47 protein-coding genes and 1 pseudogene (2 of these 48 cut by a window edge) are annotated in these 57,671 nt (G+C 68.8%); 23 read left to right on the top strand and 25 right to left on the bottom strand.

The genetic code is table 11. The features are described from left to right. The 5 genes from AC07NG_RS05590 to AC07NG_RS05570 all read right to left on the bottom strand — a co-directional run. On the bottom strand, positions 1–180 hold the start of the coding sequence (locus AC07NG_RS05590; RefSeq protein WP_492853727.1) for a hypothetical protein. 510 nt of this gene lie to the left of the window's left edge; the window shows 180 of its 690 coding nt (coding positions 1–180); the start codon lies at positions 178–180; its stop codon lies beyond the left edge, outside the window. Between the two features lie 66 nt (positions 181–246). Then, entirely contained in the window at positions 247–1,287 is a 1,041-nt protein-coding gene (locus tag AC07NG_RS05585; protein ID WP_494592662.1) for a beta-eliminating lyase-related protein, read from the bottom strand. A 69-nt stretch (positions 1,288–1,356) separates the two neighbouring features. Further along, positions 1,357–1,773, bottom strand: a complete 417-nt coding sequence (locus tag AC07NG_RS05580; RefSeq protein WP_494592661.1) for a hypothetical protein — start codon at positions 1,771–1,773, stop codon at positions 1,357–1,359. 62 nt (positions 1,774–1,835) lie between these two features. Beyond that, on the bottom strand, positions 1,836–2,243 hold the full coding sequence (locus AC07NG_RS05575) for an OmpA family protein (protein ID WP_492853730.1): 408 nt from the start codon (positions 2,241–2,243) through the stop codon (positions 1,836–1,838). Positions 2,244–2,278: 35 nt separating this feature from the next. After that, a complete protein-coding gene (locus tag AC07NG_RS05570) occupies positions 2,279–3,175 on the bottom strand; it encodes an EamA family transporter (protein WP_494592660.1) in 897 nt (298 codons plus the stop codon). Positions 3,176–3,593: 418 nt separating this feature from the next. On the opposite strand from AC07NG_RS05570, the pseudogene AC07NG_RS05565 reads away from it, so the two are divergent. From AC07NG_RS05565 to AC07NG_RS05555, 3 genes and pseudogenes are all read left to right on the top strand, one after another. Further along, positions 3,594–5,886: pseudogene (locus AC07NG_RS05565) on the top strand (putative bifunctional diguanylate cyclase/phosphodiesterase). Positions 5,887–6,311: 425 nt separating this feature from the next. Next, the gene (locus AC07NG_RS05560; protein WP_492853733.1) at positions 6,312–7,820 is read left to right on the top strand and encodes a DEAD/DEAH box helicase; all 1,509 of its coding nucleotides are present in this window, start codon (positions 6,312–6,314) and stop codon (positions 7,818–7,820) included. Positions 7,821–8,141: 321 nt separating this feature from the next. After that, entirely contained in the window at positions 8,142–10,349 is a 2,208-nt protein-coding gene (locus AC07NG_RS05555) for a PAS domain-containing sensor histidine kinase (RefSeq protein WP_494592659.1), read from the top strand. Here AC07NG_RS05555 and AC07NG_RS05550 read toward each other — a convergent pair. The 5 genes from AC07NG_RS05550 to AC07NG_RS05530 all read right to left on the bottom strand — a co-directional run bounded on the left by AC07NG_RS05550 (position 10,327) and on the right by AC07NG_RS05530 (position 13,834). Further along, positions 10,327–10,533 (bottom strand): hypothetical protein, encoded by a 207-nt coding sequence (locus tag AC07NG_RS05550; protein WP_494592658.1) that lies wholly within the window; start codon positions 10,531–10,533, stop codon positions 10,327–10,329. The two genes, AC07NG_RS05555 and AC07NG_RS05550, sit on opposite strands and share 23 nt — an antisense overlap. Before the next feature lie 114 nt (positions 10,534–10,647). Beyond that, positions 10,648–12,198 (bottom strand): putative ABC transporter permease subunit, encoded by a 1,551-nt coding sequence (locus AC07NG_RS05545; protein WP_494592657.1) that lies wholly within the window; start codon positions 12,196–12,198, stop codon positions 10,648–10,650. Further along, positions 12,195–12,968, bottom strand: coding sequence for an ABC transporter ATP-binding protein (locus AC07NG_RS05540; RefSeq protein ID WP_494592705.1), 774 nt, complete (start codon positions 12,966–12,968; stop codon positions 12,195–12,197). Before AC07NG_RS05540 ends, AC07NG_RS05545 begins: the two co-directional genes overlap by 4 nt. 162 nt (positions 12,969–13,130) lie before the next feature. Continuing rightward, positions 13,131–13,544, bottom strand: a complete 414-nt coding sequence (locus AC07NG_RS05535; protein WP_494592656.1) for an OsmC family protein — start codon at positions 13,542–13,544, stop codon at positions 13,131–13,133. Between the two features lie 95 nt (positions 13,545–13,639). Further along, entirely contained in the window at positions 13,640–13,834 is a 195-nt protein-coding gene (locus AC07NG_RS05530) for a hypothetical protein (protein WP_110121916.1), read from the bottom strand. A 284-nt stretch (positions 13,835–14,118) separates the two neighbouring features. Between AC07NG_RS05530 and AC07NG_RS05525 the strand changes: the two genes are divergently transcribed. Both AC07NG_RS05525 and AC07NG_RS05520 read left to right on the top strand, forming a co-directional pair. After that, complete coding sequence (locus tag AC07NG_RS05525; RefSeq protein ID WP_487288064.1) at positions 14,119–15,081, top strand: acetyl-CoA carboxylase carboxyltransferase subunit alpha; 963 nt, start codon at positions 14,119–14,121, stop codon at positions 15,079–15,081. Positions 15,082–15,083: 2 nt separating this feature from the next. Next, positions 15,084–15,305 (top strand): hypothetical protein, encoded by a 222-nt coding sequence (locus tag AC07NG_RS05520; protein WP_494592655.1) that lies wholly within the window; start codon positions 15,084–15,086, stop codon positions 15,303–15,305. Positions 15,306–15,321: 16 nt separating this feature from the next. Here the strand turns inward: AC07NG_RS05520 and AC07NG_RS05515 are convergent, their stop codons facing one another. Both AC07NG_RS05515 and secA read right to left on the bottom strand, forming a co-directional pair. Continuing rightward, positions 15,322–16,128 carry a hypothetical protein gene (locus AC07NG_RS05515; protein WP_494592654.1) on the bottom strand — a complete coding sequence of 269 codons (807 nt, stop codon included), beginning with the start codon at positions 16,126–16,128 and terminating at the stop codon, positions 15,322–15,324. Positions 16,129–16,288: 160 nt separating this feature from the next. Beyond that, a complete protein-coding gene (gene secA / locus AC07NG_RS05510; protein ID WP_492853740.1) occupies positions 16,289–19,054 on the bottom strand; it encodes a preprotein translocase subunit SecA in 2,766 nt (921 codons plus the stop codon). Between the two features lie 393 nt (positions 19,055–19,447). Between secA and AC07NG_RS05505 the strand changes: the two genes are divergently transcribed. From AC07NG_RS05505 to AC07NG_RS05495, 3 genes are all read left to right on the top strand, one after another. Beyond that, positions 19,448–20,422 (top strand): peptidylprolyl isomerase, encoded by a 975-nt coding sequence (locus AC07NG_RS05505; protein WP_110121915.1) that lies wholly within the window; start codon positions 19,448–19,450, stop codon positions 20,420–20,422. Further along, positions 20,419–21,909 (top strand): bifunctional glutamate N-acetyltransferase/amino-acid acetyltransferase ArgJ, encoded by a 1,491-nt coding sequence (gene argJ / locus AC07NG_RS05500; RefSeq protein ID WP_494592653.1) that lies wholly within the window; start codon positions 20,419–20,421, stop codon positions 21,907–21,909. Before AC07NG_RS05505 ends, argJ begins: the two co-directional genes overlap by 4 nt. A gap of 319 nt (positions 21,910–22,228) precedes the next feature. Beyond that, a complete protein-coding gene (locus tag AC07NG_RS05495) occupies positions 22,229–22,912 on the top strand; it encodes a type 1 glutamine amidotransferase domain-containing protein (RefSeq protein WP_494592652.1) in 684 nt (227 codons plus the stop codon). 44 nt (positions 22,913–22,956) lie between these two features. Here the strand turns inward: AC07NG_RS05495 and AC07NG_RS05490 are convergent, their stop codons facing one another. The 7 genes from AC07NG_RS05490 to AC07NG_RS05460 all read right to left on the bottom strand — a co-directional run bounded on the left by AC07NG_RS05490 (position 22,957) and on the right by AC07NG_RS05460 (position 30,394). After that, entirely contained in the window at positions 22,957–23,769 is an 813-nt protein-coding gene (locus AC07NG_RS05490; protein ID WP_494592651.1) for a DUF2971 domain-containing protein, read from the bottom strand. A gap of 1 nt (position 23,770) precedes the next feature. Then, entirely contained in the window at positions 23,771–25,162 is a 1,392-nt protein-coding gene (locus tag AC07NG_RS05485) for a nicotinate phosphoribosyltransferase (RefSeq protein ID WP_494592650.1), read from the bottom strand. A 76-nt stretch (positions 25,163–25,238) separates the two neighbouring features. Further along, a complete protein-coding gene (locus tag AC07NG_RS05480; RefSeq protein ID WP_494592649.1) occupies positions 25,239–26,279 on the bottom strand; it encodes a bifunctional nicotinamide-nucleotide adenylyltransferase/Nudix hydroxylase in 1,041 nt (346 codons plus the stop codon). 406 nt (positions 26,280–26,685) lie between these two features. Further along, on the bottom strand, positions 26,686–27,735 hold the full coding sequence (locus AC07NG_RS05475; RefSeq protein ID WP_494592648.1) for an HpcH/HpaI aldolase/citrate lyase family protein: 1,050 nt from the start codon (positions 27,733–27,735) through the stop codon (positions 26,686–26,688). A gap of 95 nt (positions 27,736–27,830) precedes the next feature. Then, positions 27,831–28,082: a hypothetical protein gene (locus tag AC07NG_RS05470; protein WP_492853748.1), complete on the bottom strand. Its 252-nt coding sequence runs from the start codon at positions 28,080–28,082 to the stop codon at positions 27,831–27,833. Between the two features lie 119 nt (positions 28,083–28,201). Then, positions 28,202–29,221, bottom strand: a complete 1,020-nt coding sequence (locus AC07NG_RS05465; protein WP_492853749.1) for a mechanosensitive ion channel family protein — start codon at positions 29,219–29,221, stop codon at positions 28,202–28,204. A gap of 174 nt (positions 29,222–29,395) precedes the next feature. After that, positions 29,396–30,394 (bottom strand): aldo/keto reductase, encoded by a 999-nt coding sequence (locus AC07NG_RS05460; RefSeq protein ID WP_494592647.1) that lies wholly within the window; start codon positions 30,392–30,394, stop codon positions 29,396–29,398. Positions 30,395–30,514: 120 nt separating this feature from the next. On the opposite strand from AC07NG_RS05460, the gene AC07NG_RS05455 reads away from it, so the two are divergent. The 5 genes from AC07NG_RS05455 to AC07NG_RS05435 all read left to right on the top strand — a co-directional run bounded on the left by AC07NG_RS05455 (position 30,515) and on the right by AC07NG_RS05435 (position 35,412). Next, a complete protein-coding gene (locus tag AC07NG_RS05455) occupies positions 30,515–31,402 on the top strand; it encodes a LysR family transcriptional regulator (RefSeq protein ID WP_494592646.1) in 888 nt (295 codons plus the stop codon). Between the two features lie 5 nt (positions 31,403–31,407). Then, positions 31,408–32,415, top strand: a complete 1,008-nt coding sequence (locus AC07NG_RS05450) for a hypothetical protein (RefSeq protein WP_494592645.1) — start codon at positions 31,408–31,410, stop codon at positions 32,413–32,415. Positions 32,416–32,519: 104 nt separating this feature from the next. After that, on the top strand, positions 32,520–33,557 hold the full coding sequence (locus AC07NG_RS05445) for a hypothetical protein (protein ID WP_494592644.1): 1,038 nt from the start codon (positions 32,520–32,522) through the stop codon (positions 33,555–33,557). 101 nt (positions 33,558–33,658) lie between these two features. Continuing rightward, on the top strand, positions 33,659–34,144 hold the full coding sequence (locus AC07NG_RS05440) for a VOC family protein (RefSeq protein ID WP_492853753.1): 486 nt from the start codon (positions 33,659–33,661) through the stop codon (positions 34,142–34,144). Between the two features lie 122 nt (positions 34,145–34,266). After that, positions 34,267–35,412, top strand: coding sequence for a hypothetical protein (locus AC07NG_RS05435; RefSeq protein WP_494592643.1), 1,146 nt, complete (start codon positions 34,267–34,269; stop codon positions 35,410–35,412). A gap of 8 nt (positions 35,413–35,420) precedes the next feature. Here AC07NG_RS05435 and AC07NG_RS05430 read toward each other — a convergent pair whose 3' ends face one another. Together AC07NG_RS05430 and AC07NG_RS05425 are read right to left on the bottom strand one after the other, a co-directional pair. Continuing rightward, positions 35,421–35,642: an alkylphosphonate utilization protein gene (locus AC07NG_RS05430; protein WP_492853755.1), complete on the bottom strand. Its 222-nt coding sequence runs from the start codon at positions 35,640–35,642 to the stop codon at positions 35,421–35,423. A gap of 125 nt (positions 35,643–35,767) precedes the next feature. Beyond that, positions 35,768–37,789: a di-heme-cytochrome C peroxidase gene (locus AC07NG_RS05425; RefSeq protein ID WP_494592642.1), complete on the bottom strand. Its 2,022-nt coding sequence runs from the start codon at positions 37,787–37,789 to the stop codon at positions 35,768–35,770. 160 nt (positions 37,790–37,949) lie between these two features. Between AC07NG_RS05425 and AC07NG_RS05420 the strand changes: the two genes are divergently transcribed. Together AC07NG_RS05420 and AC07NG_RS05415 are read left to right on the top strand one after the other, a co-directional pair. Next, a complete protein-coding gene (locus AC07NG_RS05420) occupies positions 37,950–39,221 on the top strand; it encodes a cytochrome P450 (RefSeq protein WP_487288043.1) in 1,272 nt (423 codons plus the stop codon). Between the two features lie 136 nt (positions 39,222–39,357). Then, positions 39,358–40,278, top strand: coding sequence for a hypothetical protein (locus AC07NG_RS05415; RefSeq protein WP_492853757.1), 921 nt, complete (start codon positions 39,358–39,360; stop codon positions 40,276–40,278). A 657-nt stretch (positions 40,279–40,935) separates the two neighbouring features. Here the strand turns inward: AC07NG_RS05415 and AC07NG_RS05410 are convergent. Both AC07NG_RS05410 and AC07NG_RS05405 read right to left on the bottom strand, forming a co-directional pair. After that, positions 40,936–41,853: a site-specific tyrosine recombinase XerD gene (locus AC07NG_RS05410; protein ID WP_494592641.1), complete on the bottom strand. Its 918-nt coding sequence runs from the start codon at positions 41,851–41,853 to the stop codon at positions 40,936–40,938. Continuing rightward, positions 41,850–43,355, bottom strand: coding sequence for a hypothetical protein (locus AC07NG_RS05405; RefSeq protein ID WP_494592640.1), 1,506 nt, complete (start codon positions 43,353–43,355; stop codon positions 41,850–41,852). The genes AC07NG_RS05410 and AC07NG_RS05405 overlap by 4 nt, the downstream gene beginning before the upstream one ends. A 227-nt stretch (positions 43,356–43,582) precedes the next feature. On the opposite strand from AC07NG_RS05405, the gene AC07NG_RS05400 reads away from it, so the two are divergent. The 6 genes from AC07NG_RS05400 to AC07NG_RS05375 all read left to right on the top strand — a co-directional run bounded on the left by AC07NG_RS05400 (position 43,583) and on the right by AC07NG_RS05375 (position 51,374). After that, positions 43,583–46,012 carry a membrane-bound PQQ-dependent dehydrogenase, glucose/quinate/shikimate family gene (locus tag AC07NG_RS05400; RefSeq protein WP_494592639.1) on the top strand — a complete coding sequence of 810 codons (2,430 nt, stop codon included), beginning with the start codon at positions 43,583–43,585 and terminating at the stop codon, positions 46,010–46,012. Beyond that, positions 46,009–47,277, top strand: a complete 1,269-nt coding sequence (locus AC07NG_RS05395) for a carbohydrate porin (RefSeq protein ID WP_494592638.1) — start codon at positions 46,009–46,011, stop codon at positions 47,275–47,277. The genes AC07NG_RS05400 and AC07NG_RS05395 overlap by 4 nt, the downstream gene beginning before the upstream one ends. Positions 47,278–47,490: 213 nt before the next feature. Continuing rightward, on the top strand, positions 47,491–48,099 hold the full coding sequence (locus AC07NG_RS05390; protein ID WP_492853762.1) for a shikimate kinase: 609 nt from the start codon (positions 47,491–47,493) through the stop codon (positions 48,097–48,099). Next, on the top strand, positions 48,096–49,211 hold the full coding sequence (aroB, locus tag AC07NG_RS05385) for a 3-dehydroquinate synthase (protein WP_494592637.1): 1,116 nt from the start codon (positions 48,096–48,098) through the stop codon (positions 49,209–49,211). The genes AC07NG_RS05390 and aroB overlap by 4 nt, the downstream gene beginning before the upstream one ends. A 163-nt stretch (positions 49,212–49,374) precedes the next feature. After that, the gene (locus AC07NG_RS05380; RefSeq protein WP_494592636.1) at positions 49,375–51,000 is read left to right on the top strand and encodes a sensor histidine kinase; all 1,626 of its coding nucleotides are present in this window, start codon (positions 49,375–49,377) and stop codon (positions 50,998–51,000) included. A gap of 5 nt (positions 51,001–51,005) precedes the next feature. Further along, entirely contained in the window at positions 51,006–51,374 is a 369-nt protein-coding gene (locus AC07NG_RS05375; RefSeq protein WP_101718306.1) for a response regulator, read from the top strand. Positions 51,375–51,491: 117 nt separating this feature from the next. On the opposite strand, the gene AC07NG_RS05370 is transcribed toward AC07NG_RS05375, so the two are convergent. Then, a complete protein-coding gene (locus AC07NG_RS05370) occupies positions 51,492–53,513 on the bottom strand; it encodes an alpha/beta hydrolase family protein (RefSeq protein WP_492853765.1) in 2,022 nt (673 codons plus the stop codon). Between the two features lie 324 nt (positions 53,514–53,837). Here AC07NG_RS05370 and AC07NG_RS05365 point away from each other — a divergent pair, with 324 nt between their 5' ends. Then, on the top strand, positions 53,838–56,831 hold the full coding sequence (locus AC07NG_RS05365) for a TonB-dependent receptor domain-containing protein (protein ID WP_492853766.1): 2,994 nt from the start codon (positions 53,838–53,840) through the stop codon (positions 56,829–56,831). Between the two features lie 102 nt (positions 56,832–56,933). Here the strand turns inward: AC07NG_RS05365 and AC07NG_RS05360 are convergent, their stop codons facing one another. Then, on the bottom strand, positions 56,934–57,506 hold the full coding sequence (locus AC07NG_RS05360; protein WP_487288030.1) for a methylated-DNA--[protein]-cysteine S-methyltransferase: 573 nt from the start codon (positions 57,504–57,506) through the stop codon (positions 56,934–56,936). Positions 57,507–57,602: 96 nt separating this feature from the next. On the opposite strand from AC07NG_RS05360, the gene AC07NG_RS05355 reads away from it, so the two are divergent. Continuing rightward, positions 57,603–57,671, top strand: the 5' portion of a protein-coding gene (locus AC07NG_RS05355; RefSeq protein ID WP_494592635.1) for an amidohydrolase. It continues 1,578 nt past the right edge of the window; only the first 69 of its 1,647 coding nucleotides appear in the window; the start codon lies at positions 57,603–57,605; the stop codon falls past the right edge of the window.

Raw genomic sequence — 57,671 nt, 5'->3', positions numbered from 1 at the left:
GCGCGCCTCCTGGATGCCGGTGACGGTCAGCAGGCCAAGCTCGATGTCCGGCTGGACGATCAGGATCTTGGCGCCGGCCGCCGGCTTGGTCGGCGACTTGTCGGCGAGACGGGTGTTGGTCGTGGTGCAGGCGGCCAGAAACAGGCACGCCGTGACGGCGACGCTACGGAAAACGGACACGGTGAGCCCCCAGATATGCCCCCGACTGTTTCAACCCCGAAACAGTCCCTCGCACGCATAGCGCTGCTATGCGGGCTCGTCGAGAGCAATCTTGGCGAGAGCGGCGCCCAGCTGCTCCACCATCTCCGAGGTGGTCGCCCACGAGCACATGAAGCGGGCCGAACCGTCCAGGAAACGGTAGACGAACCAGCCCTCGCCGCGCAGCCGATCCAGCGCCGCGTCGCTCATGTCGACGAACAGGCCGTTGGCCTCCACCGGGTGCAGGATCGGATAGGGCATCAGCGCCGCCAGCTTCTGGGCCATGGCGTTGGCGTGCGCCGCGCGGGCCGCCCAGGGGCCGGTCCCGCCGGTCTCGTCCAGCAAACCGAGCCACGGCGCGGCCAGGAACCGGCCCTTGGAGACCAGTTGGCCGGCGTGCTTGATCCGCGAGTCCAGGCGGCGGCGATGGGCCGGGTTCAGGAACACCACCGCCTCGGTCGGGGTCGAGCCGGCCTTGGTGCCGCCCATGACGAGAATGTCGACGCCCAGGCGCCCCACCGCCTTCAGGTCGAAGCCGGCCGCCACGGCGTTGGCCAGCCGCGCGCCGTCCAGGTGCACGCCGTAGCCCTTGGCCTTGACCGGATCGATCAAGGCCTTCAGCGCGGCTTCCGAATAGACCGTGCCGTACTCGGTGGCCGTGGTCAGCGACAGGGCCGCGGCCGGCTGGCGGTAGGAGACGTCGGGCTGGGCCAAGGCCGCCTCCAGCGCGGAAAGCTCGATCTTGCCCGACGCGCCCGGCAGGCCGATCAGGCCCACGCCCTGGCCGAAGAAGCCCGGCGCGCCGGTCTCGTCGGTGCAGATGTGGGCGTGCTCGTGGGCCAGCACCGCCTCGTGCGGCGAGGCCAGCAAGGTCAGGGCGAAGGCGTTGGCCGCCGTACCCGACGGCATGAACTTCACCTCGGCGTCCGCGTCGAGCGCCGCGCGGATGCGATCGCCGGCCGCCTGGCTGACATGGTCCGTCCCATAGCCCGACGCCGTCCCGGCGTTGGCGGCGACCAGCGCCTCCATCACCTCGGGCATGGCCCCGGCGACGTTGTCGGAAGCGAAGTCATAGCGGGCGGCGGTCATGGGCGATCACTCAGGAAAGGAACGCCGCCTCGATGCCGGGGCGGCGTCGCCTTTTCAAGGCCGGTCTTCTCAAGCCTTGACGCGCCAGGAGACCAGGGCGACGCGATTGTCGGCCGAGGGACCGGCGACATCGACCACCAGGCCCAGCCCCCGCCGCGGCCTCGCCCGCCCCGGCGATTTGTCGAGCTCACCGAACTCCAGGGCGACGAACTGCGCCCGCTGCAGCGCCAGATCCCTGAAGCCCTGCAGCCGCTCGGCCTCGTCGATGTGGCCGGAGACGCGGACGGAGTCGCCGTTGCGGGGGTTCGGACGGTTCTGGAATGCATGGACGGCGGCCTGGATATCCTGCCAGTCCATGCCCTCGGAATCGCCCCGCCCCGGCTTGAAATGGACAGGGAACGGCTTGCTCCAGCCCGTTTCGGCCGCCGCGATCGCCGGCGCCGCGACCAACCCGGTCGCGCCGATGATGAATACCCGTCGCTGCATGCGCCCCTCCTCTTCACGGTGAAGGTCGGGCGCGCACAACCTGACGTCAAGTCGGCGTCGTGCTACCAGGCGACCATCGCCATGCAGTTGCGCTGGTCGGCCTTGTCGTTCGGATACATCGGCTCGGCCGCCACCTCGATGAAGAACCGTCGGCGCGGCACGCCCGCGGCCACCAGCGTCTCGACCACCACCTGGGCGCGGTTGAGGGCCAGCCGCTTCAGCCCGGCCTTCAGCTCGACGCCGTCGGCATGGCCCTTGACGGAGATCCGTCCGCCGAAACTCCCCTCGGCCGGATCGAGCATCCTGGCGGCCAACTCAGGAATGTCCTCGACACTCCTCTGATCGATCTCATACCCGCCGGGCTTGAAATAGACGATGGTGAAGGGGATGGGCCAGGAGGTGGCTGCGGCCCTGGTCACGGCAAGGCCGGACAGACCCGCCGCCAGGGCCAGAACGTCTCTCCGCTTCATCGCTCCCCCTCGAAGCCGCCCTCAGGCCGCCCCGTTCAGACGACCTGAGCCGCCCGCAGCGCCCGGATCTTCGGCCACAGCATGTTGACCGCCAGGCCGGCCAGGACAAGCCCCGCCGCCAGCAGTTTCCAGCCCGGCAGGCCCTCGCCCAGCAGCAGGGCCGAGGCGCTCATGCCGAACACCGGCACCAGCAGGGCCATCGGCGTGATGGTCGCGGCCGGGTGGCGGGCCAGCAGCCAGCCCCAGGCGCCGTAGCCGAACATGGTGTTGCCCACCGCCTGCCAGGCGACGGCCAGCCAGGTGCCGAAGCCGGCCTCGGTCACGCCCTTGACCATGGCCGGCAGGCCTTCCAGCCACAGGGCCATGACCAGCAGCGGCGGGATCGAGAATAGGCTGGCCCAGACCACGTAGCCCAGCATGTTCACCGGCCCGGCCTGGCGCGCGACGATGTTGCCGCAACCCCAGCTGAGCGCCGCCAGCAGGCCCAGCGCCACGCCCAGCGGGGTGGCCGAGCCGCCGCCATGGACGGCGATGATCGTGATCCCGACGACGGCCAGCAGCAGGGCGACGATCTGGAAGCCCCGCACCCGCTCACGATTGATCTGCATGGCCAGGGCGATGGTGAAGAACACCTGGGTCTGGAGGATCAGCGAGGCCAGGCCCGGCGAGATGTGGCCCTTCATGGCCACGAACAGCAGGCCGAACTGCCCGGCGCCGATCAGCAGGCCGTAGCCGGCGAGGTTGAGCCACGACACCGCCGGCTTCTTGACGAAGAACACCAGCGGCAGCAGCACCAGGGTGAAGCGCAGGGTGGCGAAGGTCAGCGGCGGCAGGTGGTTCAGCGCCTGGCGGATGACCACGAAGTTCGTGCCCCACACCGCCACCACCGCCAGGGCCAGAAGGAAATGGCGAAGCGGCAGGGAACTGGGCATGGGGGCACTCCTCGGACGGCCGCTAACTAGGCCTTGGAAATGCTGGAGGGAACCGGCGGCTGGGCCAGAAGCGCCCCCTTTTTCTCCGTGCATCCCCGCGGAGGCGGGGATCCAAGCCGAACTGGCGACCGTGCCTGAATTCAGCGCTCCGTCCGGACAGCCGGTTCGCGGCGGAAAGTCGGCTTGGGTCCCCGCCTTCGCGGGGATTTGACGGATGAGGTGTACGTGGTCGCCACAAGGCGCGCGCCGTATCGTCCGACCACTGAATATTCAACCCGCATCCTCACAGTAAACGCGCCCGCAATCACTGTGACACCGTCATGAAGTTTTCGCGAAACCCGCAGTCCACACGGTCAAGTTTAGCACCTCGTTAGGTGTGAAACGGTCATTCCCCCTCGCGAGTGGAGGGCGTATTCCGATGTTCACCTTGCGCGACACGGTTTCTTCCTTGGCCCCGGCGCGGGCGGAAGACCTGGGCAAGACCTTGTACGAACGGTTCCGAGAGGAGCCGGACACCCTGATCGTCCCGGTGCTGGACGCCGACGACCGGCCCGTGGGCCTGGTCGAGCGCAACGCCTTCTTCCTGCGGATGGCGGCCGAGTACGGCCGGGCCCTCTACGCCAACCGGCCGATCGAGGTGCTGATGGATTCGGAGCCGCTGGTCGTCGAGGCCGACGTCGAGCTGGCCGCCTTCACCAGCGACAGCCTGTCCTACCGGGCGTCCGACCTGCTGCGCGGCTTCATCGTCACCGACGGCGGCCGCTATCTGGGGGTCGGCACGGTGATCGGCCTCTTGCAAGCCACCAGCGAGACCAACCGCCAGAACCTGCACGCTCTCGCCGAGGCCAAGGCCGACGAGGAGCGCGCCCGCACCTTCATGAGCGCGGTCGTCGAGTCCATTCCCTCGATGGTGTTCGTCAAGCGCGCCGACGACCAGAGCTACGTCCTGCTCAACCGGGCCGGCGAGAAGATCCTCGGCTACAGCCGCGAAGAGATGATCGGCCGCACCGACGACGACTTCTACGACCCGATCCAGGCGGCGATCTATCACGCCCGCGACGCCGAGGTGATCCGCTCGGGCGACATCAAGGTGATCGAGGAAGACCTGATCCCCCGCAAGGACGGCGCGACCGCCATACTGCGCACCAAGAAGATCGCCATTCTCGACGCCGATGGCCGCCCCGAATACCTGCTGGGCATCTCCGAGGACATCGCCGAGCGCAAGCGGGCCGAGGCCCAGATCGCGCGCCTGGCCCATTACGACCCGCTGACCGAGCTGCCCAACCGCCTGCTGTTCCAGAAGGACCTGTCGGACGCCCTGGCCCGCGCCGCGCGGCGCGAGGACCTGGTGGCCGTGCACTGCGTCGATCTCGACCGCTTCAAGGTGGTCAACGACACCCTGGGCCATCCGGTCGGCGACGCCCTGCTGAAGGCCGCCGCCGAACGCCTGCGGGGCTGCGTGCGCGAGGGCGACACCGTGGCCCGCCTGGGCGGCGACGAGTTCGCCGTGGTCCAGACCGGTCTCAACGACCTGACCGGCGCCACGCGCCTGGCCGCCCGCATCGTCGAGGCCCTGGAGGCCCCGTTCGACCTGCGCGGCCACCAGGTGGTGATCGGCGGCAGCGTCGGCGTGGCGGTCTCGCCCGACGACGGCCTCGACAGCGACGAGCTGCTCAAGAAGGCCGACATGGCCCTCTACCGCGCCAAGGCCGACGGCAAGGGCACGTTCCACTTCTTCGAGCGGGCCATGGACGAGCAGCTTCAGGCCCGCCGGGCTCTGGAGCTGGACCTGCGCCGCGCCCTGGCCGAGGGCCAGTTCGAGCTCTTCTATCAGCCGCTGTTCGACCTCGAGGCCGATCGCGTCACCGGCTGCGAGGCGCTGCTGCGCTGGCGCCATCCCGAGCGCGGCATGGTCTCGCCCGGCGAGTTCATCCCGCTGGCCGAGGAGATCGGCCTGATCGGCGCCCTGGGCGACTGGGTGCTGCGCGCCGCCTGCGACGAGGCCGCCCGCTGGCCCCAGCACGTGCGTCTGGCCGTGAACCTGTCGCCCGCCCAGTTCCGCGACCGCCGCCTGGCCGCCACCGTGGTCCAGGCCCTGGCCGCCTCGGGCCTGGCCGCCGAGCGGCTGGAGCTGGAGATCACCGAGAGCGTCCTGCTGCAGGACAGCGCCCAGAACACCGCCATACTGCACGACCTGAAGGCCCTGGGCGTGCGCATCTCGATGGACGACTTCGGCACGGGCTACAGCTCGCTGAGCTATCTGCGCAGCTTCCCGTTCGACAAGATCAAGATCGACCAGACCTTCGTGCGCGACATCCTCGACGACGCCGACGCCCTGGCCATCATCAAGGCCGTGCTCGACCTCGGCGCCAGCCTGGGCATCACCACCACGGCCGAGGGCGTGGAGTCCGAGGAACAGCTGCACGAACTGCGCCGCCAGGGCTGCGGCGAGATCCAGGGCTACTTCATCAGCCGCCCCAAGCCGGCGCTGGAGATCGCCGCCCTGCTGGGCGTCGAGGCGGCCACGCCGCGCGGGCTGTCGGAGGTGGTGGCGTTCTCGGCGATGCCCCCTCAGTCGGCTACGCCGACAGCTCCCCCAGCGGGGGAGCATCTCGAAGAACGCCGCGCCTAGAAGATCCTCCCCCTCTGGGGGAGGTGGCCCGGAGGGCCGGAGGGGGACGGCGGCTACTGAGTTCGCCCCCCTCCCGTAAAATCCCCGCGAAAGCGGGGACCCAGGCTTTTTCTGAAACGCATAGCGCTCGACGATAAAACACCTGGGTCCCCGCTTTCGCGGGGATTTCACGGATTTGAGAGGGAGGCTCACTTCCCCCTCAGTCGCTTCGCGACAGCTCCCCAGAGGGAGAGCATCTAGTGCGCCAAACCACCGCAACCCCTTGCGTTTCTTGGCCCGCCCTTGACTTCGCACCTGCAATATCCGATATGAGCCTCGCGCCAGCCGGCGCTATCGGTGCTCCAGCCGCGTGACGGACCCCAGCGGGTTCAGCCTGTCGAGCGCCCTGAAAGCTTCTCATAGACCGCCCGTATCACGCGGGGCGCTCCCCACCGACCCGCCGCCAGGCGAGCCGTGCGAGGACCGCGCGCGCCGTCTCGCGACCGTATGAAAGATACGTCCGTAGTGACTCAATTCACTGACCTTGGCCTGGCCAAGCCGATCCTCAAGGCCCTGGCCGACAAGGGCTACACCCAGCCCACCCCGATCCAGGCGCAAGCCATCCCCGTCGTCATGAAGGGCCGCGACCTGCTGGGCATCGCCCAGACCGGCACCGGCAAGACCGCCGCCTTCGCCCTGCCGATCCTGCACCGCCTGGCCGAGGACCGCCGTCCGGCCCCGCGCCGCGGCTTCCGCTGCCTGGTCCTGTCCCCGACCCGCGAACTGGCCACCCAGATCGCCGATAACTTCAAGGCCTACGCCGCGCATCTGGGCCTCTCGGTCGCCACCATCTTCGGCGGCGTGAAGTACGGCCCGCAGATGCGCGCCCTGGCCGCCGGCGTCGACGTCGTCGTCGCCACCCCGGGCCGCCTGATGGACCACCTGGGCGAAAAGAGCGCCACCCTCGGCGGCGTCGAGATCTTCGTGCTCGACGAAGCCGACCAGATGCTCGACCTGGGCTTCGTGGTGCCGATCCGCAAGATCGCCAGCCAGCTGCCCAAGGACCGCCAGAACCTGTTCTTCTCGGCCACCATGCCCAGCGAGATCGGCAAGCTGGCCGGCGAGCTGCTGAAGGACCCGGCCTCGGTGTCGATCACCCCGCAGGCCACCACGGTCGAGCGCATCGACCAGTCGCTGATCTACATCGAAGCCCAGCGCAAGCGCCCGCTGCTGGCCGAACTGCTGTCGGACCGCAGCGTCGAGCGTTCGATCGTCTTCACCCGCACCAAGCGCGGCGCCGACCGCGTGGCCAAGTACCTGACCGCCGCCGGCATCGAGGCCGCCTCGATCCACGGCGACAAGACGCAGGGCCAGCGCGAGCGCGCTCTCGCCGCCTTCAAGGCCGGCGAGGTCAAGGCCCTGGTCGCGACCGACATCGCCGCCCGCGGCATCGACGTCAACGACATCAGCCACGTCTTCAACTACGAGCTGCCCAACGTGCCGGAAGCCTATGTCCACCGGATCGGCCGCACCGCCCGCAAGGGCAAGGACGGCGTCGCCATCAGCTTCTGCTCGGACGACGAGCGCAGCCTGCTGAAGGACATCGAGAAGGCCACCCGCCAGAAGATCCCGTCCTTCGACCGCCGCAACGACAAGGCCCTGGCGGCCGCCGCGGCCGTCGCCGACAAGCTGGCCCCGGCCGAGAAGTACGTCGACCCGCGCAAGGCCGACCCGCGCAACAACGTCCCCTCGGAACTGCGCCGCAAGCGCAACCGTAACGGCGCTCAAGGCAAGGGCGGCCAGGGCGGCGGTCAACGGGAAGGCCAGGGCGGCGGCGAAGGCCGTCAGGCCCAAGGTCGTAACGAAGGCCGCAACGGCGGCGGCCGTAACGGCGGTCGCGGCGCCCAGGGCGGCGGCGGTCAAGGCCGGGGCGGCCAGCAGGCCGCCGGCGGCGCCAAGCAGGGCGGCGATTTCCGCGGCCCCAAGCGCGGCGGCGTCCAGACGGTCGAGACCCGCTGGAGCCCGATCGACTGATCGGCTTGAACTGACCTGAAGATATCGGCCGCCTTCCTCCGGGAAGGCGGCCTTTTCTTTGCCTGCCCGTCCCTTGAGCCATGCCCCGGCCACCCCCAGGGTCGAGCCCGGTCGCCCCCGCGACGAAAACCACAACCCTGGGCCGCCCCGTACTGCGACGCTTGCGCGCAGGGTGGTCCCTCGACCCTTGCAACCGGTTGGGCCGTCGGATCATTGTTCGCCCGGACCCGGCTTTAGGGGAGCCGGTGGGAGGGACCAGACGCCATGCCGCAAGGCGACGGGCGAAGCTTGCCTGCGTTCACGCGTCTAGCCGGGGGCGAAATGGCCGAACGCGTCCGCGCGTTCGACTGGTCGCGCACGCCGCTGGGCGCGCGCGAGACCTGGTCTCCCAGCCTGAAGCTGGCCGTCGACATGCTGCTGGCGACCAACTTCCCCATGGCCCTGCGCTGGGGTCCCGAGTTCATCCTGGTCTATAACGACGCCTATGCGCCGGCCCTGCGCGAGCGTCACCCCGACGCCCTGGGCCGCGCCTTCACCCAGCATTCCGACGAGTTCCGGGCCACCCTGTTGGGCATCCACCAGGACATCCTGCGTGGCGAGAGCGGCGGCTACGCCCTGGAGCGCATGCCCCTGCAGGTGCAGCGCGAAGGCGGCGAGGCCCGCCTGGCCCACTTCGCCGTCAGCTACAGCCCGGTGCCCGACGACACCGCCCCCACCGGCGTCGGCGGGGTGCTGATCTCGGCCGTCGAGGTCACCGGCGCGGTCGAGACCGAGAAGGCCCTGCGCGACACCCAGGCCCGCTACAACATGGCGCTCGGCGCGGCCGGCGGGGTCGGCGCCTGGGAGTGGGACATCAAGGCCAACAAGGTCTACTGCGACGCCCGCTACGCCATGCTGCACCAGGTGGACCCGGCCTTCGCGTCGCTGGGCCTGCCCGCCCAGCGCTTCACCCCCGCGGTCCACGACGAGGACCGCGACCGGGTGGCCGGCGTCGCCCTGGCGGCCATGCAGACCGGCGGCGACTTCTCCGACGAGTTCCGCCTCGTCCAAGCCGACGGCTCGATCCGCTGGGTCGTGGCCAGCGGCCATTGCTATCTCGACGCCGACGGCAATGCCGACCGCAACGCCGGCGTCGTCTTCGACATCACCGAGCGCAAGGCGATGGAAGCCGAGCTGCTGGAGGCCCGCCTCGACCGCGACATCGCCATGGAGGCGGCCGGCATGGGCCGCTGGGACCACAATCCCAGCACCGGCCAGCGCTACTGGGACAAGCGCTCGTGCGAACTGTTCGGCGTGGCCGAGCCCGGCCCGGACAGCTTCGAAAGCTTCCTGACCCTGGTCCACCCCGACCACGTCGAGGAGGTCCAGGCCGCCGTGACCGCCGCCACCGATCCCGCCGGCGACGGCCTGCTGAACGTCCAGTACCGCACCGTGCGCGCCTCCGACGGGGCCCTGCGCTGGATCGAGACCTTCGGCCGGGCCTATTTCGAGCGCGGCCAGTGCGTGCGCTTCGTGGGGGTCGGCTGGGACATCACCGATCGCAAGACGGCCGATCGCCGTCTGGCGTCGCAGGAAGAGACCCTGCGCCTGGCCATCGAGGCCGCCGACGTCGGCACCTGGGACCTCGACATCCGCAACGACGTGCTCACCTGGTCCGACCGCTGCTACGCCATGTTCGGGGTGCCGCTGGGTACGCCGGTGGTGCGCGAGGACTTCTACACCAACCTGCACCCCTCCGACCGCGGCGAGGTCCGCGAGGCCCTGCGCCGCACGCTCGACGGCCGCATCCGCGCCGACTACGACGTCGAGTTCCGGGTCATCGGCCGCCAGGACGGGGTCGAGCGCTGGCTGTCGGCCAAGGGCAAGGCCTTCTTCGACGCCGAGGGCAAGCCGACGCGGATGATCGGCACCACGGTCAACGTCACCGACCGCAAGCGCGCCGAGCTGCACCTGCGGCTGCTGGTCAACGAGCTGAACCACCGGGTGAAGAACTCGCTGGCCACCATCCAGGCCATCGCCGGCCAGACCTTCCACGCCGCCCGCTCGCTGCCGGCCGCCCAGGAGGCCTTCACCGCCCGCATCATCGCCCTTTCCGAGGCCCACGACGTCCTGACCCGCGAGAACTGGGAAGGCGCCGACCTGATGGACGTCATCGATCGCCTGACCGCCCTGCACGGCGGCGGCGACCGCTTCGTGCTCGACGGCCCGCCGGTGCGGCTGTCGCCGCGGCCGGCCCTGTCGCTGTCGATGGCCCTGCACGAGCTGGCGACCAACGCGGTCAAGTACGGCGCCCTGTCGCGACCCGGCGGCCAGATCCTGCTGTCGTGGAGCGTCGACTATGCGGCGGTCCCGCGCCTCACCCTCAGCTGGATCGAGCGCGGCGGCCCGCCGGTCGAGGCGCCCACGCGGCGCGGCTTCGGCTCGCGCCTGATCGAGCGGGGCCTAGCGGCCGAGCTGTCGGGCGAGGCGCGCATCGAGTTCCGCCCCGAAGGCGTGGCGTGCACGATCACCGCCCTGCTCGACTGCTGAGCGCCCGCCAGCCCGCCTTCAGCCTCCGCGCGCCGGCGACGCCCAACACCACGAGGCCGACGGGCGCGATCGCCAGCAGCCAGACCAGCGCGATCAGCGACAGCTGCAGCAACGACTGGATCACGATCCACGGCTTGGATTCCGGGGAAATATCCGCGCGCTCGAAGCTGTAGGGATCGGGCATGGGCGGTCGATCTTTCCAGTCGCCGCCCCCGGCTTGCCCCACCATAGGCCGTTCGCGAAAAGGTTGAACCCTCGCGCGGACAATATCTGTGCAAATTCACGAAAATCCGGAAAGTCAGGCCGCCAGGCGCAGGACCTTGGCGATCTGGGCGTCGCTACGGCGCAGGGCCAGCAGCGCCAGCAGGGCCACCGCCAGCGGCGCCAGGCCCCACAGCGGCAGGCCGGCCACCGACAGGCCGACGAAACCGGCGAGCAGGGCCGAGATCGCCACCTCGGCCAGGGTCGCAAACCATGAAGCCCCGCGCCGGCGCTTGAAGTCCGCCCGCTTGCCCGGCTTCTGGTGCCAGACATTGATCAGCCCGCAGGCCCAGGCCGCCAGGCCCGCGCCGACGGCGGTCCAGAAGGCGGTGGCCGGCGCCAGCCAGGCCAGCACCGCCAACGGCGCGGCCAGCAGCAGGGCCACCGGCAGCAGGGCCGCCGCCAGCTTGGCCCGGCGCAAGCTGCGCACGGCGGCCGGCGACACGGCCAGCAGGTCCGGGCTCTCTTCGGCCGACAGGGTGATCCAGGCCAGACTCCCGGCCACCTGCCCCGCCAGGAACACCACCACCCCGGCCCCGCCGGCCAAGGCCGCGCCTCCGCCGTGGGCGGCGTTGCGGCTGAGGATCACGGCGGTCGGCACCAGGTACAGCACCCTCAGCAGCACCTGCGACAGCAGGCCGGCGTCGCGCAGGATCAGCCGCAGCTCCTTGGCCAGGGTGGCGGCGAACACCCCCTTGGCGAAGGCCCGGTCGCGGCCGCGCGCGGGCTTGGCGGCGCTGGTCTGGGATCCTTGCGTCGCGGCCGCGGCGTCGGCGAACCGCCGGCCCAGCGACAGCGCCGACAGGGTGAAGGCTCCAACCCCAATTGCCAGAAGCGCCAGCAGCGGCAAGGGCTCGCCCAGCATGGCCTTCAGCGGCAGCCAGGCGATCGGCGGCAGCTTCAGCCGGCCCTCGGCGGTCTCGCGCGCCAGGGTCTGGAACAGGCTCTCGCTGGCGCCCTTGCCCAGGATGGTGCGGATCTGGCTGGTCAGGAAGAAGGCCGCGCCGACCAGGGCCGCCAGCACCTGGGCCACCGTGCGCGTGCGGCGCGGGCCGATCAGCGAGAACAGGGTCATGGCCAGCGACAGGCCCGCCGCCGTCGCCAGCAAGGCCAGGGCCGCCAGCACGCCGAACAGGCCCAGCCATTCGGGATGGCCCAGGATGATCGCCGGCCCGACCAGCGGCGTCAGGAAGATCAGGAACACCGTCATGACCCCGGCCGCCACGCCCAGGGCGCGGACGAACAGCACCGTCCGCGGCGGGATCGGCGAGGAGAACAGCAGATCCAGGTCCCCGCGCTCGTAGAGCGCCTCGCTGGCCGCCGCCAGGGTCTGCGACAGCATCAGGGTGAAGGCGGTGGCGCAGCAGGCCAGGGCGATGGCCGCCGCCATCGGGACCATCGGCATGTCCAGCTTGCGCAGCACGAAGCCCAGCGAAACCCCGCCGCTCAGCATCACCAGCAGCAGGATCGAGCCGCCGATCCAGGCCCCGATGCCGGCGCCGACCCTCTTGCCGGTCAGGCCGCGCCAGTAGAGGCGGATCTCCTGGGCCAGCAGCCAGGCGACCGAGCCGGAGCGCAGCAGTCTCACGCCGCCGCCCCGTCGGACGTCAGCTGCAGGAAGACGTCTTCGAGCGTGCCGCCGTCCTTGCCTGCTTGGCCGCGCAGCGTATCGAGCGTGCCCTCGGCCAGCAGCCGTCCGCCGGCGATGATGCCGATGCGGTCGGCCATGCGCTCGGCCACTTCCAGGATGTGGGTGGTCAGGATCACCGTGCCGCCGGCGTCGACGCGGGCCTGCAGCATGTCCTTGACCAGCCGCGCGGCGGCCGCGTCGAGGCCGGTCAGCGGCTCGTCGAGGATCAGCAGCCGGGGATCGTGGATCAACGCCCCGGCCAGGGCCACCTTCTGCTTCATGCCGCGCGAGAAGCCCTCGCAGCGCCGCCGCGCCTCGCCCGCCAGGCCCAGGGTCTCCAGCAGCTCCAGCGCCCGGGCCTTGGCGTGCTTGGGCTCGACGTTCCACAGGCCGGCGACGAACTCCAGATATTCCAGCGGGGTGAGCCGGTCGTAGATCATCGCCTCGTCAGGCGCCCAGGCGGTGATGGCCTTGGCCGCCGCCGGATCGGTCCGGGCGTCGATGCCGAAGATCTCGATGCTGCCCTTGTCGGGCTTGGTCAGGCCCGCGACCATCCGCAGGGTGGTGGTCTTGCCCGCGCCGTTGGGCCCGAGCAGGGCGTAGAGCTCGCCCGGATGCACCGTCAGGTCCAGCTCGCGCACGGCGGGCTTGGCGAAGGTCTTGTCCAGCCCCCGGACGATCAAGGCTTCGGTCACGCTGGCCCCCGTGCAATGCGGCGGGCATGTGATCGCGATTGGGGGATGGGCGCAAGGTTGGGTGGTCTGCACACGCAAATCCTCCCCCTCTGGGGGAGGTGGCCCAGAGGGCCCGAGGGGGCCAGCGCGGCCTCGGCCGCTACCCCCTCAGTCGCTCCGCGACAGCTCCCCCAGAGGGGGAGCATCCAAAGGACGTCACCCCGCCCGCGTCTCGACCTTCACGCCCGTCGTCAGCATCTTGTGCACGGGGCAGGCCTCGGCGATCTCCATCAGCCGCTGGCGCTGGGTCTCGTCGAGGTCGGCCGGCAGGGTGATGACCCGGTCGAAGACGTCGGCGGGAACCTGGCCCGGCAGGCGACGCCAGGTGGTCTCCACCCGCACCTCGCCCAGGGCCCAGCCCTTGCGCTTGGCGTAGAGCCGCAGCGTCTGGGTGGTGCAGGCCGCCAGGCCCGCCGCGACCAGGTCGTGGGGATTGGGGCCGGTGTCGAGCCCGCCTTCGGACGGCTTGAGGTCGCCGGCGATACGCGAGGGGCCGGCGGTGATCAGGATCTGCACGCCGCCATGGCCGCTGTCCTCGGCGATGGCGGAAGGGCGGGCGACGTCGGTCATGAGCGAATCCTCGCGGGTTGGGAGGCCCAACCTAGGCGTCCCATGCGGCATCGCGCTTGTCGAAATCCGTCCCCCCGACGAACCTTCGAAGGATCTTAAGCGGCCGCGCCGGCCCCGACCTTGAACAGGTGGGTGGCGCCGCGCCAGACCTCGACCTCGTTGCAGCCGCGGTGCATGTCGAACAACTCGCCGGCGCGCAGGCGCGCGGCGTTGTCGTCGGCGCAGGCCGTGACATCGAAACGGGGAACCGAGCCGTCGCGCTCGACGCAGAAGAAGGTAAACACCTGCATGGGAACGATCGTCCTCATCAGGCGGGACCGGGTCCATGTTCGATGGGCGGGGCCGCAGCGCCAGCTGACTTCCGCAACCGGCTCTTGAAAACCCAATATAATGAACGCAAAGCGATTCACCATAGGGGTTCGGTTTCTTAACAGGACTCAGTTGGGGATGAATCCCGTCTTGATGGGAATCCTCGCCCGGAACCATGGTTCCAATTTGGCGCGAATGCGCTTTCCCTGGACGTCATCACGCACTAGGTTCGCCACCTTTCGCAAACGGCGACGTTAAGAGACTCATGCCCGCGCACTATCTCGACTTCGAGCGACCCATCGCCGACCTGGAAGCCAAGATCGAAGAGCTTTCCAAGCTTTCCGAGACGGCTGGCCCCGGCGCGTTCGACAACGAGATCGTCGCCCTGCGCGAGCGCGTGCAGGTTCTGCGCAAGGAAGCCTATGCCGGTCTCGACGCCTGGCAGAAGACGATGGTCGCCCGCCACCCGCAGCGGCCGCACCTGCGCGATTATGTCGCGGGCCTGATCGACGAGTTCGTCGAGCTGCGCGGCGACCGCAAGTTCGCCGACGACCAGGCCATCGTCGGGGGCCTGGGCCGCTTCCGCGGCATGCCCGTCGTGGTCATGGGCCACGAGAAGGGCCACGACACCACCACCCGCCTGAAGCACAACTTCGGCATGGCCCGCCCCGAAGGCTACCGCAAGGCCGTGCGCCTGATGGACATGGCCGAGCGCTTCAACCTGCCGGTCCTGACCTTCGTCGACACCGCCGGCGCCTATCCGGGCCTTGGCGCCGAAGAGCGCGGCCAGGCCGAGGCCATCGCCCGCTCGACCGAACGCTGCCTGACGCTGGGCACGCCCATGGTCACCACCATCACCGGCGAAGGCGGCTCGGGCGGCGCCATCGCCCTGGCCGGCGCCAACCGCGTGCTGATCCTCGAGCACTCGATCTATTCGGTGATCTCGCCGGAAGGCGCGGCCTCGATCCTGTGGCGCGACGGCGGCCGGGCCAAGGACGCGGCCACCAACATGAAGATCACGGCGCAAGACCTGATCAAGCTGCGCATCGTCGACCGCATCGTGGAGGAACCGGCCGGCGGCGCCCATTCGGATCCCGAAGCCGCCATCAAGGCCGTCGGCGACGCGGTGGAAGACGAACTGAAGAAGCTGTCGGTCCTCACCCCCGCCGAACTCAAGCGCCAGCGCGCCGATCGCTTCTACGCCATCGGCCGCGAAGGCTTGCAGTAGCCGTGAGCGGCGACGGCGATCCGTTCCTCGGAGAAACCGTCGGCAAGAAGCGCAAGGGCTCCTCGGGCCTGGACGAGGGCATAGCGGCCGGCTTCGAAGTCCTGACGGACGCCGCGCCCGCCCCTGTCGCCCTGTTCGGCGCGCTGGTCGTCGGCGTCGGCCTGCTGGGCTTCCTCGCCTGGAAGGCCGTCGAACGCGCGGGCGGCAAGAAGAAGATCGGCTGACGCAGCGCCTCGGGTCTCAGTCGCGCCGCTCGTGGGTCAGGGTGATCGTCTGGTCGATCTTCACGCGGTCCACGACCAGGCTTCCGTTCTTCCAGCCGTGGATGACCTGGGCCCGGTAGTCCTCGACGTTGAGCGCCAGGCACTGGACCCAGACAAGCGCGCCCTCGCAACGATCGACGGACCAGAACCGTCCATCCTTCAGCCACGCCAGACAGCCTGTCCCCGCCTCCGGGCACTCCAGGGCGAACCCCGGAGCCGGCTGGTCGGCCGCCGCCCTCAGCCGCGCCAGCAGCCAGGCGCCCCGCGCGGCGCTTTGAGCGTCTTCGGCGCGGAAGAATGGGGTCTTGTCGATCACCAGCCGGGCGCACTTGGCCCGCCGGCCCCGCCGCCAGTCGCCGCCGGGCATGTCGTCCGCTCCGTCCGCCAGGAGGTGGTAGAAGGTGGTCGCGGCGACGTCGGTGACGACCACGGGCGTGTCGGCGTTCCAATCGCCGTCGTCCGCCTCGTCCGGATCGCCCACCACCGGCGCGAACTTGAAATCGACCGAGGTGGCCTGACAGACATTGGGTTCGTTGCTGGGCCGCGGCGTCGTCCAGTAGTCGAGCGTGGACAGCACGACCCTCGGCTTGTGGCCGCTGGGGCGGTAGCCGTCGATCAGCACGTCCGACAATTGCCGCAGCACCCGGGCCTTCAAGGTCGCCGACGGGATCTGCCGAGCCTGGCTCTTGGTCAGGGGGGCGGGCTCTCCGCCGGCCCAGGCCGGTCCGGCCAGCGCCAGGGTCGCGATCATCAAGGCGCGAAGCCTGCTGCGGGCTCTACTCATGGCGGCAATCTGCCGGGCGCTCCGGGCCACCGTCAAGCTTCCGCCGGCAAGCTTCCATTGGCAAGCTTCCATTGGCAAGCTTCCGCCGCCCACGAAAAAGCCCGCCCCGGTCTCCCGGGGCGGGCTTCGTCGTTTCAGGCTCTTTCGAACCCGCCGATCGTCAGACCAGCGAACCGTGGCACTGCTTGAACTTCTTGCCCGAGCCGCAGGGGCACGGACCGTTGCGGTTGGTGCGGTCCCAGCCTTCCGGCAGCGCCGAGACCGGCAGGGCCTCGCGCTGCTGCGGCGACAGGCCTTCGGGCAGAGCGCCGGCCAAGGCCGCGTTCTCGCCGGTCAGCGGGTCCAGGTGCACCGGGATCAGGTTTTCCGGGGTGTGCAGGGGCTCGGGCTCGGCATAGGCGATCTCGACCGTCATCAGCCAGCGGGTGGTGTTGCTGCGCAGGTCGCCCAGCAGCTTTTCGAACAGGCTGAAGGCTTCGGTCTTGTACTCGTTCAGCGGGTCGCGCTGGCCGTAGCCGCGCAGGCCGATGACGTTGCGCAGGTGGTCCAGGTGCATCAGGTGCTCGCGCCACTGCAGATCGATCATCTGCAGCAGGAAGCTCTTTTCCACCGAACGCATCTGCTCGGGGGTGATGATCACTTCGCGCTGGGCGGCGTACTCGTCGGCGGCCTTGCCGATGCGCTCGCGGAAGACCTCGTCGTCGACGCCTTCCTCGGCGGCCCATTCCTTCAGCGGCAGGTCGAGGCCCAGGATCGCCTGGACGCGCTCGTGCAGGCCCTCGATGTCCCACTGCTCGGCGTAGGCCTTCGGCGGCACGTGACGGGCCACCAGGTCCTCGACCACGTCGGTGCGCATCTCGGCGATGACTTCCGACAGGTCGCTGCTCTCCATGAACTCCTGGCGCTGCTCGAACACGGCCTTGCGCTGGTCGTTGACGACGTCGTCGTACTTCAGGAGGTTCTTGCGGATCTCGTAGTTGCGCTGCTCGACGCGGGTCTGGGCCTTGGCGATGGCGGCGTTCAGCCACTTGTGGGTGATCGCCTCGCCGTCCTGGACGCCGAAGGTGCGCATGATCGCGTCCAGGCGCTCGCCGGCGAAGATGCGCAGCAGGTCGTCTTCGCACGACAGGAAGAACTTCGAACGGCCCGGGTCGCCCTGACGGCCGGTGCGGCCGCGCAGCTGGTTGTCGATGCGGCGGCTCTCGTGGCGCTCGGTGCCCAGAACGAACAGGCCGCCGGCGGCCAGGGCCGCCTTCTTGGCGTCGGCGATCTCGGCTTCCAGCTCGGCGCGATGGGCCAGCTCGTCCTCGTGCGAGACGGTGATGCCCAGGCCCCGCTGCTCGATCTTCCACTTCGACAGGCGCAGGTCGATACTGCCGCCCAGCTGGATGTCGGTGCCGCGGCCGGCCATGTTGGTGGCGATGGTCACCGCGCCCGGCACGCCGGCGTCGGCGACGATGCCGGCTTCCTGCTCGTGGAAGCGGGCGTTCAGCACCTGGTGCGGGATGCCCTTCTGCTTGGCGCCCTTGTTTTCCCACTCGTAGGCGTCGAGCAGCTTGGACAGCTCTTCGGACTTCTCGATCGACACGGTGCCGACCAGGATCGGCTGGCCGCGGCTGTGGCAGTCGGCGATCTGAACCAGGATGGCCCGGTTCTTCTCTTCCTCGGTGCGGTAGACCTCGTCGTCGTCGTCGATGCGCTGGATGACGCGGTTGGTCGGGATTTCGCTGACGCCCATCTTGTAGATGTCGTCGAACTCCTGCGCCTCGGTCGAGGCCGTGCCGGTCATGCCCGACAGCTTGGTGTAGAGGCGGAAGTAGTTCTGGATGGTCACCGAGGCCAGGGTCTGGTTCTCGGGCTGGATGGCGGCGCCTTCCTTGGCCTCGATGGCCTGGTGCAGGCCTTCCGACAGGCGGCGGCCGGTCATCATGCGGCCGGTGAACTCGTCGATCAGGACGATCTCGTCGGCCTTGACGATATAGTCCTTGTCGCGCGTGTAGAGCACGTTGGCCCGCAGGGCCTGGTTGACGTGGTGCACGATCGAGATGTTGGCCGCGTCGTAGAGGCCGGCGGTGTCCTCGGCCAGGTGGCCGCCCGAGATCAGGACCTCTTCGATCCGCTCCTGGCCCTCTTCGGTGAGGATGACCTGCTTCTGCTTCTCGTCGTGGTCGTAGTTGGTCTTGTCCTTGATGAGTTCCTTCACCAGGACGTCGATGGTCTTGTAGAGCTCGCTGCGGTCCTCGGTCGGGCCCGAGATGATCAGCGGGGTGCGGGCTTCGTCGATCAGGATCGAGTCGACTTCGTCGACGATCACGTAGTGGTGGCCGCGCTGGACCATCTCGCCCACGTCATAGACGAGGTTGTCGCGCAGGTAGTCGAAGCCGAATTCGTTGTTGGTGCCGTAGGTGATGTCCGACTTGTAGGCGCGCTGGCGGTCGCCCTGAGACAGGCCGTTGACGATGATGCCGTACGACAGGCCCATGAAGTTGTAGAGTTGGCCCATCCACTCGGCGTCGCGGGTGGCCAGGTAGTCGTTGACCGTGATGACGTGCACGCCCTTGCCGGCCAGCGCGTTCAGATAGGTCGGCAGGGTGGCGACCAGGGTCTTGCCTTCACCGGTGCGCATTTCCGAGATGCCGCCGAAGTGCAGCACCATGCCGCCGACCAGCTGCACGTCGAAGTGGCGCATGCCCAGCACGCGCTTGGAGGCCTCGCGCACGGCGGCGAAGGCTTCGTCGAGGATGTCGTCGAGGGTCGCGCCCTTTTCCAGGCGGTCCTTGAATTCCTGGGTCTTGGCCTTCAGGGCCTCGTCCGACAGGGCGGCCATCGCCGGCTCGAACGCGTTGATCTTGGCCACGCGGCTCTGCAGCGTCTTGACCTTGCGTTCGTTGGAGGAACCGAAGAGCTTTTTGGCGAAGCCGAGCATGCAGAAAGGATCCGGAGCGAGAACTAGTGAGGCCGGCGCTAAGGCTTGTGGGCCTTCACTACGGTAATGACGTTGCGCCGGGTTTCGGAAAACCACTGAAAACGGCGCGCGCGCGAGACTTAAGCACCGCCCCTCCCAGTGTCAACGAAGGCCCGGCCCGCCTCGACGTCGAAAAACACCGATAGGCCAAGCTTGCCCGCGCCACACGAATTATGCCCGCAGCGCGCGCCGGCGCGACGCCGAAACCGCTGGAAGCGCCTGGAGTTCCATCCGCTTGGCCAGAACCGGACGGCCCGACACGAAGTTTAGACCCAAAGGCCGCCGAAACGGCTTCCCCTTTGGCCTGACGCGCTCTAGAGCGCTTTTCTTGAGTTCAGCGGAGAACCGCGTCCGATGCACCCCGTCCGCCCCCGTCCGTTTCTGGTCGCCGCCGCCCTCGGCCTGGCGCTGCTGGTCGCCGCCTGCGGCCGCGGCGGGGTCGACGAGCGCCCGCCCGAGCCCGGCGACACGGCCGTGGCGCGGGTCGACGGCCACGCGGTCTGGGCCTCCGACGTCAAGCGCGAGGCGGTGGCGCAGGGCCTGATCGGCGAGGGCGAGCCGCTCGACGTCTCGTCCGACCTCTTCCGCCGCGTCCTCGACGAGGTGGTGGACCAGAAGCTGCTGGCCTCCGAAGCCATGCAGCGCAAGCTCGACAAGGATCCCGTCGCCCAGCGCCGCCTGGCCGCCGCCCGCGAGCGCATCCTCGGCGACATGCTGGTCGAGGGCATGGTCGAGAAGGCCGTCACCGAGGACAACATCCGCGGCCTCTACGCCGAGCAGCAGAAGCTGGCCAAGCAGTCCGAAGAGATCCGCGCCCGCCAGATCCTGGTGCCCAGCCAGGCCGAAGCCGAAAGCGTCAAGAAGCTCTTGGCCACCGGCGCCTCGTTCGACGCCCTGGCCATGGAGCGCTCGAAAGACGAAGCGACGCGCTTCAAGGGCGGCGACCTCGGCTACTTCACCGTCGACGTCATGCCCGAGGCCTATGCCGGCGCCCTGAAGGACGCCAAGGCCGGCGACCTGATCGGTCCGTTCCACTCCGACGGCCAGTGGGTGGTGCTGCGCGTCGAGGACAAGCGCCTGGAAGCCCCGCTCAGCCTGGAAGAGACCCGACCGCAGATCGTGCGTTTCCTGACCTACGACCAGGTCCGCGACCTGCTGGAGAAGCTGCGCTCGGGCGCCAAGGTGGAGATGCTGGTCGGCAAGGGCCAGGACGTCCCCGGCGCGCCGCAGGAGCCGGCCTCCGCTCCGGCCGGCGCCGCCGCCCCCGTTTCCGACCTCGACAGCGCGCCGCCCGCCTCGGCGCCCGCCCAGACCCCGGCCAAAAAATGACCCGCAAGCCTGCAAAGACCCCGACCAAGACCACCGCTCCGAAGGCCGCCGAAAAGACGCCCGCGACCACGACTCCGGCCGAGATCGTCGGCCAGGTCGGCGCCAGCGTCGGTCAGGCCCTGGACCGCGCCCTCGATCCGCTGGCCTCGGCCCTGAAGCGCGCCGGCCTGCGCCGCGCCCAGAAGTCGGCCGGCGAGACCCCCGCCCCGACCGCCGCCCCCGCGACGCCCGCCGCCGCGCCGGGCAAGCCGGGCCTGGCCGTCTCGCCGCTGGTCGTGCCGTTCCCGGCCATCCCGCCGATCGCCGGCGTCGAGATCGCCACCGGCCGCGCCGGCTTCTACAAGCACGAGCGCCCCGACCTCTTGCTGATGCGCTTCGCCGAGGGCACCTCGGGCGCCGGCGTCTTCACCCGCCACGGCGTCGGCTCGGCTCCGGTCGACTGGTGCAAGCGCCAGCTGGCCGCCAGCGGCGGCGCCGACGTGCGCGCCCTCGTGGTCAACGCCGGCTGCGCCAACAGCTTCACCGGCAAGCCGGGCGCCGACGCCGTGCGCCGCGTGGCCACCGCCGTGGGCAAGCGCTTCGACTGCCGCCAGCGCGACGTGATGATGGCCTCGACCGGCGTCATCGGCGTGATCCTCGACGACAGCAAGATCACCTCCAACCTGCGCGAGGTGGAAACCCGCCTGACGCCGGACGGCTGGGCCGCCGCCGCCTCGGCGATCATGACCACCGACACCTTCCCGAAAGGCGCCTACGCGACCGCCGTGATCGACGGCCACGAGGTCAAGATCGCCGGCATCGCCAAGGGCTCGGGCATGATCGCGCCGGACATGGCCACCATGCTGGCCTTCGTCGCCACCGACGCCGCCATCGCCCCGGCCGCTCTGCAGACGCTGGTCTCTCTGTACACCCGCACCACCTTCAACTGCGTGACGGTGGACGGCGACCGCTCGACCAACGACACCCTGCTGCTCTTCGCCACCGGCCAGTCGGGCGCGCCCAAGATCAGCCGCCCCGGCGACAAGCGCCTGGCCGACTTCCGCGAAAAGCTGGAAGGCGTGCTGCTGGATCTGGCCCTGCAACTGGTCCGCGACGGCGAGGGCGCCACCAAGTTCGTCAAGATCACCGTCAACGGCGCCGAGAGCCCGCTGTCGGCCCGCAAGATCGCCCGCACCATCGCCGAAAGCCCGCTGGTCAAGACCGCCTTCGCCGGCGAGGACGCCAACTGGGGCCGCATCGTCATGGCCGTCGGCCGCGCCGACGAGCCGGTCAACCGCGAGAAGATCAGCGTCAAGTTCGGCGACCTCTACGCCGCCCGCGACGGCCTGGTCTCGGCCGAGTACGACGAGGCGGCCATGAGCGCCTACATGAAGCACCAGGAACTCGAGGTCACCGTCGAGGTCGGCGTCGGCAAGGGCAGCTCCACCGTCTGGACCTGCGACCTGACCAAGCAGTACGTGGCGATCAACGGGGATTATCGGTCGTAGGCTCGCTCAGGGCCTCGTCCACCTCGCGTCGAACAATCACTCCCGTCATTCCCGCCCTTGTGGCGGGAACCCCTCTATCAGCCGCAAAGGCGGATGGCGCGGATCGCTAGCGATCCGCCTCACCTCCTAGTGCGAGCGGAACCAGGGTTTCCCGCCACAAGGGCGGGAATGACGGGAGATAAGGACGAGAGACCTTACGGCCGATCCAACTGGGCCCCGGCAGCTTCTCATGCGGCTAGGGCGGCGGCCGGCGCCCGCCCACCCTATATGCGGCAAGATCGACGCCCCCCGACCGATCTTCGCAGCAGAGAAGCGCGCCATGAAAATCCTGATCGTCCTCACCTCGCACGACACCCTCGGCGACACCGGCAAGAAGACCGGCTTCTGGCTCGAAGAGCTCGCCGCGCCCTACTACGTGTTCAAGGACGCCGGCGCCGAGATCGTCCTGGCCTCGCCCAAGGGCGGGCAGCCGCCGCTCGATCCCAAGAGCGACCTGCCGGACTTCCAGACCGACATGACCCGCCGCTTCCAGGCCGACGAAGCCGCGCTGGAGGCCCTCGCCAAGACCGTTCCGCTGGACGCCGTCGACGCCGCCGATTTCGACGCGGTCTTCTATCCCGGCGGTCACGGACCGCTGTGGGACCTGGCGGAGTCGCCCGCCTCGATCGCCCTGATCGAAGCCTTCGACCGCGCCGGCAAGCCCCAGGCCCTGGTCTGCCACGCACCGGGCGCCCTGCGCCACGTCAAGGCCGCCGACGGCCGCCCGCTCGTGGCCGGCCGCAAGGTCACCGGCTTCACCAACGGCGAGGAAGACGCCGTCGAGCTGACCGACATCGTGCCATTCCTGGTCGAGGACATGCTGAAGGAGAGCGGCGGCCTCTATGAGAAAGGCCCGGACTGGGCCCCCTATGTCGTCACGGACGGCGACCTGATCACCGGGCAGAACCCCGCCAGCAGCGACGCCGTCGCCCACGCCCTGGTCGAACGCTTGGCGCGCCCGTAAGGGCTCGCTCGCACTAAGACGATACGAGTATTGATCGAGTTCGATTAAACGGACTTGAGCGAGAGATCGAAAGTCCTTTGGTCGGGGACGGCGCGATAATATCGCATGGACCGCTCCCCGACGGCCTGCCGGATCCAAACCTCATCTTCTGGGCGACACTTTGCGCCCAACACAATGCCTGTGATGATCCGAGGATCAAAGTCTATGGCACTATGAGCACCTCCCGCGAGGAAGGCTCTCCATTCCTGCTCATAGCTCCAGAAATCAGCCTTTGTAAGTAGGGCATCGGTGATCTCGTCTCTCACCCCCTCGGGCTCCAAAAGACCCGCAATGGTTGGCCGCGCCTCTTGGTATTTTACCTTGAAGAAGGGTGGCAAGCCCTCCCGGGGAGGCTCCGCACAGGTCTCGAAAACCACCGCAATTCCCCGATGATTGTTGGCGTAGTGGCTCCACATGAGGACACTTTTGATGTTCTCAGTCAGGCAAAAGACGCCAAGCTTACTGGCATTCAAACGAGCCCCATCACTGACCATTTGGGCAAAATCCGTCAGACTTTTACCGTTTAGACCGGCCCTTGCCAGCCGCTCCACCTCCGGAGGAGGCATGGGTGTCATGACTCTGACAAACCGCGCGATTAGTGCATCAAAGCCTGCTTCCAGTTCCTCCTGTGTGTCGGGCAAGAGAGGCACCGGGAGGCAATCGAATGGATCATTGAAGTCCAGCGCGCTTGGGAAATACGCTTTTCCTTCAAGCAATTGCATCAAACGATCCTGCCACGTGGGCTTCAAACCCGGTGCCAAGCTGAGGTATTTGAACAGCGGTGCCAAAGGCACGTTCGCAATTGTTTCCTGCTCCATACTAGCGCTCCTCGCTCCGCGCCCGCACCTGCGCCAGCGTGTGGTCCACCAGCAGTTCCCCGTCCTCCCACACCGTGACCATGGCGTCGGTCCAGCCGGCTTCCACCGTCTCGTCTTCGCCGACCGCCACCGTCCGGTAGTCGCCGGCCGCATTGCGCTGGAGCATCAGCCGCCCGGCCTTGGAGCGCTTGCCCGGGTCGGTGACGGGGTTCTTGCTGACGTCGATCCAGACGCCGTCGACCTTGGCGGCCGAGCACTTCAGGGCGAAGCGCTGGGTGTCGCGGTCGAGCTGTTGCAGCAGGCCGCCGCCCATGCCGAAGGCGATGTTGTCGGCGCTGAAGCCGTCGGCGATCACCCGCTCCAGGATCGCGGCGATGCTGACCGGATTGACCCCGTCGCCCTGGATCACCCGCACGTGGTTCAGCACCTTGTAGCCCTTGGCGTTGACCGTGCTGCCGAAGGCCTCGTCGAGACGCTTCAGGGTCTCGGCGACGATGCTGACGGGGTCGCCGGAGTCGGGCCGCACCACCAGGGTCGCGCCGCTGGCGATCACCTCGTCGCGCAGTTCCTGGCCCCAGATGCGGCTGACGGCGTCGAACAGGTCGTAGCTGTCGGACACCACGGAGAAGAGAGCGCCGGGCTTGCCGAAGCTCTTGAGCATGTTGCGATAGGCGTCGGCCTCGCGGTCGCGGCCCCAGCTGGTGATCGTGCTGTGCTCGGCGGCCGGGATGGAGAAGGCGGCCATCGGCTCGTTGTACCAGGCCCGCCCGGCCTGCACCGCCGCCAGGGTGTCGCTGCCCAGGAAGTTGACGAGGTGGGCCAGGCCGCCGATCGCCGCGCTCTCCCGGCTGGAGACGCCCCGCGCCCCGAAGTCGTGCAGCTTGAACGGCAGCTGGCCGGCCGGATCGTCGCTGGTCTTCTCCAGCGCCGCGCGAAGGGTCTGCTTGACGCCCCAACTGGTGGTGGCGACGGTCACCGGATACCAGACCCGCAGCAGCAGGGTCTCCAGGTACGACGGCAGCCAGAAGCACTCCGGGTCGGTGTTCTCGATGGTCATCAGCGCCTGGTGCGTGGGCACCACCGTCCCCTCCGGCACGGCGCGGATGCGCACCGGCAGGCGGCCGCCGTGCACGTCGACGATCCGCCGCCAGCCGGCCTCGTTGAACGGCTCGCCATGCGCCGCCAGCAGCTCGGCGGCCTCGTCGACCATGGCGTGGGTCACCTGCCTGGCCAGCGCCGTCTTCAGGATCGCCTGCAGGCCGAAGAAGACCGTGCGGTCGTAGCGCCCGCCCCGGCTCTCCACATAGGAGAAGGCGCCGGTCACGCCCGGCGGATATTGCAGCCAGTGGCTGGCCTTGTAGCTGTCGGTGTCGAGGATCAGGTTGTCGAACATCGCGGAAGCTCCTTCGCGCGGGGTGTGACCGTCTCGTCTCTCGGGGCGGTTTCGTGGATTTGATCTGAAAACGCCGTCAGGCGGCGCCGACGAAGTGTTCGAGGATGTGGAAGTGGTCCTCGAAGAACTGCTCCTCCATCAGCAGCGCCTCGCTGACGGGAACCCAGCGCGCCTGCTCGGCGTCGTCGGATCCCTTCACGCGCGGCAGCGGGCCGGCGGGGAAGTCGAAATGGAAGGCGTGGGTGATGGTCCGCCCGCGCAGCGAGCGGTCGGGGTGGTCGAACACCCGCGCGGCCTTGATCGAGCCGCGCAGCACGGCCGGCGGGATCTTAAGCCGCGTCTCCTCGTGCAGTTCGCGGATCGCGGCGGCCTGCACCGTCTCGCCCTGGTTCACGAAGCCGCCCGGCAGGGCCCACAGTCCCTTGCCCGGCTCGGCCCGGCGGCGCACCAGCAGCACGTGGCCGGAATGCACGACCACCGCGTCGGCGGTGACGAAGGTCGGCGGATAGGGCGCGGCGGCCCAGGCCTGGCGATAAGTCTTGATGAAGGCGTGCTCGCGGGCCAGCTGGGCGTAGGCGGGCGAGCCATCGCGGAAGGCGCCGAGCATCTCGAACACCGGCCCGGGCACGTTGGCCTCCACGAGGCGCAGCCCTCCCGCCTCGCCGGCGAACAGCCAGTCGCGCAGTTCGGTGGCCGACAGCACGTCGGCGTGCTGCACGTCGACCAGCTCCCACTGCGGAAAGGCGGCCAGGTAGGTCGCGGTGGCGTCGTCCTTGTTGCGGCCGATCAGGCCGACGGTTGCGCCCTCGTCCGCGCCGTCACGGGCCACGGCCTCGGCGACGATGCGCTGCACGTCGCCCACCCACAGGGTGTCGCCATAGAGGCGGTCGCGCAGCGGCGCCACGATCAGCCGGGCCGCGTCGTCGCCGGCCGCGGCGCGGATCATCACGGCCCGCTCGGCGGCGTTGAAGGGGTTGCGGATGGTGCGGGGCTGGCCGGCGCTGCCGGTGAGCACGATCACCTTGCGCGCCAGGCGCATGGCGTGCCGCAGTACGGCGGCGTGGCCGTTGTGGAACGGCTGAAAGCGTCCGATCAGGACGAGATAGTCGAAGCGCATGAGACTCCCTCACGCCGATGTCCGCCGCCGGTCTATCCGGCGACATGGGTTATGCTAACTTTGAGCAAAAGGTGTTGTCAACCCGGACGTGCAGGGCTCGCCTTCTTTAGGGAAACCCTCTCTCATGGAGAGAGGGAGGGGCCCGCGCCGCAGGCGTGGGAGGGTGAGTGGGTAGGCGAAGCCCCTGGACGATCTTGGCGCTGTTGCGGGCGATGTGCCGGCACGCCGGCTGAAGGTGTAACCACTCACCCTCCCATCGCTACGCGATGGGCCCCTCCCTCTCTCTAAGAGAGAGGGTTTTCGCGCCTGCCATCCGCAACGGATCCAAGCCGCCCCTGTGGTGAGATCCCCTCTGTCAGCCACAAGGGCGGGAATGACGGGCGGATAGGGAGCGGGCAAGGAGACCTCAGAACCCGTAGAGCGCCGCGTATTCCGCGTCCTTGGCGGCGATCTGCTTGGCGCAGTCGACCATCACCTTGGCCTGTTTCCAGGTGGCGTCGTCCTGCATCTTGCCGTCGATCATCGCCACGCCCGAACCGTCGGGCATGGCCTCCAGGATCCTTTTCGCGAAGGCCACCTCGGCGGGGTCGGGGCTGAAGACCTGCTTGGCGATGGCGATCTGGCTGGGGTGCAGGCTCCAGGCCCCGGCGCAGCCCATCAGGAAGGCGTTGCGGAACTGCTGCTCGCAGGCGACCGGGTCGTCGATCGCCCCGAACGGACCGTAGAACGGCTTGATGCCGTGGGCCGCGCAGGCGTCGACCATCTTGGCGAAGGTGTAGTGCCAGAGGTCCTGCTGCACGCTGGCGCGGGGCGATCCGTCCGTATGCGGATCTTCGATCACCCGATAGCCCGGATGGCCGCCGCCGACCCGGGTGGTCTTCATCGCCCGGCTGGCCGCCAGATCCGCCGGCCCCAGCGAAATCCCCTGCATGCGCGGGCTGGCGCCGGCGATCTGCTCGACGTTCATCACCCCCTCGGCCGTCTCGAGAATGGCGTGCAGCAGGATCGGCCGGGTCACCCCGTGCTTGGCCTCCAGCGAGGCCAGCAGCTGGTCGATGTAGAAGATATCCCACGGCCCCTCGACCTTGGGCACCATGATCACGTCGATCCGGTCGCCGGCCTTCTCGACCAGGGTCGCCACCTCGTCCAGATGCCAGGGCGAGTTGAGGCAGTTGATCCGCACCCACAGCCCCACGCCCAGGGCCTTGAAGTCGACCTCGCGCGACAGGGCGATCGTCCCGGCCAGGGCCGCGCCCTTGGCGTCGGCGGGGATGGCGTCCTCCAGATTGGCCAGGATCACATCGACGGTCGGGGCGATCTCGCCGACCTTGGCCCGCACCTTCTCCAGATGCGGCGGCACGAAGTGGATCATCCGCTCGACGCGGGCGGGCAGCTCGCGCCACGGCGCCGGCGCGCCGATGGCCAGGGGTTTGAAGAAGCCTCGGGCGGTCTTCATGCGCGTCTTCCCTGTGTTCTTATTTCGCAGTTGCGAGAAGACTGCGGCGACGCGGCCAGGGGGTCAAGGGCGACGCGGAGGAAGGCCTGCGCTCGCTACTGCGCGTCGAACTCGATCCACTCGCCATCCTCGTTGCGCACCCAGCGCTTGTTGACGCCATAGATCCTGATCTGGGCGCCGGCGCCGTGATCCACGAACTCGACCAAGTGCTCGGCGAACCAAAAGCCCTCGTCCAGATCCTCAAAGAAGACGTTCAGCGCGTAATCGCGCTCCATGACGCCGACAACATCCACGCCCGAGATGCTCGGAGTCGTTTCGCCGCGAACGCTGCCGATCTTGCCGGCCAAGCCCAGGCGCTCGACCTCTGGGGAAGGACGGATGCGTACGTTGTCGCCGAATGTGATGGAGGACTCTAGCATAGCTCGACAATGCGTCGGCCGGGTCACGACGCGCAACCGCCCGGGGCTCAGCTTTGCGCCGGCCTCGGCGGCGGCGCCTCGTCCGGATCCTCGCGCCCCAGCTCGTCGGCGGCGTCGTTCTGCGAGACGTGGGTCGCCGCCTTGCCCCTGGCCTTGCGCGCCGCGCGCGGCTCCAGCCGCAGGGCCGCCCGCGCGTCCTCGCCCTCTTCGCCGAACAGCCCCCGCAGTCGCACGTCGCGCTGCGGATAGGGGATCTCGATCCCGGCCCCGCGCAGGGCGTCGTCGATGGCCCAGGTATAGGCCGCGAAGATCGCCGCCGGCCGGCGAACGGCTTCGACCGTCGGCCAGACGATCAGCTCGAACTTCAGGGCGTGCTCGCCATAGCCCACCAGCCACACCTGGGTGCGGCGCACGGCGTCGTCGGCGCTGGTGAAGGGCACGCTGCGGGCGGCCTTCAGCACCGCCTCGCGCACCGTCTCCTTGTCGACCCCGAAGGCGGTGACGAAGGGCACGCGGATGCGGCGGGTGGTGTTGCGCAGGGTCCAGTTGATCACCTGGTCGTTGACCAGCACCGAGTTGGGCACGATCACGTCGGTGGCGTCGTTGGTGCGGATCCGCGTGGCGCGCGGCCCGATCTCGTGCACCACCCCGCGCGAGCCGTTCGACAGCTCCACGAAGTCGCCCACCGCGATCAGACGCTCGAACACCAGGCTTACGCCCGAGGCGAAGTCCTTGATCACCCCCTGCAGGCCAAGCCCGACGCCCACCCCGACCGCCCCGGCGAACACCGTCAGCGAGGTCAGGTCGATGCCCATGGTCGACAGGCCCGCCAGCAGGCCGACCACCACCAAGCCATAGGTCGTCAGCTTCTCGACCACATACAGCGACGAGGCGTTGTCGGCCGCCCGCGCCCGCAGGCGACGCAACCCCGCCGCCGCCAGCCGCGCGGCCAGCAGGGCGGCGATGACGATGACGATGCCCGCCCCCAAGCCCCCCACCGTGATCGCCGACTTGCCGAGCTTGACCAGCTCCAGGGCGTCCAGGCGTTGCAGCGGGTTGTCGGTCATGGGGTGGAGTTTGAGCCGTCGTCGGCGCGGCTTTCAAGCCCCGCCGCCGCAGACCCCCTCCGGCCCTCCGGGCCACCTCCCCCAAAGGGGGAGGATCTATCGCGCCGCGCCACTAAGATGCTCCCCCTCTGGGGGAGCTGTCGCGGAGCGACTGAGGGGGCCGGCGCCAGCCGGCTACCGCCCCACCATCGCCAGCCCGGCCTCGGCGTACCGCTCGCCCTCGACCGCCGTCTCCGGCACCGCAGCGGCGATCTTGGCCAGGTCGTCGGCGCTCAACACGACGTCCACAGCCCCGATGTTCTCCTCCAGCCGCGCGACCTTGGTCGTGCCGGGGATCGGCGCGATGTCCGGCCCCTGGGCCAGCAGCCAGGCCAGGGCCAGTTGCGCGGGCGTCACGCCCTTTTCGCCGGCCAGTTCGACCAGCGCCTCGACCAGCGACTGGTTCTTGGCGATGGCCTCGCCCTGGAAGCGCGGCAGGGTCGAGCGGAAGTCGTCCTTGCCGAAGCCGTCGCCGGCCTTGATCGCGCCGGTCAGGAAACCCCGGCCCAGCGGGCTGTAGGGCACGAGACCGATGCCCAACTCGCGGATGGTCGGCAGCACCTGGGCCTCGATCCCGCGCGTCCACAGCGAATACTCGCTCTGCAGGGCCGCCACCGGCTGCACCGCATGGGCCTTGCGGATCGTCGCCGCCCCGGCTTCCGACAGGCCGAAGTGCTTGACCTTGCCCTCGGCGATCAGGTCCCTGACCGTGCCGGCCACGTCCTCGATCGGCACGCCGGGATCGACACGGTGCTGGTAAAAGAGGTCGATCGTCTCGACGTCCAGGCGCTTGAGCGAGGCCTCGGCCACGGCGCGGATGTTGTCGGGCCGCGAGTTGACGCCCTTCATGCGCACGGTCCCGGACTCGTCGGGCCCGATGTCGAAGCCGAACTTGGTGGCGATCACCACCTTGTCGCGGAAGGGCTTCAGACCTTCGCCGACCAGCTCTTCGTTGACATAGGGGCCATAGACCTCGGCGGTGTCGAAGAAGGTGACGCCCAGGTCCACCGCCTTGGCCATCAGGTCGAACATCGCCTGCTTGTCGGGCGCGGGGCCATAGGCCCAGCTCATGCCCATGCAGCCGAGACCGAGGGCGGAGACCTCCAGGCCGTCGCCGAGTTTGCGCGTCTTCATGGGCAGCTCCTTGTGCGAAATGGGGGTCGCGGGCGTCGCCGCGACGGCAGGGAGATGGGCCTTGGCGGGCGAAACGATAACCGCTTGCGGTCTCAACGCACTCCTGAGCATCTCTCAGCAATGTCGACCCGCCCCCTGCCCGACCTCGCCGTCTTCGCCCTGGTCGCCGAGCGCCGCAGCTTCCGCGCCGCCGCCCAGGCCCTGGGGGTGACGGCCTCCGCCCTCAGCCACGCGATCCGCAATCTGGAGACCCGGCTGGACGTGCGGCTGCTCAACCGCACCACCCGTAGCGTCGCCCCCACCGAGGCCGGCGAGCGGCTTCTGGCGCGGCTTGGACCGGCCCTGGCCGACATCGACGCGGCGCTCGACGAGATCGCCCAGTTCCGCGATCGCCCCGCCGGACGCCTGCGCATCAACATCGCCACCACGGCGGCCCGAATGCTGCTGGCCCCGCGCATCGGCGGCTTCATGAACGCCTATCCCGACGTGCGGGTCGAGATCGTCTGCGAGGACGCCCTGTCCGACATCGTCGCCGGCGGCTTCGACTGCGGCGTGCGGCTGGGCGAGCGGCTGCAGGCCGACATGATCGCCATCCCCCTGAGCGGCGAGCTCTCCCAGGCCCTGGTCGCCACCCCCGACTACATCGCCCGCCACGGCGCCCCCCAGGAGCCGGAAGACCTGATGAGCGGCCACCGCTGCCTGCTGGTGCGCCGGTCCTCCGGCGCGCCCTATCCGTGGGAGTTCGAGCGCAAGGGCCGCCTCGTCGTCGTCACCCCGCCCGCTTGCCTGCTCACCGACAACGGCGCGGTGCTGCTGGAGGCCTGCAAGGGCGGGGCGGGCCTGGCCTTCCCGTTCCGCGAAGCCGTCGCCGACGACATCGCCGCCGGCCGCCTGGTGTCGCTGCTGGAAGACTGGTGCGAGCCCTTCCCCGGCTTCTTCCTCTACTACCCCAGCCGCCGCCAGCTCTCCCCGGCCCTGCGGGCCTTCATCGACTGGATGCGGTTCTAAGCGCCATGGACTGGTTCGAACGCCTCACCGGCTTCCCCGAAGAGCCTTACGCCGCGACCAAGGCCCGCCTGCGGGTGGAGGACGGCCGCCTGGCCTCCGACGCGACCGACCGCACCTGGGGGATCGGCACGCTGGAGCTGCCCTCTCTGGCGGAATTGCGCACCCGCGCGGCGGCCATCCAGGTTCCCGGCCGGCTCCGGGTCGAGGTCGTGCGCGGCGACGCCCGCGCCCTGCACAACCAGGCCGCCAACGCCGGCGGCCTCTTCCAGGTCGCCTCGCAGTTCAACCTGCTGGAGATGGTCGATCCGGGCGTCAGCCCCGAGGACGGCGTCGCGCGCTACGCCTGGGACCCCACCCAGGGCCCGGCCTGCGCCATCGCCGCCGGCGCGGCCACGGTCTATCGCAACTACCTCGCCCCGGTCGGCGACGGGATCGGCCAGACGGCGGCGCGGCAGTTCGACGGCCTGGCCGACCTTGGTCCGCGCCTGTCCGACCTGACCGGCCGCCCCGTCGAGGCGCTCTGGCGGATGCGCAACGGCTACGCCCTATGCACCGACGCCGGGCTGGAGGCGATCGCCGCCGTACTCGACTATCTCGACGAACCCGAACGCGACGCCCTGCGCGCGGCCTTGCGCATCGGCCTGGTCTGGGACGCCGAGGTCACCGACGCGCCCGAGGTTGCGGGCATGACCGTCTCCCAGGTCTTCTGCTCGGCCCTGCCGATATCCTACGCGCCGGTCACCAAGGCCCTGGCCGCGCCCTTCGCCAGCCTGACCCTGGAAGCCGCCTACGAGGCGACCCTGCTGGCCGCCGTGCTCAACGCCGCGCGCGGCCACCGAGTGGTCTGGCTCACCCGCCTGGGCGGCGGCGCCTTCGGCAATCCCGACCGATGGATCGACGCGGCCATGACCCGCGCCCTCGACAGGGTCCGCGACCAAGCGCTCGACGTACGCATCGTCAGCTACGCCTCGCCCGACCAGGCCCTGCTCGACCTGGCCGACCGCTACGCCTGAGGCGCGGCCCAACGCGCGACAAGGTTTACGCGCTGTTCATTACTCGCCTTCATGTTGAGCTTGAAAACTCGACACGCGCAGCACGCGCACCGGTGAGGACTTCCATGGTCACGGCCGTCGCCCCCTCCCCCTACAGCTACGACCCCGTGGCGCACGCCCAGGCGCGGCTGCCGGGGCTGCGGCGTCTTTACGAGTTTGCTCACGTGTCGTTCGACGAGGCCGCCTATCTGAAGCAGGCCCAGAACCGCAAGGACATGTACGCCCAGGCGGCGGGCGCGTACGAGCGGCGCGAAGCCATACTGGCGCAGGCCGAGACCTCGATCCAGGCGCTGAACCTTCCGGAATATGTCGAGCCGGCCGTGAAGGTGGACCTGTCCCCGGAGGCCAAGGCGGCCCTGGCCAAGGACGCCGCGCAGAAGCCCGCCGAAGCGTCCGACGCAACGCCCACGACCACGACGCTCGCCGCGCCGGTCGAGACCTACCCCAAGGGCTCGCTGGCTTCCGAGAACAACCAGATGGCCACTGGCATGGCCAAGGCCGCGCGCAACAACATCGAGATGCTGGGCCTGGACATCAGCCTGATCAACGGCGGCGTCTGGATGCTGAACAACACGGCCAAGTTCGACGAAATGCGCGCCCAGGGGATGGGCGGCGAGGTCGACATGATGGTCTACATCTCCGAGAAATGGATCAACAGGGGCCTCTTCAGCCTGAACGCCACGCTCCGCGGGATGAACAGCCGGTTCGAGGTCACGGGCGCGCCGCTCTACCGCACCACCGAGGGCAAGCTGAGGATCGGCGACTTCACCCAGTCGGCCGGCGAGGCCGGCTGGTCGGTGTCGGTGCGCTCGACAGGCGAGGCTGTCGCCATCGCTAACGGCCGCGACGTCAGCGACCAGGTCGACGACAGCTCCGCGTGGGGGTTCCGCTGGTCGGACGTCATCGCCGCCCGCAAGGCCCGGGACGCCGCCCTCGCGGCCGAAACCTCGAAGACGGCCGCGATCGGGACCACGGCGCCTGCGACGACAACCTCGGAGACCGCCGCCACCCTGGCCGTTCCGGTCAGCGCCGCCGCCTCGACCGCCGCGGTCGCCCTGGCGACCCTGAGCAACGTCGGAAAGACGGTCGACCGCTCGATCTGACGGCGCATGCGAAAATTCGCCTCGACGATGTCGGGGCGGCGGGCGTTCCTTCGTCCTCGGGAAGACGCGGCGACCAGGCCGCCAGCCAGGAGGACGACGCCATGCCGAAGATCACCCCGTTCCTGTGGTTCGACACCCAGGCCGAGGAAGCCGCCGAGTTCTACGTCTCGATCTTCCCCAATTCGAGGATCCTGTCGGTCAACCGCTATCCCGACGACGTGCCGCCGCCGGCCGGGCCGGGCGGTTCGGTGTCGACCGTCTATTTCGAGCTCGACGGCCAGGGCTTCACCGCCCTGAACGGCGGCCCGCACTTCAAGTTCGACGAGGCGGTGTCGTTCACCGTCGACTGCGACGGCCAGGCCGAGGTCGACCGCTACTGGGACGCCCTGCTGGCCGGCGGCGGCCAGCCCTCGGCCTGCGGCTGGCTGAAGGACCGCTACGGCCTCTCCTGGCAGATCACCCCGCGCCAGTTGATCGAGCTGACCACCGGCCCCGACAAGGCCGTCGCCGGCCGCGTCTTCGCCGCCATGATGCAGATGGTGAAGATCGACGTGCCGACCCTGGAGAAAGCCGCGCGGGGCGAATAGGCCGGCGCCCCGCACGGGCCTCCGCGCGGATTACACTTTCTTCGTAAAGCCAAGCTAGCTGCAATTCCTGGTGGAGCGCTCCAGCGGAGCGCTTCACCTCACGTGAGTTGGAGCTTCCCGGCATGACCGATGCAATCGACGTCGCGGCGAAACCCGTCGCCCATCAATCGTCCTGGCCTTCCCGCCTGTTCGGCGAGATCGCCAAGAAGCCGCTGGAGGCCGTGGCGGCCCTGATAGCCCTCGTCGCGGCCGTCGCGGCGACGCTGCTGCAGCTGATGATAAGCCGCTATCTTAGCGTCTACGGCCAGCCGGGCCTGTCGGGGTTCGGCCAGGTGGTCAGCATACTGCCCTCGCTGGTTCCGGTGCTGACGGTGACGATCCTGGGGATCGTGGCGCTGATCGCCATGACCTTCGGCTCGCCCCTCTTCACGCGGCTTCTCTTCTCGTCGACCCAGGACACGGCCCATCCGCTCGCCAAGGGCTTCTTCTGGCCGGAGGACGAGGCCGCTCCCCGGGGGCCGCACCTGGAGGCGTACGTGGTCGCCTACGCGCCGCTGATCGTCTTCACCCTGATCCTGATCCTCGCCATGATCTCTGGCGTGACGCTGACCGCCGGTCGCACGACGCTCGCCTGCGCCGCCGCCCTCGCCGTGCCCTTCGCCTGGTCGATGAACGCGGCCGCTCCGGGATGGAAGTCGAGGGCCGGCGCGGGCGTTCTGGCGCTGTTCTTCAGCCTTCTGCTCAACCTGGCCGGCGTGATCTGGCTGACCCTGGCCGTGGATTTCGTTACTCTGAACGTGCGCGGCCTCTTCGAGGCGAGCGATGAGACCCTGAGGCTGGGCGCGGTGTTTCTGCTGATCGGCTTTCACCTGTTCATGACCTCCCACGGCCGCGAACGCGTCGTGGTGATCATGATCTCGCTGCTCATCGTCGGCCTGGTCGTTTTCCGCGCGCCCGGCGACCAGTTGCTGACCTTCAATGCGCTTCGCTTCGCCGGCGTGGGCGGCGGCGGCGTGACCATCTACCGGCAGCCCGGCGAGGAGACCGTCCGCACCGCCTGCCTGATCCTGGCGACGGACACGGTGCGCATCATCCGGCGGACCGAAGACCCCGCCGACTGCTCGCTTCCGAAGATGCGCGACGAGTTCATCCTGTTGAGGGACGCTTCGCCGGCGAAGCGTGTCGCCAAGCTTAAAGACGTGCGCGTCTACAAGCGGGACGATCTGCTGGACGCCTTGCCCAAGGCCGCCGCCAAGGCGGCGCCCTGAACCTCGCCTCAGGCCTTCTTGACGAACTCCGTCCGCAACACCAGACCCTTCACCTTGTCGACATTGGCCTCGATCTCCTCGGGGTCGCCGGTCAGGCGGATTTTCTTGACCAGGGTGCCGCGCTTGAGGGTCACGCCGCCCGAGCCCTTGACCTTCAGGTCCTTGATCAGGGTGACGTTGTCACCGTCGGCCAGGATCGCGCCGTTGGAATCGCGGGTTTCGTCGGACATGCAGGGGCCCCTTCAGCGGCCGGGCGGCGCGAAGGCGAAGCCCTTACAAAAGTTGCGGGCTTTCTAGGATGCGGCGGCCGAAGGCGTAAAGGCCTCCGGCCGTCTTTTCCTGCCGTGTCTTTGTCCTACTGGGTCTTGAGGAACTCGATCACCGCCGCCCGCTCCTCGGCGCTGAGCGCGGGGCCGACCACGCCCTTGGTCCCGGCCGGGGCGTCGCGGAACTCGTGGCCCTTGTTGGAGCTGCCCTTGACGCTGACGTCCAGCTTGAAGGCCCCGCGCGGGCAGGCGGCCTTGACGTCCAGGCCGACGGCCTTGGGGTCGTAGGCGCGGTTGCCCAGACAGAAGCTCGACGGACGCTCGCCCGGCGCGCCCAGCAGGGCGGTGAGCGACGGCACCGAGCCGTTGTGCAGATAGGGCGGCGCCGCCCAGATGCCGTTCAGCGGCCGGGCCTTGTAGGCCGGCGGGGCCTGGATGCAGTTGGGACGGTTGCCCTTGTCGGCCTCGGCCTCGATGCTCTTGATCGGCGTGCCCTCGTCGACGTGGAACTTGTCGACCACGAACTGCACCGCCGAGGCCAGGGCCTGGCCGAAGGTCATGTCGGTGGTCGGCTTGGTCGGCGTCGTGAAGCAGGTGACGCCGGTGGCCGGGTCGGTCACGCCGGGCTGCAGCCCCAGGGCCAGCGGCGTCTTGATCTTGCGGGCCGACAGGATCTCGGCCTGGCCGGGATCGGTGCCGACCACGCTGAGCGGGATGATGTTGACCTTCAGATAGCTCTCGCCGTGCTCGTTGGCCGTGGTCCACAGCGAGGGGGTGTAGAGCGCCTGGTTGGGGTCATCGACCGGCGGCAGGTGGCAGCCCTGGCAGCGCAGGGCGTAGACCTTGCGGCCCGCCTCGGCCTTGGCGATGTCGATCCGGCCCAGCACGTCCTGCGGCCACTTCGGACCCGACAGGCCCTTGAAGCCCCGCACCCGGCCGTCGGGCTCGCGGTCCAACGGGTTGGGGCCTTCGATCTGCTGCTCCATCCGCGCCAGGTTGCCCACCGGCACCGACGAGTCCCACAGCTTGTGGGGCTGGTCGTAGGTGGTCATGTTCACCCGCGCCAGCACCCCGATCGCCTCGCCGACATTGCGGATGGCCGGCTGGCCGATCGAGCCGTCGTACTGCGCCCAGGTGAACCACGGCGTGGTCCACAGGTGCGGATACTTCACCGGCGCGCTCAGGGCCGCGTAGTTGACCAGCGGATCGAAGGTCGCCGACTTCACCGGCAGCAGGTTGACGTAGAACACCTCGTTGCCGATGCGGTTGAGGGCGTCCAGGCGGTTGAAGCCCTCGGGCACGCCGTCGCGCTTGTCGATTTCCGACGTCGCCTTGGCCGCCGCGGCCAGGGTCTTGATCGTCGCCTTCAGGTCGGCGTGCAGCTGCTTGCGCTGGGCCTTGGTGGCCTTGGGGCCGAGCACCCGGTCGGCGAACGAGTTGAAGCGCCAGGGCAGCACGTCGGTCAGCAGCAGGGCCGCGCCCAGGGTGCTGGTCAGCTGGCCCAGGCTCGAGGCGGCGTTGCCGCCGTCGATACGCAGGGACACCCCGTTATATTCCAGGTGGCCCGTGTGGCAGGCCGCGCAGGTCAGGCCCACCTGGTCGGGCAGCATCTTGCCGGTGGTCGGGTCGGCATAGGCCTTGGTGATGGCGAAGCCCACCGGCATGCCGGCCGGATTGAGGCCCTGGTTGCTCTCGACCTTGGCGTCGGCGGCCACGCCGCCGATCTTGTGCTTGTAGCCGTAGGCCTTCTCGCGCCAGCCGGCGGGACCCGCCTGGCCGCCGCCCGACGGCGGGCTGGGGATGAAGCCCAGCTTCTGCATGTAGCCGTCGTTGATGAACAGCGTCTCCTTGCCGGGCAGAATCTTCGGCTCGGCCACGGCCACGAACCAGGCGTAGGGGATCGGCAGGGTCGAGGTGCCCTGGGTGGCGTGGTGGAACCAGTAGCGGTCGCTCTCGCTCCAGCCCTGGTCGAGCCAGCGCGCCTCGCGCACCGGCTGGGCCGGCGGCAGCGGCGGTTCGACGAAGGACAGGACCTTCTGGATCCCGATCCCCACCGCCACGAAGACGACCAGCGCCAAGATCCACAAGGCGGCTTTCTTGAATCCCGACATCGACGTTCCCCTCCGCGACGCACCCCATAAGAATGCAATTTTGAGGACTCATCAACATGGGATACAATTTCTGGAAGTGATGCGCCTGCCCCTCTCGTGGCGGTCGCGTCTCGGGGCCGCTTTTTTCAGAACAACCAAACCCGCCAAGCCGAGGTCAAAGATGGTCGATGTCGCAGCATCATCGTTCCTGGACGCCTACGACGCCGCGCAGCAGCCGCAGCAGAAACTGGGCCTCCTCTATCAGTGGATCGCCACCAAGCCCTTGGCTCTGTTCAAGGAATTGCGAACCCGGCGGCCGATCCTGGTCACGCCCGGCGGGCCGACCCTCCTGGCCATGTTCGCCGACGTCGAGGAGGCCCTGACCCGGAACCTGCAGTTCACGGTCAAGCCCTACGCCCCCAAGATGGACCCGGCCGTCGGCCCGTTCATGCTGGCCCGCGACGGCACGGTCTACAACCAGCGCGACAAGAGCATCATGCGCGCCCTGATCCAGCAGGCCGACCTGCCCAGCGTGCGCCAGACCGTGGCCAAGATCGGCGCCAAGCTGATCGCCCAGGGCGCCTCGCCCGACGGCCGGCTGGAACTGGTCTCGCAGGTCACCCGTCCCGGCCCGATCGCCCTGACCGGCCAGTACTTCGGCTTTCCGGGTCCGGACCTGACGGCGATGCTGCGCTGGTCCTACGCCACCCAGAACGACATGTTCCACAACCTGACCGACGACCCCAAGGTGCATGCGGCCAACATCGCCGCCGGGGCCGAGATGCGGTCCTATCTCGAAGACTTCCTGCCCCGCCGCGCCAAGCAGGTGAAGGCTGATCCCAAGCTCGACGACGTCGTCTCCCGCATGCTGCGCCTGCAGACCCCGCCGCAGATCGGCTTCGACCAGGGCCGGATCCTGTCCAACACCATGGGCCTGCTGGTCGGCGGCATCGAGACCACCTCGGCCGCCATCGTCCAGGCGATCGACCAGCTGCTCGACCGGCCCGACCAGATGGTCGCCGCCAAGCGCGCGGCCCAGGCCAATGACGACGCGACCTTCGACGCCATCTTCTGGGAGGCCCTGCGCTTCAACCCGATGGCCCCGTTCGTGGTGCGCCTGCTGGTCGAGCCCTACACGATCGCCGCCGGCACCCCGCGCCAGACCACCCTGGCCGCCGGCACCGTGGTGTTCGCCAGCGTCGCCTCGGCCATGCACGACGGCACGGTGGTTCCCGATCCGGAAACCTTCAAGCCCGGCCGCCCGGCCTATCACTACCTGCACCTGGGCTTCGGCGAGCACCGCTGCCTGGGCGACCAGGTCAGCCTGATGCAGGCCCCCGAACTGGCCAAGCAGATCATCAAGGCCGGCTTCTGCAAACGCGCCGCGGGCGCTGCCGGCCATCTCGACTTCAAGGGCGGTCCGTTCCCGGAAAGCCTGGTGTTGACCAAGTAGGAGGATGCCGCGCCTTGCGATCCAAGGCATCGCAAGGCGCGGCCCGCCAAAGCCCCCGCCGAAGGCATCAACTTCAAGTTGCCAACCACCCTCTTAGCGACATAGCTTCATGCTCGCGGGAACGGTCGGGGGATCAATGGACGCTTTTTGGCCAAAGGCCGAATGGGTGGCTGCGCATCGGCGCGCCGCCGTCGTCACTATCGTTCTGATCGTTCTGATGCTGGTGGCCAGTCGCCTCTATTTTACGTCTTTCACGAACGCCGCCTCGTCATGGGCCGAATTGATGAGAGACGTGCTCGACGGCTTTATATCCACCATTTGCGTCTCCGCCGTCGTCACCAGCTTTCTGTGGTGGCTTGGTCCAAGGGCCGATCGGATTCCTCCTGGCGGAGAATTGGCGCCGGCGGATATATCATCCGCACTCTCCATGGCCGCCGAAACCACTGAAACGTGGGAATACATCGGCCATACCGGGCGGTATTTCCGCTCGAGCATATTGCCCGCGCTACAGCGTAGAGGACGGACGCTGGGGGCGCCCGTAATGGCCCGCGTCGTCATTATCGATCCCACGAGCCGCACGTCGGGCGCCGCCTACTGCAGCTATAGACGCACTTCGCGTAGCGCCTCACTTACAAAAGAAGACTGGACCCCGGAAAAGCTTCAAATTGAACTAATCGCCACAATTCTTTGCATCCTGGAGAGCAAAGATAAAAATCCACATGTAAATTTATTGCTCGGCATATCTACAGGTATATCTGTTTTCCGATACGACAAATCTGACAATGTAATTGTCGTTACTCAGGAGGATCCGCAACAGCCCGCTTTTTCGTACGCACGAGGATCCAGATTCTACGATTACTATAAGCGAGAATGCGAACTTATATGGTCTCAGTCTCGAAAAATAGACATAGCTCAAATACCGACAGTTGATCTTGAAAAAAGTGATACGGTATATTTTGCGCTAAATCAGATTTTCGGAGATCGCTTTCATCGTATCGAGGCCTCAATCGACGGAGCGATCTCCAGCGCTCTACTGAAACAGCCCCCGTATGTCTGAAGATTTTTTTCGATCTCTAGATCATCATTTCGACGTCGATCGATCCTTGATCGCGGAAGTTTCGCAGCTAATAACCGCGGGCGCCGCTCTTACTGAACATCCGCTGGGCTTTTGGTATCACTACCTGCGAAAAGGCCAGAACGGCAGTTACGTGCGCCTTCATATATGGCCCCCACAGGGTAATGCCCCGAAGCAACCCGTGCCTCATACACATAGCAGCGATCTATGGTCCCTGGTATTAGCCGGATCACTCGCTGACCAAATTTGGCAAGTGGAAACGAGCTCGGCCAGCTCCCTTTGGCGAGTTGTCAGCGTGGAGTCAGAAGAAGACGGCCGAAGAGCCGGAAAATGGTCCGACGTTTGGGAGCTGTGGCCTATTGCAAGAAACATCCATTCCGCGCCGACGAGCTATCACGTGCCCAAGGGGCGCTTCCACAGTTCGGAAGTCGTTGGATTGGATGCTTGCGTCACTCTTGTACTGCGCGGTGAAAAGGAAAGCGCATCCAGCCTCGTGGCGGGAGGCCTGCCAATAGGGCCGCACCCCAACCGCCCAAGATCCCAACCGCCGCTGGCCAACCGCGGCGACCTAGCCAGGCAGATCTGCAACGCTTGGATAGGCCAAAGCCGCCGTATGGAAACCTTGCCCCAGCGCCCATCCTAACCCTTCCGCCCCAGCGGATGCTTGGTGCGCACCACCTCCGCCAAGTGTTCGCCGGCGACGTGGGTGTAGATCTGGGTGGTGCCGATGTCGGCGTGGCCCAGCAGGGTCTGGATGACGCGCAGATCGGCGCCGCCTTCCAAGAGGTGGGTGGCGAAGGCGTGGCGCAGGACGTGGGGGCTGACCTTCTCGCGGTCGATGCCGGCGGCGATGGCGGCGTCCTCCAGCAGTTGCGACACCCGCCGCCCGGTCAGCCGCCCGCCCTTGCCGCGCGAGGGAAAGAGCCAGGCGCTGGCCTTCTCGCCCTTTGGCAGGAATTGCGGCCTTTCCTCCAAATAGGCCTTCACCGCCGTGCGGGCCGCGTCGTTCAGCGGGGCCAGCCGCTCCTTGCCGCCCTTGCCCTTGACCATCAGGAAGGCCGGGTCGCGCGCCAGGGCCGACAGCGGCAGGGCCAGCAGTTCGCTGATCCGCAGGCCCGAGGCGTAGAGCAGTTCGATGATGCAGGTCAGGCGCAGGCCCTGGGCCCCGTCCTTGGCCGAGGCGGCCGCCAGCAGGGCGTCGATCTCGGCCCGCGACAGCACCTTGGGCAGGGGCCGGCCGGCCTTGGGCGCGACCACCCGGCGGGAGGGATCATCGGCCCGCCAGCCCTCGCCCAGGGCGAAGCGATAGAACTGCCGCACGGCCGAGCGCCGCCTGGCGGCGGTAGCCGGTGAAAGTCCGCGCGCGCCGAGATCCTGAAAATAGGCCTCGATGGCCTCGGCGTCGGCGGCGTCCAGGTCGTTGCCCGTGCGCCCCAGGAAGCCCCGGGCGTCGGCCAGGTCCTTCTCGTAGGCGCGCAGAGTGTTGGCGGCGGCCGCGCGCTCGACGGCCATCATCTCCAGGAAGGCCTCGATCCAACCCTCTGCCTTGCCGCTCACTTCTTCTTCGCCCCAGGCTTGGCGGCCGGCTTGGGAGCAGCGGCCTTCGGCGGGGCCGGCGGCGCGGGCAGCAGGCCCTCGACGGCGATCGCCCGGGCGTCGGCGGCAAGGCCCGCGCGGTTCAGGGCCGAGACGATGCGGGCGCGGTCGCCCGCCGACGGTCCGCCCACGCCGACTTCCGTCGCCACCGACAGGGCCAGCAGGGCGGCCTCGCCCTTGCGGCCGGCGGCGGCGGCGCCGTCGAGCAAAGCCAGGCGCGCGGCCGAAGCGGTGGATTTGCCGGCGTCGAAGCCGGCGAAGGTCGCGCGGTCCTCGGGGCTCACCGCCCCGCCCAGGCCTTGCAGCACCACGGCGGCCGGCTGGGCCGGCGACTTAGGCCCGCCCGCCGCGCCCAGCTCCACCAGCCGGTCCAGCGCCTGGTCGGTCGAGCCGCCCGACGCCGCCGCCAGGGCCGCGTCGAACAGGGCCAGGTCCTGCGGGCCAACGCCGGGGATGGCGTCGGCGGTCATGCCGCCGCGGATCGCCTGGGCGGTCTTGACGTCGCCGGCCGCCAGGGCCGCGCGCAGGAACAGCGCCTGGTCGATCGGTCCTCCGGCCCCAGCCGCAGCGGCGATCAGCGGCGCGGCGGCGCGGGCGGCGGCGGCGTAGTCGGCCCCCGGCCTGGCCGTGCGCAGGAACGCCCAGTCCGAGGCCTGCGCGGCCGCCACGTCGGTCGGGGCCGGGGCGATCACCGGCCGCAGGGCGGGCGAGGCCGTGGCGGCCGCCGCCGGCGTGCGGATCTCCAGCGCCAGGGTGGTCGACAGGGCGAAGTTGATCCCGCTGCTCAGGTCGCCCGCCCCCGTCGCCGGCGTCTTGGCCAGCAGGGCGGTCATCAGCCGGGCGTAGGCGGGATCCTTGCCCTGCTGCTGGGCGAGGTTGAAGGTCAGCTGGGCCTGGTCGAGCTGGCCCGCGCGCTGCTGGCAGAAGGCCCGCAGGCGCAACCAGTAGCCGGCGCCGCGATCGACGCTGAGAGCGTCGGCGATGGCGCAGGCCCGCTCGTCGTCGCCGCGGATCAGGTTGGCTTCGGCCGCGGCCATGGCCAGGGCGGCGTTCTGGTCGAGGCCCGGCGTGCGGTCCAGCACCTGCTTGGCGCCGGCCGCCTCGCCCAGGGCGACCAGGGCGAGAGCCCGCGCCCCGCCCATCGCCGGATCGTCGCCCACGCCCTTGGGCGCATGGGCCCCGGTCGCCAGCACCCGGCGGGCCAGTTCGGCGAAGGCGGGCGACAGCGGCTTGGCCGCGAGGGTCGGCAGGATCTGGCGCATCAGCTCCGGCGAGGCGTCCTTCCACAGGTCGCCCGGCAGCCCCGTCTCGGCGGCCGGCGTCGAGAACAGGTCCGGCGGCGCCAGGGTGGTCACGGCCACCGCCCCCGAAGCCGGCGGCGCCTCCTGGGCCTGAGCGGAAACTGCGGCGATCACCGACAGGGCGGCGGCGAGGGCAAACGAGGAACGCGGGGAGAAAGCCATGCGCCCACTATGGCAAGGAAGCACGGCAGGCAGAAGACGGTCCGGCGGCCGGAAGGGGGCGCGGACGTAACCTTGGTCGTCCAGAAAGGCTTGCGGGCCGCCGAATTTGGGTCCAATTGCGGAAATGTACAGCTTACGTTGCGTGAGCTTGAGCCTTGGGGGGCTCCAACGTCCGGTCGGACGGGAGTGGTCGAGCAGCGCCGATCATCCGCAGGAGATCCCGCCGAATGCCCCTTTCTCCCCCCGATAATCGCCTCGCGCCCCTGGCCAGGCTGTGGCTGCTGCTGCTGGGCGCGGTCATCCTGGCCGCCGGACTGTTCTTCGTGGTCGGCGGCGGCAAGCTGCTGAGCCTGGGCGGCAGCCCCTACTTCCTGGTCGCGGGCCTGGCGCTGGTCGCGGCGGGCGTGCAGATCTGCCGGGCCAAGGCGAGCGGCGCCCTGCTGTTCGGCGCGGTGTTCGTGCTGACGGTGCTGTGGGCGGTCTGGGAGTCGGGCTTTGCGTTCTGGCCGCTGATCTCACGCCTGTTGGCGCTCAGCGTCGGCGCGGCCGTGGTCGCCTTCTCCTATCCGCTGATGGCGCGGGCCAGCGGCAAGTCGCCGGCCTTCGTTCCGGCCCTGGCGCTCGGCGCGGTTCTGGCCGTGGGCTCGGCCGCCGGCTTCGCCAGCATGTTCGTCGCCCATCCCACCGTGGCCTTCGCCGGCGCGGCGGACGGCCTCGTTCCGGTCGATCCGGCCAAGGCCCAGAAGAACTGGGAGGCCTACGGCAACACCCCCGGCGCCAGCCGCTTCGTGGCCCTGGGCGAGATCACCCGCGACAACGTCAAGGATCTGAAGGTCGCCTGGACCTACCGCACCGGCGACGTGGCGGTCAGCGACGGCAACGGCGCCGAGGACCAGGACACCCCGCTGCAGGTCGGCGACACCGTCTACATCTGCACCCCGCACAACAACGTCATCGCGCTGGACGCCGACACCGGCCGCGAGAAGTGGAAGACGATCGTCGACGCCCACGCCTCGGTGTGGATGCGCTGCCGGGGCCTGGCCTATTTCGACGCCGGCGCGCCGCTGGCCCAGCCCACCGTCTCGGGCGCCACGCCGATCCTGGCCGCGAGCGTGCCCGAAGGCGCGCCCTGCCGCCGCCGCATCCTGATGAACACCATCAACGCCGTGCTGATGGCCTTCGACGCCGACACCGGCAAGGCCTGCGAAGGCTTCGGAACCGGCGGCCGCGTCGACCTCAAGGCCGGCCTCGGCGATGCGCCCGACCCGCAATATCAGCTGACCGCCGCCCCCACCCTGGCCGGGACCACGATCGTGGTCGGCGGCCGCATCGCCGACAACGTCCAGGTCGATATGCCCGGCGGCGTGGTGCGCGGCTTCGACGTCATCACCGGCGCCCTGCGCTGGGCCTTCGATCCGGGCGATCCGTCGGTCACCAAGGACCCGCCGGCCGGCAAGACCTACGCCCGCTCGACGCCCAACGTCTGGTCGTCGATGTCGTACGACGCCGCCTCCAACACCGTGTTCATGCCGGTGGGCAGCGCCTCGGTCGACCTCTATGGCGTCACCCGCAGCGCGCTCGACCACCGCTACGGCGCCTCGATGCTGGCGCTCGACGCCACCACGGGCCGCGAGAAGTGGGTGTTCCAGACCGTCCACAACGACCTCTGGGACTTCGACGTGCCGATGCAGCCCAGCTTCGTCGACTTCCCCAAGGCCGGCGGCGGCAGCGTCCCCGCCCTGGTCTTCGGCACCAAGGCCGGCCAGCTCTATGTGCTGGACCGCGCCACCGGCAAGCCGCTGACCAAGGTCGAGAACGTGCCGGTCAAGGCGGCCAACATCCCCGGCGAGCCCTACGCCCTGACCCAGCCCAAGTCGGTCGGCATGCCGCAGATCGGGTCTCAGACCCTGAAGGAAGCCGACATGTGGGGCGCCACGCCCTTCGATCAGCTGCTGTGCCGCATCGCCTTCAAGGGCATGCGCTACGAGGGGCTCTACACCGCCCCCGGCACGGACAAGTCGCTGAGCTTCCCCGGCTCGCTGGGCGGCATGAACTGGGGCGGGCTGTCGACCGACCCGACCACCAACACCATCTTCGTCAACGACATGCGCCTGGGCCTGTGGGTGGAGATGACGCCCCAGGCCGCCAAGGCCACGGCCGCCGCCGGCGGCGAGGCGGTCAACACCGGCATGGGCGCCGTCCCCCTGAAGGGCACGCCCTATTCGGTGAACAAGAACCGCTTCCTGTCGGTGCTGGGCATCCCCTGCCAGGCCCCGCCCTACGGCACGATGACCGCCATCGACATGAAGACCCAGAAGATCAAGTGGCAGGTCCCGGTCGGCACGGTGCGCGACACCGGTCCGCTGGGGATCAAGATGGGCCTGCCCATGCCGATCGGCCTGCCCACCCTGGGCGGCAGCCTGGCCACCCAGGGCGGCCTCGTCTTCTTCGCCGGCACCCAGGACTACTATCTGCGGGCCTTCAGCTCGGCGACGGGCAAGGAGGTCTGGAAGGCCCGCCTGCCGGTCGGCAGCCAGGGCGGCCCGATGAGCTACCGCTCGCCCAAGACCGGCAAGCAGTACGTCGTCATCACCGCCGGCGGCGCCCGCCAGTCGCCCGACCGCGGCGACTATGTCATCGCCTACGCCCTGAAATGAGCGGGCGTCTCGAACGGCTGAGCGCCGCCGCCGGTCTGGCGGCGGCGCTCCTCGCCTCGTCGGCTCTCGTCTCATCCGCTCTGGCCGAAGAGCGCACGACGCTGACCGGTGACTGGGGCGGCGTCCGCACCGACTTGGCGCAAGACGGGATCGCCTTCCGGGGCGACTACGTCTCGGAGACCTTCAGCGCCATCGACGGCGGCCTGCGCCATGGCGGCGGCTACACCCAGCAGATCCGCGTCGGTGCCGACTTCGATCTGGAGAAGCTGTCGGGCTGGTCGGGCGCCATCGCCCACCTGACCTTCAACGACCGGCGCGGCAAGGGCGTGTCGTCCGACGTGGTCGGCAACCGCCTGCCGATCCAGGAAGCCTATGGCGGCCAGTATTCCCGGCTGACCGAGCTGTCGATCGAGCAGAAGCTGGACGGCGGCCGGCTGAACCTGCGGGCCGGCTATTTCGCCATGGGCAACGACCTGGGCGGCATGGCCATCGGCTGCAACCTGGTCAACGCCGCCTTCTGCGCCCACCCGCTGTCGATGTCGGGCGACAGCGGCTGGTACAACTACCCCAACGCCCGCTGGGGCCTGGCCGTGCGCTACGCGGTGCGGCCAAACCTGCTGGTGCGCACCGGCGCCTACCAGGTGAACCCGTCGCTGAACAACAAGGCCAACGCCTACAAGCCGTTCGCCTCCGGCTCGACCGGGGTGATGCTGCCGCTGGAGGTCGAATACGACCGCGGCGCGGGCGGGGGGAAGTCCGGCCACTACAAGCTCGGCGCCTATTACGACAGCTCGCGCGTCACCCGGCAGGGCGAGACCGGCAAGGTGAAGGGCCGCTACGGCGTCTACCTGCTGGCCGACCAGATGGTCTGGCGCCAGGGAAGCGGCGGCCGGGGCCTGTCGCTGTTCGGCCAGGTCACGCTCAATCCCAAGGCCTCGGCCCCGATCACCCGCTGGTACGAGGCGGGCCTCGTGCAGACCGGAACCTTCCCCGGCCGCGACGCCGACACCCTCGCGCTCGGGATCGTCCACGCCGAGCTCAATCCGCGCCTGCGCCAGGCCTATGCGGACGCCTCGCCGACCCTGGTCGACTACGGCGCGCTGCCGGCCGGCGAGACCGCGATCGAGCTCAGCTACGGCTGGCAGGCGACCCGCTGGCTGATCGTGCGCCCCGACGTGCAGTACATCATCGACCCTGGCGCCTTCAGCTATCGCGACACGCCCAACGCCCTGGCGGTGGGAGCGCAGCTGAAGGCGCAGTTCTGAAGCGGATCGGCGTCCCCAAAGGGGGAAGCGGGTTTTGATCCCCTCTCTCATGGAGAGAGGGGTGTCGCGCCGGACATCCGACAAGAGCGTCGGGCGGCGAAAACCACGCGCCCATCCAGCCTCCCCTGCCGCAAAACTAACGCCCGCCCCAGGAATAAGCGGAACCCGGGGCGTGGCGGCGGCGGCCCGGGTCGTGTATCGGGGGGATCGACCATGACCGCCGACCTCGCCCCGCCGCGCTATCCAGAGCTCCGTGACCAGACCATCGTGCTGGTCGGATTGATGGGCGTGGGCAAGTCCAGCGTCGGCCGCCGCCTGGCCCAGACCCTCGACCTGCCGTTCCGCGACGCCGACAACGAGGTCGAGCGCGCCGCCGGTCGCGGCATTCCCGAGATCTTCGCCGAGATGGGCGAGGCCGCCTTCCGCGACGGCGAGCGGCGGGTGATCGCCCGCCTGCTCGAGGATCCGCCCCACGTGCTGGCCACCGGCGGCGGGGCCTTCGTCAACGCCGAGACCCGCGCCCTGATCAAGGACAAGGCCATCGCCGTCTGGCTGAAGGCCGATCTCGAACTTCTGGCCCGCCGCGTCGGCCGCAAGGACGGCCGGCCGCTGCTGAAGAACCGCGACCCGATGGACGTGCTGCGCGAACAGGCGACCACCCGCTATCCCGCCTATGGCGAGGCCCACCTGACCGTCGAGACCGGCGACACGCCCCACATGGTGGCCGTCGAGGCCGTCATCGCCGCCCTGCAGGGCCGCCTCGCCGCAGCTTCCGCCAGCGATGCTCCCGCTGGCGACGCTTCTGAAAGAGTACAGCCGTGATCCGCACCGTTCCCGTGGGCCTGGGCGATCGCGCCTATGACGTCGTCATCGGCACGGGCCTGATCGACAAGGCCGGCGAGTACGTCCTGCCGTTCCTGTCCAAGCGCAAGCGCTGCGCCGTGGTCACCGACGCCAATGTCGGCGAGCACCATGTCGAGCGGCTGTCGGTGTCGCTGGAGAAGGCGGGCGCCGCGGTCGACGTCATCGTCCTGCCGCCGGGCGAGGAGACCAAGAGCTTCGAGGGCCTTGCCCACCTGTCGGACCAACTGCTGGCCCTGGCGCTGGACCGCGGCGACATGATCGTGGCCTTCGGCGGCGGCGTGATCGGCGACCTCGCCGGCTTCGCGGCGGCGATCTACAAGCGCGGCGTCGACTTCATCCAGATCCCGACCACCCTGCTGGCCCAGGTCGACAGCTCGGTCGGCGGCAAGACCGCCATCGACACCCCGCGCGGCAAGAACCTGATCGGCGCCTTCCACCAGCCGCGCCTGGTTTTGGCCGACCTCGACGTCCTGGCCACCCTGCCCGCCCGCGAACTGGCCTGCGGCTATGCCGAGGTGGTCAAGTACGGCCTGCTGGGCGACTTCCCGTTCTTCGAGTGGCTGGAAAAGCACGTCCACGCCGTGCTCGAGCGCGACACCGACGCCCTGGTCCGGGCCGTCGGCCGCAGCGTCGAGATGAAGGCCGAGATCGTCGCCGAGGACGAGAAGGAGGCCGGTCGCCGCGCCCTGCTGAACCTCGGCCACACCTTCGGTCACGCCATCGAGGCCGAGATGGGCTTCGGCGACGCGCTCAAGCACGGCGAGGCCGTCGGGGTCGGCATGGCCCAGGCCTTCCGCTTCTCGGCCTCGCAAGGCCTGTGCTCGACCCAGGACGCCGTCCGCGCCGAGGCCGCCATCAAGGCCGCCGGCCTGCCGACCAGGCTGTCGGACGTGCGCGCCGAGCCCTTCGACGCCGACGCCCTGATCGCCCACATGGGCCAGGACAAGAAGGCCGAGGGCGGCGCCCTGACCTTCGTGCTGGTCCGCGCCATCGGCGATGCCTTCGTCGCCAAGGGCGTCGATCCGGCCCCGCTGCGCGCCTTCCTGGTGGCCGAGGGCGCGGCCGGCTGACCGACTGGTCCGGTTTCGTCCACAGCCCCCGCTTCGGCGCCCCCTTGGCGCCGCATCCGCACAATGGTCAAGCTTTCTGCTGACGGACCGGAACCGGTCCGCATCCGGTGCGTTGACGACGACGCACCGCTTTGTCGGCGTGGGGTCTAGGGGGAGCCCAGGGGTGACCGTTTTGGAGGCTGACGCACGCGCCGCGACCGAGGAGATCTTCGATCTCCGCCGGCGCTTGGCCGAGGCCCAGCAAGCTCATGCCGAGGAAGTGCGCCGCAACCAGGCCTTCAGCCGGATCGCGGCGGCGATCGGCGCGCACCAGAGCCTGGGCGAGACCGTCCAGGCGGTGATCGACGGCGGCGTCGAGCTGATCGGCGCCCAGTTCGGAGCCTTTTTCTACACCGTCGCCGATGAGACGGGCGAAAACTACATGCTCTACGCCCTGGCCGGCGCCCCGCCCCAGGCCTTCGCCCACTTCCCCATGGTGCGCAAGACGGCGGTCTTCGCCCCCACCTTCGACGGCGTCGGGGTGGTTCGCGCCGACGACATCACCGTCGATCCGCGCTACGGCCTGAACGCGCCTCTCCAGGGCATGCCCGAAGGCCACCTGCCGGTGCGCAGCTATCTGGCCGCGCCGGTCAAGACGGTCGACGGCCTGGTGCTGGGCGGGCTGCTCTTCGGCCACCGCGAGCCGGGCCGCTTCGACGCCCGGGCCGAGACGGTGATCGTGGGCCTCGCCGCCCAGGCCGCCGTCGCCATCGAATGGAACCGCGCCGGCGAGGCCGGCGACCGCGAACTCACCCAACGCCGACGCGCCGAAGAGCGTCTGAAGTTCGCCCTCGATTCGGGCCGGCTGGGCTCGTGGGAGCTCGACGTCGAGACCCGCGCCTACGACGCCTCCGACATCTGCAAGTCGAACTACGGCCGCACCTCCGAAGAGGACTTCGGCTTCGACGACCTGGTGGCGACCATCCACGCCAGCGACCGCGACCGGATGCTGGCGGCGATGGACGAGGCCATCCGCACCGGCGGCGAATACGACATCGAATACCGCGTGGTGGTCCCCAACGGCGAGACCCGCTGGGTGCACGCCCGCGGCCGCGCCGCCGTGCGGGACGAACCCCTGATCGGCGGCGGCGTGCGGCGCATGGCCGGGGTGTCTCTGGACGTCACCGAGCGCAAGCGCGCCGAGGAGCGCCAGCGCCTGCTGCTCAACGAGCTGAACCATCGCGTCAAGAACACCCTGGTCACCGTCCAGTCGATGGCCGCCCAGACCTTGCGCGCCGCCAGCGACCTCCCCGCCTTCCGCGAGGCCTTCGAGGCCCGGCTGATCGCCCTCTCCCAGACCCACAACCTGCTGACCGAGCAGAACTGGGAAAGCGCCAGCCTGCGCGAGATCGTCGACGCCGAGCTGGAAGCCTTCGGCGGCCGCGAACGGCTGGACTTCGACTACGCACGCGACCTGCGGCTCAATCCCAAGGCCGCCGTGGCCGTCGGCATGGCCGTGCACGAGCTGGCCACCAACGCCGCCAAGTACGGGGCCCTGTCGACGCCCGGCGGCCGGGTGAGCATCGCCTGGTCGACCGAGCCGGCCTCGCCCGAGACCGCCGCCCGCCTGCGCCTGCGCTGGACCGAAAGCGGCGGCCCGCCCGTCCCGCCGCCGACCCGTCGCGGGTTCGGCGTCCGCCTTCTCGAGAAGGGCCTCGCCGGCGAGTTGTCCGGCGTGGTCCGTCTCGCCTATGATCAATCTGGCCTGGTCTGCGCGATGACGCTGCCCTTGGCCGCCCTGGAGCCGTGAAACAGATGAAGACCCTCGCCGCCCTGAAGGTTCTGGTGGTCGAAGACGAGGCCCTCGTCTCGATGCTGGTCGAGGACATGCTCGGCGATCTCGGCTGCGAGGTCGTCGGTCCCGCCGCCGAGATCGAGGAGGCCCTGCGCCTTGCCGGCTCGGCCGAGATCGACGCGGCCCTGCTCGACGTCAATCTGGGCGGCCGCCCGATCTTCCCGGTCGCCGACGCCCTGAAGGCGCGCGGCGTGCCCTTCGCCTTCGCCAGCGGCTACGGCGAGGCCGGCCTGACCGAGCCGCACAAGGGCTCGGCGGTGCTGCAGAAGCCGTTCCGTGAGGCCGACCTGCGCCGCGTGCTGGAAGGCCTGGCCGCCCAGGTGGTCTGACCCCTCCACGTTTCCAGACAAGAAAACGCCCGCGCGATGCGATCGCGCGGGCGTTCTCGTTTCCGGCTGGCGGCGGAAGGGCGAGCGGCTTGACGCCGCCCGCCCGAGCCGGCTCGCCTACAGGCCGCCGGCGCAGCCCTTGGCGAAGTAGTCGTCGATGATCCGCAGCTGGTCGGCCATGATCTTGCGGGTCCAGGCCCGGCCGTGATCGTAGTCGTCGAACACGTGGTACTCGACCACCTGGCCCGACTTCTTGGCCTTGTTGACGAACCATTCCGACTGCTCGATCGGCACCGTCCGGTCGCGCTCGCCGTGATAGACCATGATCGGGATCTTGATCTGGTCGGCGAAGTCCACCGGGCTGACGCCCTTCACGGTCGGCCCTTGGGCGTCCATGAAGTAGGGGTTGGTGTAGAAGTCCTTCCAGATGCGGCGGATGTCCGACACCCCGGCGCCGGCGATGGCGCACTTGTAGAGGCCGTTCGGGCGCACGGCGGCGTCCATCGAGGCGTAGCCGCCGTAGGAGAAGCCGAACATGGCGATGTGGCCGGGCTGGGCGATCTTCTGCTCGATCAGCCACTTGGCGCCGTCGTCCTTGTCGTCCTGCATCTTCTGACCCCACTCGGCGTCGCCGGCCTTCCACAGGCGGCGGCTCCAGCCGTCCGAGCCGCGATACTGCGGCTGCAGCACGGCCATGCAGCGCGAGGCCATCAGCGGCGTCCACATCGAGCCGTCGAAGCCCATGTGGTCGCGCGCCCACGGACCGCCGTGCGGATGGACGACGGTGCGATACGGCGCCGGGCCGCACAGTTCGGGGTTCGGCAGGGTCAGGAAGGCGGGGATGTCGAGACCGTCGCGGGCCTTGTAGTAGACCAGCTTGCGGGTGCCGAGGGCGGCCGGGTCGATGTCCGGATAGGCCTTGGACAGCAGCTGCAGCTCACCATCCTTGAACAGGTAGTAGGATGGCGGTGTCGTCGCGCCGGCCACCGACAGGATCACCGTCTTCAGGTCGGGCGAGTAGTCGATGATGCGATAGTACTTGTCGGAGAAGTACTTGGTTTCCGCGCTCTTGCCGGTCTCCACGTCGACGAAGGTGGTCGGCGTCGGGGTGATGTTCAGCGCCTGGCGCAGGGCGGCGTCGAGGGCCTTGAGGTCCGGATCGACCCAGACCACGTCGCCGCCGACCGGGCCGTCATAGCTCAGCCCGACGATCTCGCCGAAGCGCGGCCCGGCGTAGCGGAACACCCGCGGCGCGTTGGCCTCGAAATAGGGATGCTTGAACAGCACCTCGCCCATCTGGCGCTTGGCGATGTCGTATTCATAGATCACGGCCTTGTCCTGGCCGACGTTGCTGAGCACCAGGGCGACGTTCGGATCCTTGGTGAAGCCGACGATGCTGGTGACGTCGCGGTCCTTCACATAGGTGCGGAAGTGCTCCACCCAGCCGCCGTCAGCGGTGCGCAGTTCGGTCGTCGTGTAGGCGCCCTTGCCGTCGACGTCGCCGCGGACCCGGCCGCGCAGCTTGCCGTCCAGGTCGGTGAAGTAGCCCGAGACGTTGTCGGCGGTACGCTGGATGCGCTCGGAACGCCCGTTCTTCACGTTCACCTTGAACACGTCGCCGCGCTTGGTGCCCACCTGCGAGACGACCAGGACGTGGTCGGGATCGTTGGGCAGGCTGTCCAGCACCTGCGGCCCGAAGCGCTTGATCAGCACGGCCATCGCCTGGCTGCCGCCGTCGTCCTGGTACATCGGCTCGCGCCAGTTCTTGCCGTCGACATCGACGAAGAACAGCTTCTCGGCGAACGTCTTGGTCACGCCGCCGCCGAGCAGGTCGTCGTACGGGTTCCACAGGCTGACGGCCAGCAGGTCGTTCTTGATGAACTGGACCGACTGAATCTTCATCTGCTTGGACGCCAGGACCTTTGGCGCCTTCTTCAGATCGGCGGCTTCCCACACCAGTATGACGCGATCTTCGCCCTGGCCTCGCAGACCGGCGATATACTTCCCGTCGGGGGAAAGTGAGAAACTCGACACCGCCGGATATGCGGCGAGCTGCTCGACCGTGGGAGGTTTCGGCGCCGCAATCGCCGTAGTCGCTCCGAAAACGGCCATGGCCGCCAGCACCAGACTTCTAAGCATAAACTTTCAATCCCCAACCCCTGGAGGGCGCCCCATGCCCGCATAGGTGCATGACGCGCCGCGCAATCTTGGCAAGCTGCCACCGCATTCAGAGGGCGACAAGGGCGACTTCGTGCACGGAAAGGGGGAAAATTTTCGCGTTCACTGCCTCATTGTGCCATTTGAGCAACCATCGTACCGCGTCATTTTCCATTCGCGTCGAAATTGCGTCAAAAGTGTTGCGACCGAGTGTCGGCCCGCTACTGTCCGCCGGGGCTGCGCCTTATGCGTGCGGCGGTCGCGGACCCTGAGGGGCGTCAGCGACAGGTACTTTTGGGGACTCGAATGATTGATAAGACGATGAAGACCGCGCTGTGTGCGGGGTCTGCTCTCGGCGTTATGCTGAGCATGGCCGCCATGGCGGCTCCGGCCTTCGCGCAAGACAAGGCCAAGACCGACGCTAACGAAGTCGAAGAACTCGTGGTCGTTGGTTCGCGCATCCGTCGCGACACCTTCAACTCGCCCTCGCCGGTCCAAGTGATCACCCGCGAGGAATCGACCCTGGCCGGCTTCGCCTCGACGACCGAGGCCCTGCAAGGCACCGCCGTCACCGGCGGTTCGGCTCAGATCAACAACGCCTTCGGCGGCTACGTCACCAACGGCGGCCCGGGCGCCAACACCCTGTCGCTGCGCGGCCTGGGCGCCTCGCGCACCCTGATCCTGCTGAACGGCCGCCGCGTCGCTCCGGCCGGCTCGCGCGGCTCGGTCGGCTCGGCCGACCTGAACGTCCTGCCCAGCGCCATGATCGACCGCGTCGAAATCCTGAAGGACGGCGCTTCGTCGATCTACGGTTCTGACGCCGTCGCCGGCGTGGTGAACATCATCACCAAGCAGAACGCCCAGGGCATCACGGTCGAGAACCAGTACAACAAGACCGCTCACGGCGGCGGCAACACCAACCGCCTGTCGGTCGTCGCCGGCGCCACGGGCGACCGCTGGACCCTGTCGGGCTCGCTGGAATACCTCGAGCGCAGCGACCTCACCCTCGCCGACCGCGACTGGACCCGCTGCAACACCGACAGCTTCATCAACCGCGCCTCGGGCGGCTCGCTCGACTTCGTCGACCCGCTGACCAAGTCGCCGAAGTGCTACCCGATCACCACGACCGGCTCGAACGGCGTGACGATCAACACCCTCGGCACCACCTCGACCACGGGCGTCGGCGCCGCCGGCTCGGTCGGCACCACGTTCAACCGCTGGCGTCCGAACTCGGCCGTCACCACCGGCCTGGTCGGCTGGGAAGGCGTTGGCGGCGGTTCGAACAACCTGAACGTCCGCGACACCTTCGATCCGCGCACGCTGAAGCGCTCGCTGATCTCGCCGGTGAAGATCTACACCGCCTTCGGTCAAGGCGCTTACGACCTGCAGGCCCTCGGCAACGCCGAAGTCTACTTCGAAGTGCTGGCCAACCAGCGTCGTTCGCAACAGACCGGCTACCGCCAGCTGTCGCTCGACTACGCCAAGGGCAGCCCGCTCATCCCGTCGAATCTGGCCTTCAGCACGTTCCTCGCCGCTGGCGGCAGCACGATGACCAACGGCCAGGCCACGGGCGTGCGCGCCTTCATCGGCTTCGGCAACGACGTCAGCAGCCAGGTCGTGAAGTTCGAAAAGGCCACCGGCGGCATCCGCGGCGACCTGACCTTCCTGCCGAACTGGCGCTATGACTTCTCGGCCAGCTACTCGAACTCGGACTCGACCTACACCCAGCAGTCGTGGCTGACCGACCGTCTGGCCGCGTCCATGGACGTCGTGGTGGCTCCGGCCGGCACGCCCGCCCAGTTCGTCCGCAACGGCTACACCTGCCGCGTCAACACCACGAACTCGGCCGCCGGCTGCGTTCCCGGTCCGGCTCTGACCAGCGACACCGTCGGTGGCAAGCTGCCGCAGGACTGGATCGACTACACCTTCCAGAAGGTGACCGGTAAGACGAACTACAACGAAGCCGTCGCCACCGTGAACTTCGACGGCCCGGTGTTCAAGCTGCCGGCCGGTGAAGTGAAGGCCTCGGTCGGCGCCGAAATCCGCCGCAACGAGATCGACGACACTCCGGACATCAACAGCCAGACCGGCAACCTCTACAACCTGACCTCGTCGACGATCACCCGCGGCGACGACCAGGTCTGGGAAGTGTTCGGCGAAGTCGAAGTCCCGCTGCTGGCCAACCAGCCGTTCGTCAAGGACCTGACCCTGAACCTGTCGGGCCGTCACACCGACTACAAGTCGTACGGCTCGGATCAGACCTACAAGGTCGGCGGCGTCTACACGCCGGTCGGCTGGCTGTCGTTCCGCGGCACCTACGGCACCTCGTTCCGCGCTCCGGCGCTGTTCGAACAGTACCAAGGCGCCACCAGCGGCTTCCTGTCGAACACCATCGACCCCTGCGACAACTACGGCGCTCAGGACATCACCTCGCAGCGCTACAAGAACTGTAACGCCGAACTCAACAACACCGCCTACACCTCGACCCAAAGCGTCAAGGTGCTGACGGCCGGCGGCGCCGATCAGGGCCTCGAGGCTGAAACCTCGAAGAACTACACCGGCGGCATCATCCTGCAGCCCGAACTGCCCTCGGGCTGGGGCAGCCTGTCGGTGGCCATCGACTACTACAACATCAAGATCAACAACGGTGTCGCCCGCTTCGGCGCCAGCAACATCCTGCAGGCCTGCTACGACGACCCGCAGTTCCGTTCGGGCGGCGGCTTCTGCCGCTTCGTCGACACGCGCGCCGTGGGCACCAACGCCCTGACGGTGCACGACAGCTACACCAACATCGCGATCCAGGTCGTGAAGGGTTGGGACTACAACTTCCGCTACAAGCGTGACATCGGCGAGGGCCGTCTGACCCTGAACGCCCAGGTCACCCAGTACCTGTCGCAGGCCTCCAAGCTGTTCAGCGACGACGAGATGGACGAGTACAACGGCACCGTTAACTCGCCGGAATACACGGGCACCTTCGACGCCACCTACGCCTGGAAGTCCTACAAGTTCCGCTACGGTCTGGAATGGATCGCTGCTCAGGAAAGCTACGCCTACCTGGGCGTGAACAAGCAGACCACCCAGTACGACTTCGATGTGCCGGATTACTTCCTGCACAGCCTGTCGGTCCAGTACACCTCCAAGAACGAGTGGGAAGCCACCTTCGGCGTCCGCAACCTGATGGACAAGGACCCGCCGGTCATCTCGTCGGGCTACTACAACCGGGTTGGCAACTCCCCGCTGTACAGCGGCTACGACTACATCGGCCGTCAGTTCTTCCTGAACGTGTCGAAGAGCTTCTAATCCTCACGGAATAGAATGAGCTATCGGGCGGCGGATCCTCGGATCCGCCGCCTTTTTATTTGGAACGAAGCGAAATCGATCGTCGGCGACGGGCCGGCGCGCTCAGCGCCCCTTGGGCGGGGCCACCGAGAATTCCAGGTCGAACAGGGTCGGCACGTCGTTGACGCGGGCCCGCTCGATGGTCAGCAGCCGGGCCTTGGTCTCGGCCCCGCCGTCGGCGCTGAAGCCGCCCATCCTGCCGTCGGCGCCCAGCACCCGGTGACAGGGCACGACGATCGGCCAGGGGTTTTCGCCCAGGGCCTTGCCCACCGCCCGCATCGCCCCCGGCTCGCCCATGGCCTTGGCCACCTGGCCGTAGGTCGAGGTCTCGCCGGGGCGGATGGCGCGGGCGATCTCGTAGACCCGGCGGTTGAAGGGCTGCACGACGGTGAGGTCCAGCGACACGTCGGCCAGGTCGTCGCGACCTCCCGCCAGCAGGTCGATGATGCGGTCGGCGACGAGGTCGATCTCGGGCGGCGGCGCGGTTTCGGCGGCGTCGGGATAGCGCTTGCGCAGCCTCGCCCAGGTCGCGCCGGGGCCGGCCTCGGGCAGTTGCACGCCGATCAGCCCGCCCGCCGCCCACGCCAGGCCGCAACGGCCGATCGCCGTCTCGAAAAGCATGAAGCCCTGTCCCATGGCGACAGATTAACACCGCTGTTGCAGGTTGCGAGCCGGGCCTTCTACCTTTCCACGCTCACGCTCTTCTCCCCGCCCCGGTTCCGGAGATCGCCCTTGCGCCTCGCCCCGCTCGCCGCCGCCCTGCTCCTCGCCGCCGGTCCCGCCTTTACCCAGGCAGCCTTC

Source organism: Caulobacter sp. GW821-FHT10C03, assembly GCF_059415485.1.
The sequence above is the reverse complement of the archived record's forward strand: the minus strand, read 5'-3'. Positions and strand labels throughout refer to the sequence as shown.

Bases quoted from the DNA above. Each gene is read 5' to 3' on its own strand.
- AC07NG_RS05525 (WP_487288064.1), top strand. From the start codon at position 14,119: ATGCCCGCGCACTATCTCGACTTCGAGCGACCCATCGCCGACCTGGAA.
- AC07NG_RS05585 (WP_494592662.1), bottom strand. From the start codon at position 1,287: ATGACCGCCGCCCGCTATGACTTCGCTTCCGACAACGTCGCCGGGGCC.
- AC07NG_RS05455 (WP_494592646.1), top strand. From the start codon at position 30,515: ATGTCGACCCGCCCCCTGCCCGACCTCGCCGTCTTCGCCCTGGTCGCC.
- AC07NG_RS05505 (WP_110121915.1), top strand. From the start codon at position 19,448: ATGCACCCCGTCCGCCCCCGTCCGTTTCTGGTCGCCGCCGCCCTCGGC.
- AC07NG_RS05450 (WP_494592645.1), top strand. From the start codon at position 31,408: ATGGACTGGTTCGAACGCCTCACCGGCTTCCCCGAAGAGCCTTACGCC.
- AC07NG_RS05400 (WP_494592639.1), top strand. From the start codon at position 43,583: ATGCCCCTTTCTCCCCCCGATAATCGCCTCGCGCCCCTGGCCAGGCTG.
- AC07NG_RS05570 (WP_494592660.1), bottom strand. From the start codon at position 3,175: ATGCCCAGTTCCCTGCCGCTTCGCCATTTCCTTCTGGCCCTGGCGGTG.
- AC07NG_RS05555 (WP_494592659.1), top strand. From the start codon at position 8,142: ATGGCCGAACGCGTCCGCGCGTTCGACTGGTCGCGCACGCCGCTGGGC.
- AC07NG_RS05370 (WP_492853765.1), bottom strand. From the start codon at position 53,513: ATGCTTAGAAGTCTGGTGCTGGCGGCCATGGCCGTTTTCGGAGCGACT.
- AC07NG_RS05465 (WP_492853749.1), bottom strand. From the start codon at position 29,221: ATGACCGACAACCCGCTGCAACGCCTGGACGCCCTGGAGCTGGTCAAG.
- AC07NG_RS05460 (WP_494592647.1), bottom strand. From the start codon at position 30,394: ATGAAGACGCGCAAACTCGGCGACGGCCTGGAGGTCTCCGCCCTCGGT.
- AC07NG_RS05445 (WP_494592644.1), top strand. From the start codon at position 32,520: ATGGTCACGGCCGTCGCCCCCTCCCCCTACAGCTACGACCCCGTGGCG.
- AC07NG_RS05575 (WP_492853730.1), bottom strand. From the start codon at position 2,243: ATGAAGCGGAGAGACGTTCTGGCCCTGGCGGCGGGTCTGTCCGGCCTT.
- AC07NG_RS05420 (WP_487288043.1), top strand. From the start codon at position 37,950: ATGGTCGATGTCGCAGCATCATCGTTCCTGGACGCCTACGACGCCGCG.
- AC07NG_RS05535 (WP_494592656.1), bottom strand. From the start codon at position 13,544: ATGACCGACGTCGCCCGCCCTTCCGCCATCGCCGAGGACAGCGGCCAT.
- AC07NG_RS05395 (WP_494592638.1), top strand. From the start codon at position 46,009: ATGAGCGGGCGTCTCGAACGGCTGAGCGCCGCCGCCGGTCTGGCGGCG.
- AC07NG_RS05495 (WP_494592652.1), top strand. From the start codon at position 22,229: ATGAAAATCCTGATCGTCCTCACCTCGCACGACACCCTCGGCGACACC.
- AC07NG_RS05365 (WP_492853766.1), top strand. From the start codon at position 53,838: ATGATTGATAAGACGATGAAGACCGCGCTGTGTGCGGGGTCTGCTCTC.
- AC07NG_RS05490 (WP_494592651.1), bottom strand. From the start codon at position 23,769: ATGGAGCAGGAAACAATTGCGAACGTGCCTTTGGCACCGCTGTTCAAA.
- AC07NG_RS05415 (WP_492853757.1), top strand. From the start codon at position 39,358: ATGGACGCTTTTTGGCCAAAGGCCGAATGGGTGGCTGCGCATCGGCGC.
- argJ (WP_494592653.1), top strand. From the start codon at position 20,419: ATGACCCGCAAGCCTGCAAAGACCCCGACCAAGACCACCGCTCCGAAG.
- AC07NG_RS05375 (WP_101718306.1), top strand. From the start codon at position 51,006: ATGAAGACCCTCGCCGCCCTGAAGGTTCTGGTGGTCGAAGACGAGGCC.
- AC07NG_RS05550 (WP_494592658.1), bottom strand. From the start codon at position 10,533: ATGCCCGATCCCTACAGCTTCGAGCGCGCGGATATTTCCCCGGAATCC.
- AC07NG_RS05405 (WP_494592640.1), bottom strand. From the start codon at position 43,355: ATGGCTTTCTCCCCGCGTTCCTCGTTTGCCCTCGCCGCCGCCCTGTCG.
- AC07NG_RS05580 (WP_494592661.1), bottom strand. From the start codon at position 1,773: ATGCAGCGACGGGTATTCATCATCGGCGCGACCGGGTTGGTCGCGGCG.
- AC07NG_RS05435 (WP_494592643.1), top strand. From the start codon at position 34,267: ATGACCGATGCAATCGACGTCGCGGCGAAACCCGTCGCCCATCAATCG.
- AC07NG_RS05485 (WP_494592650.1), bottom strand. From the start codon at position 25,162: ATGTTCGACAACCTGATCCTCGACACCGACAGCTACAAGGCCAGCCAC.
- AC07NG_RS05425 (WP_494592642.1), bottom strand. From the start codon at position 37,789: ATGTCGGGATTCAAGAAAGCCGCCTTGTGGATCTTGGCGCTGGTCGTC.
- AC07NG_RS05480 (WP_494592649.1), bottom strand. From the start codon at position 26,279: ATGCGCTTCGACTATCTCGTCCTGATCGGACGCTTTCAGCCGTTCCAC.
- secA (WP_492853740.1), bottom strand. From the start codon at position 19,054: ATGCTCGGCTTCGCCAAAAAGCTCTTCGGTTCCTCCAACGAACGCAAG.
- AC07NG_RS05515 (WP_494592654.1), bottom strand. From the start codon at position 16,128: ATGAGTAGAGCCCGCAGCAGGCTTCGCGCCTTGATGATCGCGACCCTG.
- AC07NG_RS05530 (WP_110121916.1), bottom strand. From the start codon at position 13,834: ATGCAGGTGTTTACCTTCTTCTGCGTCGAGCGCGACGGCTCGGTTCCC.
- AC07NG_RS05360 (WP_487288030.1), bottom strand. From the start codon at position 57,506: ATGGGACAGGGCTTCATGCTTTTCGAGACGGCGATCGGCCGTTGCGGC.
- AC07NG_RS05440 (WP_492853753.1), top strand. From the start codon at position 33,659: ATGCCGAAGATCACCCCGTTCCTGTGGTTCGACACCCAGGCCGAGGAA.
- AC07NG_RS05390 (WP_492853762.1), top strand. From the start codon at position 47,491: ATGACCGCCGACCTCGCCCCGCCGCGCTATCCAGAGCTCCGTGACCAG.
- AC07NG_RS05475 (WP_494592648.1), bottom strand. From the start codon at position 27,735: ATGAAGACCGCCCGAGGCTTCTTCAAACCCCTGGCCATCGGCGCGCCG.
- AC07NG_RS05430 (WP_492853755.1), bottom strand. From the start codon at position 35,642: ATGTCCGACGAAACCCGCGATTCCAACGGCGCGATCCTGGCCGACGGT.